General features: G+C 64.6%; 54 protein-coding genes (1 of these 54 only partly in view). 17 read left to right on the top strand and 37 right to left on the bottom strand.

Annotated elements, in window-relative coordinates:
* The first annotated feature begins 570 nt into the window (after positions 1–570).
* From GSQ92_RS21140 to GSQ92_RS21125, 4 genes are read left to right on the top strand one after another with little or no spacing between them, the layout of a single operon-like run.
* The gene (locus tag GSQ92_RS21140; RefSeq protein WP_159013892.1) at positions 571–1,557 is read left to right on the top strand and encodes an ABC transporter ATP-binding protein; all 987 of its coding nucleotides are present in this window, start codon (positions 571–573) and stop codon (positions 1,555–1,557) included.
* A 26-nt stretch (positions 1,558–1,583) separates the two neighbouring features.
* On the top strand, positions 1,584–2,867 hold the full coding sequence (locus GSQ92_RS21135) for a PotD/PotF family extracellular solute-binding protein (protein WP_159013891.1): 1,284 nt from the start codon (positions 1,584–1,586) through the stop codon (positions 2,865–2,867).
* Between the two features lie 9 nt (positions 2,868–2,876).
* Positions 2,877–3,773, top strand: coding sequence for an ABC transporter permease (locus tag GSQ92_RS21130; protein ID WP_254065518.1), 897 nt, complete (start codon positions 2,877–2,879; stop codon positions 3,771–3,773).
* A gap of 1 nt (position 3,774) precedes the next feature.
* Positions 3,775–4,599 carry an ABC transporter permease gene (locus GSQ92_RS21125; protein WP_159013890.1) on the top strand — a complete coding sequence of 275 codons (825 nt, stop codon included), beginning with the start codon at positions 3,775–3,777 and terminating at the stop codon, positions 4,597–4,599.
* An 11-nt stretch (positions 4,600–4,610) separates the two neighbouring features.
* On the opposite strand, the gene uraH is transcribed toward GSQ92_RS21125, so the two are convergent.
* Both uraH and uraD read right to left on the bottom strand, forming a co-directional pair.
* A complete protein-coding gene (gene uraH / locus GSQ92_RS21120) occupies positions 4,611–4,946 on the bottom strand; it encodes a hydroxyisourate hydrolase (RefSeq protein ID WP_159013889.1) in 336 nt (111 codons plus the stop codon).
* On the bottom strand, positions 4,939–5,451 hold the full coding sequence (gene uraD, locus GSQ92_RS21115) for a 2-oxo-4-hydroxy-4-carboxy-5-ureidoimidazoline decarboxylase (protein WP_254066647.1): 513 nt from the start codon (positions 5,449–5,451) through the stop codon (positions 4,939–4,941). The genes uraH and uraD overlap by 8 nt, the downstream gene beginning before the upstream one ends.
* A gap of 65 nt (positions 5,452–5,516) precedes the next feature.
* Here uraD and pucL point away from each other — a divergent pair, with 65 nt between their 5' ends.
* Entirely contained in the window at positions 5,517–6,362 is an 846-nt protein-coding gene (gene pucL / locus GSQ92_RS21110) for a factor-independent urate hydroxylase (protein WP_158804364.1), read from the top strand.
* Positions 6,359–6,784, top strand: coding sequence for a GNAT family N-acetyltransferase (locus GSQ92_RS21105; RefSeq protein ID WP_158804365.1), 426 nt, complete (start codon positions 6,359–6,361; stop codon positions 6,782–6,784). Before pucL ends, GSQ92_RS21105 begins: the two co-directional genes overlap by 4 nt.
* Before the next feature lie 114 nt (positions 6,785–6,898).
* On the opposite strand, the gene GSQ92_RS21100 is transcribed toward GSQ92_RS21105, so the two are convergent.
* From GSQ92_RS21100 to GSQ92_RS20965, 28 genes are all read right to left on the bottom strand, one after another.
* Positions 6,899–8,197, bottom strand: a complete 1,299-nt coding sequence (locus GSQ92_RS21100; protein ID WP_254065778.1) for an allantoate amidohydrolase — start codon at positions 8,195–8,197, stop codon at positions 6,899–6,901.
* Between the two features lie 7 nt (positions 8,198–8,204).
* Entirely contained in the window at positions 8,205–8,624 is a 420-nt protein-coding gene (locus GSQ92_RS21095) for a DUF3830 family protein (protein WP_158804367.1), read from the bottom strand.
* Positions 8,621–10,087: a dihydropyrimidinase gene (gene hydA, locus GSQ92_RS21090; protein WP_158804368.1), complete on the bottom strand. Its 1,467-nt coding sequence runs from the start codon at positions 10,085–10,087 to the stop codon at positions 8,621–8,623. The genes GSQ92_RS21095 and hydA overlap by 4 nt, the downstream gene beginning before the upstream one ends.
* 183 nt (positions 10,088–10,270) lie before the next feature.
* Entirely contained in the window at positions 10,271–10,654 is a 384-nt protein-coding gene (gene hpxZ / locus GSQ92_RS21085) for an oxalurate catabolism protein HpxZ (protein WP_158804369.1), read from the bottom strand.
* A gap of 11 nt (positions 10,655–10,665) precedes the next feature.
* Entirely contained in the window at positions 10,666–12,045 is a 1,380-nt protein-coding gene (locus GSQ92_RS21080; protein ID WP_158804370.1) for an AtzE family amidohydrolase, read from the bottom strand.
* On the bottom strand, positions 12,042–12,242 hold the full coding sequence (locus tag GSQ92_RS21075) for a DUF4089 domain-containing protein (protein WP_158804371.1): 201 nt from the start codon (positions 12,240–12,242) through the stop codon (positions 12,042–12,044). Before GSQ92_RS21075 ends, GSQ92_RS21080 begins: the two co-directional genes overlap by 4 nt.
* Positions 12,243–12,304: 62 nt before the next feature.
* Positions 12,305–13,267, bottom strand: coding sequence for a carbohydrate kinase family protein (locus GSQ92_RS21070; protein ID WP_158804372.1), 963 nt, complete (start codon positions 13,265–13,267; stop codon positions 12,305–12,307).
* A gap of 3 nt (positions 13,268–13,270) precedes the next feature.
* Positions 13,271–14,227, bottom strand: coding sequence for a pseudouridine-5'-phosphate glycosidase (locus tag GSQ92_RS21065; RefSeq protein WP_158804373.1), 957 nt, complete (start codon positions 14,225–14,227; stop codon positions 13,271–13,273).
* Between the two features lie 12 nt (positions 14,228–14,239).
* Complete coding sequence (locus GSQ92_RS21060) at positions 14,240–14,965, bottom strand: ABC transporter ATP-binding protein (RefSeq protein ID WP_158804374.1); 726 nt, start codon at positions 14,963–14,965, stop codon at positions 14,240–14,242.
* Entirely contained in the window at positions 14,962–16,782 is a 1,821-nt protein-coding gene (locus GSQ92_RS21055; RefSeq protein WP_158804375.1) for an ABC transporter permease subunit, read from the bottom strand. The genes GSQ92_RS21060 and GSQ92_RS21055 overlap by 4 nt, the downstream gene beginning before the upstream one ends.
* The gene (locus tag GSQ92_RS21050) at positions 16,783–17,682 is read right to left on the bottom strand and encodes a branched-chain amino acid ABC transporter permease (protein ID WP_158804376.1); all 900 of its coding nucleotides are present in this window, start codon (positions 17,680–17,682) and stop codon (positions 16,783–16,785) included.
* 39 nt (positions 17,683–17,721) lie between these two features.
* Positions 17,722–18,870, bottom strand: coding sequence for a branched-chain amino acid ABC transporter substrate-binding protein (locus tag GSQ92_RS21045; RefSeq protein WP_158804377.1), 1,149 nt, complete (start codon positions 18,868–18,870; stop codon positions 17,722–17,724).
* Between the two features lie 303 nt (positions 18,871–19,173).
* The gene (locus GSQ92_RS21040) at positions 19,174–20,145 is read right to left on the bottom strand and encodes a sugar ABC transporter substrate-binding protein (protein ID WP_158804378.1); all 972 of its coding nucleotides are present in this window, start codon (positions 20,143–20,145) and stop codon (positions 19,174–19,176) included.
* A gap of 32 nt (positions 20,146–20,177) precedes the next feature.
* On the bottom strand, positions 20,178–21,161 hold the full coding sequence (locus tag GSQ92_RS21035; RefSeq protein WP_158804379.1) for an ABC transporter permease: 984 nt from the start codon (positions 21,159–21,161) through the stop codon (positions 20,178–20,180).
* Between the two features lies 1 nt (position 21,162).
* A complete protein-coding gene (locus tag GSQ92_RS21030; RefSeq protein ID WP_158804380.1) occupies positions 21,163–22,197 on the bottom strand; it encodes an ABC transporter permease in 1,035 nt (344 codons plus the stop codon).
* Positions 22,197–23,708: a sugar ABC transporter ATP-binding protein gene (locus tag GSQ92_RS21025; protein WP_158804381.1), complete on the bottom strand. Its 1,512-nt coding sequence runs from the start codon at positions 23,706–23,708 to the stop codon at positions 22,197–22,199. The genes GSQ92_RS21030 and GSQ92_RS21025 overlap by 1 nt, the downstream gene beginning before the upstream one ends.
* A 2-nt stretch (positions 23,709–23,710) precedes the next feature.
* The gene (locus tag GSQ92_RS21020; RefSeq protein ID WP_158804382.1) at positions 23,711–24,922 is read right to left on the bottom strand and encodes an SfnB family sulfur acquisition oxidoreductase; all 1,212 of its coding nucleotides are present in this window, start codon (positions 24,920–24,922) and stop codon (positions 23,711–23,713) included.
* Complete coding sequence (locus tag GSQ92_RS21015) at positions 24,919–26,313, bottom strand: LLM class flavin-dependent oxidoreductase (RefSeq protein WP_158804383.1); 1,395 nt, start codon at positions 26,311–26,313, stop codon at positions 24,919–24,921. The genes GSQ92_RS21020 and GSQ92_RS21015 overlap by 4 nt, the downstream gene beginning before the upstream one ends.
* A gap of 8 nt (positions 26,314–26,321) precedes the next feature.
* Positions 26,322–27,545, bottom strand: a complete 1,224-nt coding sequence (locus GSQ92_RS21010) for an SfnB family sulfur acquisition oxidoreductase (RefSeq protein WP_158804384.1) — start codon at positions 27,543–27,545, stop codon at positions 26,322–26,324.
* Positions 27,546–27,809: 264 nt separating this feature from the next.
* On the bottom strand, positions 27,810–28,649 hold the full coding sequence (locus GSQ92_RS21005; RefSeq protein WP_158804385.1) for a phosphogluconate dehydrogenase C-terminal domain-containing protein: 840 nt from the start codon (positions 28,647–28,649) through the stop codon (positions 27,810–27,812).
* 15 nt (positions 28,650–28,664) lie between these two features.
* Entirely contained in the window at positions 28,665–30,065 is a 1,401-nt protein-coding gene (locus tag GSQ92_RS21000) for a four-carbon acid sugar kinase family protein (protein ID WP_158804386.1), read from the bottom strand.
* Between the two features lie 238 nt (positions 30,066–30,303).
* On the bottom strand, positions 30,304–31,029 hold the full coding sequence (gene nanR / locus GSQ92_RS20995) for a transcriptional regulator NanR (protein WP_158804387.1): 726 nt from the start codon (positions 31,027–31,029) through the stop codon (positions 30,304–30,306).
* Between the two features lie 10 nt (positions 31,030–31,039).
* Positions 31,040–31,510 (bottom strand): RpiB/LacA/LacB family sugar-phosphate isomerase, encoded by a 471-nt coding sequence (locus tag GSQ92_RS20990; RefSeq protein WP_158804388.1) that lies wholly within the window; start codon positions 31,508–31,510, stop codon positions 31,040–31,042.
* The gene (gene tpiA / locus GSQ92_RS20985; protein WP_158804389.1) at positions 31,507–32,337 is read right to left on the bottom strand and encodes a triose-phosphate isomerase; all 831 of its coding nucleotides are present in this window, start codon (positions 32,335–32,337) and stop codon (positions 31,507–31,509) included. The genes GSQ92_RS20990 and tpiA overlap by 4 nt, the downstream gene beginning before the upstream one ends.
* Complete coding sequence (gene oiaX, locus GSQ92_RS20980) at positions 32,334–33,623, bottom strand: 3-oxo-isoapionate-4-phosphate decarboxylase OiaX (protein ID WP_216850349.1); 1,290 nt, start codon at positions 33,621–33,623, stop codon at positions 32,334–32,336. The genes tpiA and oiaX overlap by 4 nt, the downstream gene beginning before the upstream one ends.
* Positions 33,620–34,645, bottom strand: coding sequence for an ABC transporter permease (locus tag GSQ92_RS20975; RefSeq protein WP_158804390.1), 1,026 nt, complete (start codon positions 34,643–34,645; stop codon positions 33,620–33,622). The genes oiaX and GSQ92_RS20975 overlap by 4 nt, the downstream gene beginning before the upstream one ends.
* Positions 34,645–37,113, bottom strand: coding sequence for an ATP-binding cassette domain-containing protein (locus tag GSQ92_RS20970; RefSeq protein ID WP_158804391.1), 2,469 nt, complete (start codon positions 37,111–37,113; stop codon positions 34,645–34,647). Before GSQ92_RS20970 ends, GSQ92_RS20975 begins: the two co-directional genes overlap by 1 nt.
* Before the next feature lie 19 nt (positions 37,114–37,132).
* A complete protein-coding gene (locus GSQ92_RS20965; RefSeq protein WP_158804392.1) occupies positions 37,133–38,164 on the bottom strand; it encodes an ABC transporter substrate-binding protein in 1,032 nt (343 codons plus the stop codon).
* Positions 38,165–38,430: 266 nt separating this feature from the next.
* Here GSQ92_RS20965 and fabD point away from each other — a divergent pair, with 266 nt between their 5' ends.
* The 5 genes from fabD to mltG all read left to right on the top strand — a co-directional run bounded on the left by fabD (position 38,431) and on the right by mltG (position 42,911).
* On the top strand, positions 38,431–39,390 hold the full coding sequence (gene fabD / locus GSQ92_RS20960) for an ACP S-malonyltransferase (protein WP_158804393.1): 960 nt from the start codon (positions 38,431–38,433) through the stop codon (positions 39,388–39,390).
* A gap of 68 nt (positions 39,391–39,458) precedes the next feature.
* Positions 39,459–40,196 carry a 3-oxoacyl-[acyl-carrier-protein] reductase gene (gene fabG, locus GSQ92_RS20955; RefSeq protein WP_158804394.1) on the top strand — a complete coding sequence of 246 codons (738 nt, stop codon included), beginning with the start codon at positions 39,459–39,461 and terminating at the stop codon, positions 40,194–40,196.
* Between the two features lie 190 nt (positions 40,197–40,386).
* Positions 40,387–40,626, top strand: a complete 240-nt coding sequence (locus tag GSQ92_RS20950; protein ID WP_158804395.1) for an acyl carrier protein — start codon at positions 40,387–40,389, stop codon at positions 40,624–40,626.
* Between the two features lie 13 nt (positions 40,627–40,639).
* Positions 40,640–41,926: a beta-ketoacyl-ACP synthase II gene (fabF, locus tag GSQ92_RS20945; RefSeq protein WP_158804396.1), complete on the top strand. Its 1,287-nt coding sequence runs from the start codon at positions 40,640–40,642 to the stop codon at positions 41,924–41,926.
* Positions 41,927–42,068: 142 nt separating this feature from the next.
* The gene (gene mltG, locus GSQ92_RS20940) at positions 42,069–42,911 is read left to right on the top strand and encodes an endolytic transglycosylase MltG (protein ID WP_254065780.1); all 843 of its coding nucleotides are present in this window, start codon (positions 42,069–42,071) and stop codon (positions 42,909–42,911) included.
* A gap of 2 nt (positions 42,912–42,913) precedes the next feature.
* On the opposite strand, the gene GSQ92_RS20935 is transcribed toward mltG, so the two are convergent.
* The 3 genes from GSQ92_RS20935 to GSQ92_RS20925 form a co-directional block, all read right to left on the bottom strand.
* Positions 42,914–43,228, bottom strand: a complete 315-nt coding sequence (locus tag GSQ92_RS20935; protein ID WP_158804397.1) for a hypothetical protein — start codon at positions 43,226–43,228, stop codon at positions 42,914–42,916.
* A gap of 78 nt (positions 43,229–43,306) precedes the next feature.
* Positions 43,307–45,820: an ABC transporter permease gene (locus GSQ92_RS20930; RefSeq protein WP_254065820.1), complete on the bottom strand. Its 2,514-nt coding sequence runs from the start codon at positions 45,818–45,820 to the stop codon at positions 43,307–43,309.
* Positions 45,820–46,536, bottom strand: a complete 717-nt coding sequence (locus GSQ92_RS20925) for an ABC transporter ATP-binding protein (protein ID WP_158804399.1) — start codon at positions 46,534–46,536, stop codon at positions 45,820–45,822. Before GSQ92_RS20925 ends, GSQ92_RS20930 begins: the two co-directional genes overlap by 1 nt.
* Positions 46,537–46,740: 204 nt before the next feature.
* Between GSQ92_RS20925 and GSQ92_RS20920 the strand changes: the two genes are divergently transcribed.
* The 4 genes from GSQ92_RS20920 (at position 46,741) to GSQ92_RS20905 (ending at position 50,969) form a co-directional block, all read left to right on the top strand.
* Positions 46,741–47,433: an arylesterase gene (locus GSQ92_RS20920; RefSeq protein WP_254065782.1), complete on the top strand. Its 693-nt coding sequence runs from the start codon at positions 46,741–46,743 to the stop codon at positions 47,431–47,433.
* Positions 47,430–47,963 (top strand): RNA 2',3'-cyclic phosphodiesterase, encoded by a 534-nt coding sequence (gene thpR / locus GSQ92_RS20915; RefSeq protein WP_158804400.1) that lies wholly within the window; start codon positions 47,430–47,432, stop codon positions 47,961–47,963. The genes GSQ92_RS20920 and thpR overlap by 4 nt, the downstream gene beginning before the upstream one ends.
* A 218-nt stretch (positions 47,964–48,181) precedes the next feature.
* On the top strand, positions 48,182–49,783 hold the full coding sequence (locus GSQ92_RS20910; RefSeq protein ID WP_371418567.1) for a heparinase II/III family protein: 1,602 nt from the start codon (positions 48,182–48,184) through the stop codon (positions 49,781–49,783).
* A 58-nt stretch (positions 49,784–49,841) separates the two neighbouring features.
* The gene (locus tag GSQ92_RS20905; protein WP_158804401.1) at positions 49,842–50,969 is read left to right on the top strand and encodes a glycosyltransferase family 4 protein; all 1,128 of its coding nucleotides are present in this window, start codon (positions 49,842–49,844) and stop codon (positions 50,967–50,969) included.
* A gap of 5 nt (positions 50,970–50,974) precedes the next feature.
* Here the strand turns inward: GSQ92_RS20905 and GSQ92_RS20900 are convergent, their stop codons facing one another.
* Positions 50,975–51,853: a hypothetical protein gene (locus tag GSQ92_RS20900; protein WP_158804402.1), complete on the bottom strand. Its 879-nt coding sequence runs from the start codon at positions 51,851–51,853 to the stop codon at positions 50,975–50,977.
* A 154-nt stretch (positions 51,854–52,007) separates the two neighbouring features.
* On the opposite strand from GSQ92_RS20900, the gene purH reads away from it, so the two are divergent.
* On the top strand, positions 52,008–53,576 hold the full coding sequence (purH, locus tag GSQ92_RS20895) for a bifunctional phosphoribosylaminoimidazolecarboxamide formyltransferase/IMP cyclohydrolase (protein WP_158804403.1): 1,569 nt from the start codon (positions 52,008–52,010) through the stop codon (positions 53,574–53,576).
* Positions 53,577–53,932: 356 nt separating this feature from the next.
* Here the strand turns inward: purH and GSQ92_RS20890 are convergent, their stop codons facing one another.
* On the bottom strand, positions 53,933–54,289 hold the full coding sequence (locus tag GSQ92_RS20890; RefSeq protein WP_159013888.1) for a hypothetical protein: 357 nt from the start codon (positions 54,287–54,289) through the stop codon (positions 53,933–53,935).
* Positions 54,290–54,665: 376 nt separating this feature from the next.
* Complete coding sequence (gene thiM / locus GSQ92_RS20885; RefSeq protein ID WP_159013887.1) at positions 54,666–55,505, bottom strand: hydroxyethylthiazole kinase; 840 nt, start codon at positions 55,503–55,505, stop codon at positions 54,666–54,668.
* A gap of 137 nt (positions 55,506–55,642) precedes the next feature.
* Between thiM and mbfA the strand changes: the two genes are divergently transcribed.
* Positions 55,643–56,599 carry an iron exporter MbfA gene (gene mbfA / locus GSQ92_RS20880; RefSeq protein ID WP_158804406.1) on the top strand — a complete coding sequence of 319 codons (957 nt, stop codon included), beginning with the start codon at positions 55,643–55,645 and terminating at the stop codon, positions 56,597–56,599.
* Positions 56,600–56,625: 26 nt separating this feature from the next.
* On the opposite strand, the gene cbiB is transcribed toward mbfA, so the two are convergent.
* Positions 56,626–57,148, bottom strand: partial view of an adenosylcobinamide-phosphate synthase CbiB gene (gene cbiB / locus GSQ92_RS20875; protein ID WP_371418041.1) — the 3' portion only. It continues 488 nt past the right edge of the window; the window shows 523 of its 1,011 coding nt (coding positions 489–1,011); the start codon falls outside the window, past its right edge; it ends in the stop codon at positions 56,626–56,628.

Raw genomic sequence — 57,148 nt, 5'->3', positions numbered from 1 at the left:
CCACGGGATTTCGGGAAATCGACCGCAACATCTCTGGTTGGCATGCTTGAAACCTCGGCAAATTCTACAATGCTCACCTATGAGATCGCCAACCCGGATGCGGGCAACATAGCGACTCGCCGCCAGCTCCGACGCCGTGACCTCAATATCTAAGTTCTCACGGACAGGCACGGTGACGCTACGTGCCAGAGCGGTGAGACATATACACTGAAGTTTGAAAGCAGCCGTTTCGTTTGCATCACTATGCGGTGCGCGCATCTTAACGGCGCCGTTCGTCGCGCCTCCGCCGCGATCGGCATCGCCGAATTGCGACCCGACCGGCCGATCCACATGCGGAGCCTCCCCAGACCGCTGAGGCGCACCGCGGGCAGCAAAACCTCGGGGGATGCTGGGCTTAATCTCCCTCTAGCTCACCGGAACAGGGAGTAGGCACCGGCCGCCCTCGCGGCTGGCCAAACCGCCTGCAAACCGGCCTCCACCCGGACATGGCACGGTGTTTGCATCGCAAACTAGCTGCCGCTTGCTTCGCCGAGCCGAACACAATGATCCGGAACCGGGAAACGCCTATTCATGCAGTCCGCCTCGGACGTCGAACTCATATCCGTCACCAAACGCTATGGCGTGACGGCCGCCGTGTCGGACGTCTCGCTCAAGATCCCGGGCGGCACCTATTGCTGCCTGCTCGGCCCGTCGGGCTGCGGCAAGACCAGCACGCTGCGAATGATCGCCGGGCACGAAATCATCAGCGTCGGGGACGTCATTATCGGCGGCGCGAATGTGGGTGACCTGCCGCCCGTCAAGCGCGGCACCGCCATGATGTTCCAGAGCTACGCCCTGTTTCCCCATCTGAATTGCCTCGACAACGTCGCCTTCGGCCTCAAGATGCGCCGCGTCGGCAAGGCCGAACGCCGCGAGCGGGCGCGCGCCTTGCTCGAAATGGTCCGCATGGATGCCTATGCGACCCGCCTGCCCGCCCAACTCTCGGGCGGCCAGCAGCAGCGCGTGGCGCTGGCCCGGGCACTCATCACGCGGCCGAAGGTATTGCTATTGGACGAGCCGCTCTCAGCGCTCGATCCGTTCCTGCGTGGCCATATGCGCGACGAGCTGAAACGGTTGCAGCGGGAATTCGGCATCAGTTTCATCCATGTCACGCATAGCCAAGAAGAGGCCCTGGCGCTGGCCGATCTCGTGGTCGTCATGGACCACGGCCGCATCGTGCAATCCGGGCCGCCCCGCGAGATCTTCGACGCCCCGGCCACCGCTTTCATTGCCCGGTTCATGGGCGGCCACAACGTCATTGAACATGACGGCAACACCATCGCTGTGCGTTCCGATCGCTGCCGCCTGCTGCCGATGACAGCGAATGACGGGCTTCTAGGCGAGGTCTCGTCCATCGAATACCTCGGCGCCACCGTAAAGGTCGCGCTGACCACAGCGGCCGGCGCGGAAATCGTGGCCGTGCTTCCCGATGACAAGTTCTTCGCGGAGCCCTTCTCCGTCGGAAATGCCGCGCGCCTCGCCTGGGCGCCGCGGGACTCGCACCGCTTGCAAGCCTGATCAAGAACAAACCAACAGGAGACGGTATGACGACAAAATCCACACTGCCGCGCCGCGCGCTGCTCAAGAGCACTGCGGCCGTTGCGGGCGCCGCCCTGGGTTCCAGCGCGATCACAGGCTTCCCGACGATCTGGGCGCAAAACATCAAGAACATCACGCTGCGCCAATTCGGTACCGGCGTTTCCAACCTCAACGCCATCGCCGATCGCTGCAAGAAGGACACCGGCATCACGCTGTCGATGACGGCGATGGATACCGACGCCGCGGCCCAACGCGCCGTCACTCAGCCGCATAGCTACGACATCGCGGATATCGAGTATTTCACGGTGAAGAAGGTCTTCCCGACCGGCGTGTTGCAGCCGCTCGACGTCAAGAAAATCAAATATTACGACGAGATCGTGCCACTCTTCAAGACCGGCAAGGTCACGCCCACCGCCTCGGTCGGCCAGGGCACCGCGCCCTGTCGCGTGAGCTATGTCGAAGGCGCGACTTCACGCAAATTCGCGCCCGCTCCCACCGAGTGGATGACGCTCATCCCCACCATCTACAACGCCGATACGCTTGGCATCCGGCCGGATCTCGTCGGCAAGCCGATCACGCATTGGAAGGAACTCGTCGACCCCGCCTTCAAGGGCAAAGCCGCGATCATCAACATCCCCTCGATCGGCATCATGGATGCGGCGATGACCATCGAGAGCCTGGGAATGATGAAATACGGCGATAAGGGCAATATGACGAAGCCCGAAATCGACAAGACCATCGCCTTTCTCATCGAGCAGAAGAAATCCGGCCAGTTCCGCGCTTTCTGGAAAAGCTTCGAGGAAAGCGTCGATCTCATGTCCTCGGGCGAGGTGGTGATCCAATCGATGTGGTCGCCGGCGGTGACCGCCGTTCGTTCCAAGGGCATTCCCTGCGTCTTCCAGCCGCTGGCAGAAGGTTATCGCGGCTGGGGCGGTGGCCTCGGCATCGCCAAGCACCTCACGGGATTGGAGCGCGATGCTGCCTACGAATATATCAACTGGTATCTCTCGGGCTGGACCGGCGCCTACCTCAACCGCCAGGGTTATTACTCAGCGGTTCTGACCACCGCTCAAAAATATATGTCCCCGGGCGAATGGGGTTATTGGATGGAGGGCAAGCCAGCCACCGCGCCGATCATGAGCCCGCAGGGCCAGCAGATCGCCAAGACCGGAGATGTCCGCGACGGCGGATCCTATTACGACCGAATCGGCCATATCGCTTGCTGGAACTCGGTTATGGATCAGGACCGCTACCTGATCCAGAAATGGAACGAGTTCTCGGTTGCCTGAGCCTCGCGCGTGAGCACGACGACACAATCCTCCGGCCGCCTGCGCCGCCGCACCGAGGGCGACAACGCTCTCGGTGCGTGGCTACTGGCGGGCCCCATGGCAATCGTGCTCACGATCTTCCTGGTGGTGCCCATCGCCATGCTGATTGTGGTGAGCTTCCTCGATTACAATTCGGTGCAAATTCTCTGGAGCTTCGTGCTCCAGAACTACCAGGACGCGCTGACCTCGGTCGTTACGTGGAAGACCTTCGGTGTCACCATCGAATATGCTGTCATCACCTGGGTCATCGCGGTTTCTCTGGGCTTCTGGATCGCTTACTTTCTCGCCTTCGAGGTCCGCAGCACGACATGGCAAATGGCGCTGTTCCTGCTGTGCTCGGTGCCCTTCCTGACCTCGAATATCATCCGGACGATCTCCTGGATCCCGGCACTCGGCCGCAATGGCATCGTCAACACGCTGCTGCTGCACCTGCATGTCATCCATCAGCCGCTGACCTTTCTCCTCTACAGCAAATTCGCGATCATCCTGGCGTTCGTGCATCTCGACACGCTTTTCATGATCACACCCATTTTCAACTCAATGATGCGGATCGATCGCACGCTCATCGAAGCGGCGCGGGATAATGGTGCCGGCTTCTGGCGAACCATCCTCAACGTGATCCTTCCACTCTCGAAAAGCGGCATCGGTATCGGCACAATTTTCGTCATCACCCTCGTCATGGGCGATTTCGTGAGTGTCAGCATCATGGGTGGCGGCCAAAGCGCCTCGGTCGGCATCATGATCCAGAACGAGATTTCGCTGCTGCAATACCCGGCGGCGGCGGCGAATTCCGTCATCCTACTCGCGATCGTGCTGCTGATGGTGTTCCTGATCCTCCGCGTCATCGATATTCGCAAGGAACTCTGAGATGGGCGGGGAAAGACGCGGCCTCGCCTTTTATCTCCTGGCGGTGCTTTTTGCCGTCTTCGTGCTGTTCCTGTACGGGCCTGTCGCAACCATCGTAATTCTGTCCTTCCAGGGACCGAATGGCGGCCTCACCTTCCCGATGAACGGCGTCTCGCTGCACTGGTTCCATGCGCTGTTTCAGCAGCAAATGGTGGGCGATTTCGGCGGCGCGGTCACGCGCTCCATCATGCTCGCGCTGATGGTGATGGTCGCCAATGTCGTGCTCGCCGTTGCCGGCGGCATGGCTTTCCGCCGGCGCTTTCGCGGCGCGACCTTGCTGTTCTACCTGGTGATCGCGAGCCTTATCGTGCCGTCACTTCTCGTGAGCCTCGGCATCGGCTTGTTCTTCAGCCAGCTCGGCGTCGATCCCGCCTGGTATAGCTCGGCTTTTGGCGCGCAATTGACCTGGACCCTGCCCTTTGGCCTGCTCATCATGTTCGCCGTCTTCAACCGCTTCAACAAATCCTGGGAAGAGGCCGCGCGGGATCTCGGCGCTGGCCCCTGGCGCAGTTTCCAGCACGTTGTCCTGCCAATCATTCTTCCCGGCGTCGTCGGCATCGCGCTCTTCGGTTTTTCTCTGTCCTACGACGAATTTCCACGCACCATGATGACGGCGGGAGACTCAAACACGCTGCCGCTGGAGGTCTTCGCGATGACCGCGAATGTCACCACACCCGTGATCTATGCACTCGGAACGCTCACCACCGGCTTCTCCGCCCTCATCATCGTGGCGGCGCTGACAACCATGGCGGTGCTGCGCAAAAGACGCCTCGCGCGCGCCATCTGACCCTTTGTCTTCTAGCTTCCGCGATACGTCGTATAGCCGAAAGGCGAGAGCAGAAGCGGAATATGCAGATGTGTGGTGCCCTCATCGACGCGGAACCGCAGGGTGATGCGATCGTAGAAGCCCGCCTCATCACCGCTCCACGCCGCCACATGGAAGGTGATCTCGTATATGCCGTCGCGCAGAGCGTCACCCTCCAGCAGCGGACTATCACATCGGCCATCGGCATTGGTCACGCGCCGCGCAAGGACTTCGCCGTCGCGGTTGAGATTCAGCGCCATGCCGGCAGCGGGTAGCCCTCGCGCCATATCGAGTACATGCACGGTAAGACGACGCCGAGAGTCAGTCATTCACGATGTCCTCCAGCCGGAACCGCGCAATGCGCGCGACCTCGCGAAGTGCCGTCACGTGTTCGCTTTCAGGCGACTGCGTAAGGCGTTGGCGCAGTGCCGCCTCGATTGCCTCTGGATCACGCTGGCCGCGCACGGCGATGATGAAGGGAAAACCGAAACGGTCCCGATAAGCGCGATTGAGCGCCATGAACTCCGTGGCCCGGTCACCCGCCAGCCGATCCAACCCTGCCGCTGCTTGCTCGGAGGCCGAAGCCGCCGTCAGCTTCGCTGGCTTCGCGAGTTCCGGATGTGCCCGCAGTAGTGCCACCTCGGCTTCGGTTCCGGCGGCGGCAAGGACAGCCATCATCGCGGCTTGCAAGGCATCGAGGCTCGCAAAGGGCCTTGCCTGCCAGGCGCCTAGCGCGATCCAGGGTGAGTGCTCGAAGACCCGCCCGAAGCGCTCGGTAAAGGCGCTCTCGTCGAGTGTATTGACTGTATCGAGCGTGATCTTCATTCCGGTCATACCAGGACCATCGCCCAACCCGCGCCCGGCATCAACCGAGACCATCGCGAAAGGAAGACCGCCGCATGACCATGATCCGGAACACCTACGGCAAAAGCCGCGTGCGGGTGATGCGCGTGCATCGCGATGGCCCCCATCACGGCGTTCGCGAGCTTTCCGTACAGGCGATGCTGGAGGGTGACTTCGGCCCCTCCTACACCGAAGCCGACAACCGCCTCTCGATCGCGACCGACACCGTGAAGAACCTCACCTATGTCGTCGCCCGCGAGGCGCTGGACGCGGAGGCCGAGATCTTCGGCCAAAAACTCGCGATGCGCTTCCTGGACCTCTATCCGCAGGTGGAGCGGGCGACGGTCACGATGCACGAAACCAAGTGGCGCCGGGCCTCTTTCGCGGGCCAGCCGCATGACCACAACTTTGTGCTCGACGCCAACGGCAAGCCGTTCGCCGAAGTCGCCATGACACAGGACGGCACGACCATTCGCTCCGGCATCGAAGGCTATACCTTCATGAAGTCCACGCAATCCGGCTGGGCCGATTTCCACCGCGACGCCTATACGACGCTACCGGATACGAGCGACCGGCTTTGCGCGACGGCGATGGACGCGCACTGGTCCTGGTCCGCCGCCCCAGAGAGCTATGACGACGCGAACGCGCGTATTCTCGCGACAATGCTGCAGGTCTTCGGCACAACCTATAGCCATAGCGTGCAGGATAGCCTCTATCGCATGGGCGAGGCCGCGCTGGCCGAGGTCCCTGAGCTTGCGACCATCAGCATGGCCTGTCCCAACAAGCACTATTTGCCCGTAAATCTGGCACCCTTCGGCATGACAGCCGACAATGCGGTGTTTATCCCGACGGACGAGCCGCATGGGCAGATCGAATGCGTCGTGGGGCGAGGCCAGCCGTGACTGAACACCGCCGCGTAATCTACGCCCGCGAGCCCGGCCTGACCATATTCGAGTTTCGCCGCCTCCTGGTCGAATCTGGGCTGGGATCGACACGCCCGGTTGGGGATGAGCCTCGATTGGCCGCGATGCTGACCGCCGCTGACATGATCCTCACGGCGCGGGTGGACGAACCCGGCAATGCCTTGGTGGGCGTCGCCCGCTGCATCACCGATTTCGCCTGGTGCTGCTACCTTTCGGAATTGGCGATCGCCCCTTCGGCGCAAGGCTTGGGCATCGGCAAGGGGCTGCTGGACGAAGCGCGGCGGCAACTCGGCCCCGCTGTCACCCTGATCCTCATTTCCGTGCCCGAGGCTGTGGGCTTCTATGAACGCGCCGGGATGGCGCGGGTACCCCACACATTCTGGTACCGCCGCGAGCATTGAGCGCACGAAGAACCAAAGATGCTGACCAGCTTTGCGGATGACCCGTCATGCTCGGCGAAGGCCGAGGATAACGTCGGAGAATAGTTCCCGTGACGATTGGGATCAGGCCGTAGACTACGAGACATGTGATGCGCCCCCGCCGTGCGGACTTTCGGGCTCAACCCAAAACGATTCGTCGTCCGCCAGCATCTCGATCGCGGAGCAAAGCACCATCACCGAGACGCCCGCATCCTCCAACGTGATGCTCTCCGCAGGCGTATGGCTCACACCCCCGCGACACCGCGTGAAGAGCATGCCAATGCGGCCCAGCGGACCCATCACCAAAGCATCATGCCCCGCACCGCTCTGCAAATGACACACCGGCAAGCCAAAGGCCGTGACGGCTCTGGCCAAGATCGCTTGCAAACCCGCATCGCACTGGACAGCCGGTGCTTCATAGGTTGCGCGCAATTCGACCATGACTTGGCGCGTCGCGGCAATGGCGCGAGCCGCCGTCTCGATAAGGTGCAGCGCCGCGTCCCGCACGTGATCGCGTTCAGCCCGCAGGTCGATACTCAGCACAACCTCGCCCGGAATGCTGTTTGAGGCCCCAGGACGCAGGGTCAGTTGCCCAACAGTCGCGACCAGACCGCCGCCATTCACCTGAGCCGCTTCTTCCACCGCCAGCACCAACTCGGCGGCGGCAGTCAACGCGTCACGCCGCATCGCCATCGGCACGGTGCCCGCATGACCCGCTACCCCTCGCAATGTTGCGGTCACGCGCACGGCGCCAGCGATGGCGGTGACGACACCCACAGGCAGGCCCTCGGCCTCCAGCACCGGCCCCTGCTCGATATGCAATTCGAGGTAGCCGACCACACGCCGCCCCCGTCGCGAGAGAGCCCGAATGTCGGCCGGATCGCAGCCGAACGCCTCCAGCGCCTGTCGCAGGCTGACACCTTCAGCATCGACAACATCGAGCGTCGCCAGATCGAAGCTACCCGCGACAGCGCGCGAGCCTGAGAGCGTAGCCGGGAAACGGGCGCCCTCCTCATCGCCAAAGGCAATGACCTCGACGTCGAACGGCAGCGCCGCACCGCGCCGCCGCAACTCCTCGACGGCGGCGATCGCGCCCAGCACACCAAGCGCGCCATCGTAGCGGCCGGCATCGCGAACCGTGTCGATATGGGAACCGAGGATCAGGAGCGGCCGATCCGAAACCACTCCCGCGCGGCCAACGACATTGCCGATCGCGTCGATCTCGCTTGTCAGCCCCGCCTCTTCCATCCAGCCGCGCAATTGATCGGCCGCGGCTCGATGAGCGGGAGTAAGGTAGAAGCGCGTCAGCCGACCGGGTTCGTCCGTGAACCGTGCAAGCGCATCGAGCCGCGCCATCAGCGCCGCGCCAATCTCCGCGACCCGCGCGTCCTGCACCGTCCGTTCAGCCCTCCGCAACGGCGAAGGTAATCGGCTGCGCGCCCTTCCGCAGAGTAAGCCGCCCCAAGCTGGCGAGATCCTCAAGCCCATCCGGAATGGTCAGGAAGTGGTTGCCCGCAAGCTGCCCGGCTTTGCTGGCGAAGCAGCAAGGACCATAGGCAATCAAAATCTCCGTCTCGCTCACGCCGCCGGGATAGAGAATCACATGACCCGGCGCGGGATAGCTCGTCGCATTCTCCGGCCCGAGGCCGAGATCATAATCGCCCATCGGAATCCAGCACGCCTCGCCGCTCCAGCGAACATGGATGAGGGATTCCCGATAGGGCAGCATGCCGCGAAACGCAGCGACGGTCTTAGGCGCCGCCGTCTCCTCGAAACGCGCGACGAAACTGAAATCGCCAGCCGTGATGCGGATCAAGCTCATACAAGCCGCTTCCCCGACGGGCCGACCGCCATCGCCGCCGCATCGAAGCCATCCGCCAGCCGGCCGGTCGGCTTGATGAGATCATAGGCATCGCGCGCGAGGAACTTGCCGCTGCCCGGCGCCGCCACGACCTTGCCGGATTGCATCGCAAGCTGACCGCGCAGAAATACCGCTTCGGCCCAGCCAGTGACCTCCATCCCCTCATAGGGCGTGTGGTCAATGGCATGGCCGAGCTTATCGTTGGTGATCTTGACTTTACGCGTCGGATCCCAGAGCAGGATATCGGCATCGGCGCCCGGTGCGATGCGCCCCTTGCGCGTTAGGCCAAAGATCCGTGCCGGCTGGCTCGCGACGAGCCGCACGAAATCCGTCACATCGATGCGCCCCTTCGCAACACCCTCGCTGAACAACAAGGGCAGCCGCGTTGCCAAGCCTGGAAGCCCATTGGGGATATTGGTGAAAGGCGCGTCCTCGCCATTGCTGCGTTTGCCGAGATCACCGTGATACGAAAAGCCACTATGGTCCGAGGAAACCACGTCGATCGTGCCGCGACGAATGGTATCCCACAGGCCCTCCTGCGCCTGAACATCACGCGGAGACGGGCTGCACATGTATTTCGCCCCCTCGAAGCCAGGGCGGTCCATATCGGCGGCCGTCAGCGTGAGGTATTGCGGGCAGGTCTCGGCCCAAACCTTCACGCCACGGGCCTGCGCGCGCGCGATTTCCTTCGCGACCCCTGCGGAGGAGACATGGAAAATCTGGATCGGCTGATCGACCAGCTCGGCCAAAGCGATGGCGCGATAAGTCGCTTCGCGCTCCACAATCTCTGGCCTCGACCAGGCGTGATACTTCGGCGCGGTACGGCCGTCCGCCAACAGCGCGCGAGCGCGCCAGTCGATCGCGTCGTAATTCTCGCAATGCACCGTGACCAGCGCGCCCGTGCGGCGCGCTACGGACAGCACCTGTAGATACTGTCGATCGTCAAGATGCACCGTGTCGTAAGTCAGAAAGACCTTCAGGCTGCGGATACCCGCCTCGACCAGACCGGGAATTTCCGCGAGAACCTCATCGGTCGGGTCCGAAATGATCTGGTGGAAACTGTAGTCGATGGCCGATGCCCGCGCGAGTTCCCGGTACTCGTTGAGCGTGTCGCGGATCGGCTGGCCCTTGAACTGCGTAGAGAAGGAGATAGCCGTGGTCGTGCCACCAAGAAGTGCAGCCGCGCTGCCGGTGGTGAAGCTCTCCTCATCCGTGCCGCCCTCGGGCCTTAGCTGCGCGATGTGGCAATGGGTATCCACGCCGCCCGGCATCACCAGCAGCCCGCCGGCATCGACCGACCGCTCGCCTTGAAGGTTTTCCCCAACCGCCGCGATGCGTTCGCCGATGATGCCGACATCGGCGCGATAAGCGTCTGAGGCAGTGACGACCGTGCCTCCCCGCACGACGAGATTATAATCAGCCACAGTCGGGGCATCCAAGGTGACGATCAACTCTCATGCGATGGAACCCGCCCTTGCGATGAATTGCTGCGGCCGAGAATGCGGCGCGGCCGGTGGCTGGGCAAGCTCTAGATCGCAGGCGCGGTCCGGGTTCCGGCGTCTCGCGCCCAGCATCCGGGCACAATCGACCTGCATGGCGTAGCGAAGTCAGCGCGACTCAGTCATCAGCGACACATGAGCCGCGGTAATCTTCCAGCCGCCCGCAGTGAGGATCCAGCTCTGACTCTGGCGGCCTACTTGAGTGCTGCCCGCCCGCCGGAACTCGAGATTGCAGGTGGCAAAAGCATCGCCGTAACAGGCGATCTCGCGCCTCAGCACCTTGCGCGGCGGCGAGCCGCCAACCCGGCCTCGCCGGAACGCCTGAATCTCCGCCGTGCCATAGAGATTCTCACCAACTCCATAGCGAAGGGTCATCGGCGAATCCCAGAACAGCGCGTCGAGGGTCGCGAGATCGTTCGCCATCAGGGCCGCTTCGTACTGATCACAGGCCGCCGTCACCGCCGCGAGCGTCTCGGGATCGTTGATCTTCATTTCCCCCTCGGTCATTTGGCGCGAACCACCCCGGCGCGCTCCAGGTTGTGCGCGACCCGTAGCGCCAAACCCTCCCGCCAAGGCGGCGCGATGACCTGCACGCCCAGCGGCAAGCCTTCAGTCACGACAGGCACCGTGACGATCGGCAGGCCGATGAAACTCAGCGGCTGCGTATAGAGGCCGATATTCGGCCGCGCCGGTATCTCGACGCCGTTCAGCACCATCATTGCCTGCCCGATCCGTGGGGCCGAGAACGGCGTCGCCGGCGCCAACAGAATATCGGTCTCCTCGAAGATCGCCGCGACCTGAGCGCGGAACAGGCTCCGAAAGCGCTGGGCCTGCAGCACCGCCGTCGCCGGAACCAGCGTGCCCGCCATCAGACGGTCACGTGTCGCCGGGTCAAAGTCGTCTGGCCGGCGGCGCAGATCGGGAAGATGCAGGTTGCCGCCTTCACTCGCCGTTATCACGAACGCCGCCGATCGTGCCGTCTCCGCGCCCGACAGCTCGACCTCCCTGGCGGCGCCGAGCGCTTCCGCCACACGGCCAAGCGCCGCCAGCATCTCCGCCGAAGCGCCAGACATGAACCAGCCGCCTAGCACCTTGCACCGCAGGCCATCGATCGAGGACTCAAGCTCCGCCAGGGTCGGCTCGATCGGACGGTCGGCGGAGCCGGGGTCAGCTGGATCGTGGCCTGTCTGCAAAGCGTCGTAGCAGAGCGACAGATCGGCCACCGTCCGGGCGAAGGGGCCGACATGGTCGAAACTGCCGACAAAGGGGAAGCTTCCGGCCCGCGACAGGCGACCATAGGTCGGCTTCAGACCAAAAATGCCGCAAAAGCTCGCGGGCACCCGGATCGACCCATTGGTGTCCGTGCCGAGCGAAAGCGGAACCAGCCCTGCCGCCACCGCCGCCGCTGATCCGCCCGATGATCCGCCCGCTACATGCTCCAGCGCGTGGGGATTGTGCGTCGTCCCGTCATGGGAGTTCTCGGTCACGAAGCCATAGGCGAACTCGTCCATATTGGTCGCGCCGACGAGCACCGCGCCCGCTTGCCGCATCTGGCGCACCAATGCCCCATCCGAGGTCGCCGGCGGCCGGTCGCGCAGGATGAGGGAGCCGGCGACCGTCGTGAGATCCGCGACGTCGAAAAGGTTCTTCACCGCGAATGGCACGCCCGCCAAGGGACCAGGATCACGCCCCGCTGCGACCGCCTCATCCACCGCGCGCGCATCCTTGAGCGCGCGCTGTTCGAGCACCGCCGTGAAGCAATTCAGCGCAGCATCGCGGGACGCGATTTCGGCCAAAGCGTCCCGCGCCACCGTCTCGGCGCGCAGCGTTCCGTCGCGCACCGCCTTCGCCACCGACACCGCATCGCGAACAGCCGCGCTCAAGGCCGGAACACCGGCGCGGGCTCCACGCTTTCCGAAAGGTCAAGCGCCATGAGCCGATCGATATGCTGCTGGAGGGTCTTGAGATTAATCACAACCCCCGGCGCGCAGCTTTCCGGAATGTCGAGGCCGATTCCGCGCGCCGTTTCCCGCCCATGCGCCAGCAGCGCTTCGTCGGAGGCTGGTATTGTCGATTGCATGCGGCGGCGCTCCTGCGGATGTCAAAGCCAGCGAGCCATCACTCGGGTAGGAAACGAGCGAATCATATTTCCCGCGCCGAGGCTATCGCAGACGCGTCACCAAGCCCACCACCGAGTGCTGAAACCGGTTGGCCGCCCATGATCACCGCCGCGGAAGCGCCTGCCTCGACCCCACGCGACAGGCAGCGCTCGATCGCACCACCGCCGAGATGTTCCGAGAGATACCCGGCGAGAAAAGCATCCCCCGCGCCCGTGGTATCGAGAACCTCGACAGTCGGCGCCGGTTGAGCCCAGCGATCCCGCATCAGACCTCCCGCAATCGCCCCCGCGTTCCCAAGCTTGATGACCACCAGCTCGTAGTATTTGCCCAGGATCGCAAATTGCTCCTCCCGATCGGGCGTGCCGGCGAGGAGTGCGGCCTCCTCGCTGTTGGGAAAGCAAATCGAAGCGCCTCGCGTCCAGCTCAGAAAATTCGCGGCCCCCACCTCCTCGATGAAAGACACTGAACCAGGATCGACCGTCACCTTAACCCTGCGCGCCCGCGCCCGAGCCATAAGATTGAGAACGGCGCTTCTGGGACTGGGTGTGATCAAGGCATAGCCGGAGACCTGCAGCAGATCGGCACCATCGAGTAGCGCATCAGGCAAGTCCTCGACGCAGAGTCCGTCATTCGCACCGCGATCGGTAAAGAAGCTGCGCTCACCCGTCGGGTCCACCAGAGCCACCAGGGTTCCAGTCGGCCGCACCGGATCGGCCCCTAGAAACGGAGAAATTCCCAACGCCTCCATCGCCAGCCGCTGGGCAGCGATATCACCCTCGCCGACTCTCCCGGCAAAGCTAACCGCAACACCGAAATGATTTAGCCACGCCGCCTGATTGGCGCCCGAACCTCCCGGCATCGAACGGATCGCCGCCCGCCGGTCCGAACCCACGATCAAAGGTCCTTCGGCCCTGACGATGACGTCTGTCATCACATCCCCCACGACCAAAACTCGCCGCGGAAAAGGAGCGCCTTGGGCGCCCATTCGCTAGCTCGCTCCGCCCGCACCCGAAGCTTCAGCGGCCGTGATCGCCACCAGCGCGACCGCTATCTCCGCCGCGACCGCCGCGTTGTTCTTAACGAGCGCGATATTCGCCTCGAGGCTCTTGCCATCGGTAAGCTCGAAGATGCGCTGCAACAGGAATGGCGTCAGCGCCTTGCGATTGACGCCCGAGGCCTCAGCCTGTGCGACCGCTTCGGCGATCCGCGCCTCGATTGCGGCCGCATCCAAGCCATGCCCGTGCGGGATCGGATTGGCGACCACCATTCCGCCACCCATTCCGAGCTGCCGGTTCATCGCGATCACCCCCGCGACCTCGCCTGGCGTATCGAGACGGTGATCGACCGGATAGCCACTCGTCCGCGCGAAAAACGCCGGAAACTCATCCGTGCCGTAGCCGATCACCGGAACGCCAAGACTCTCCAGCATCTCAAGCGTCTTGCCGATATCGAGGATCGACTTTGCCCCGGCGCAAACAACAGCCACCGGAATCGAGCCGAGGGCCGCCAGATCCGCTGAGACGTCGAAAGTCTCCTCAGCGCCGCGATGCACCCCACCAATCCCGCCAGTTGCAAAGACGGAAATCCCCGCCATCGCCGCGATATGCATCGTCGCCGCGACCGTGGTTCCCGCCAGCCGCCCCGTAAGCAAAAGCGCCGCGATGTCGCGCCGAGACGCCTTCGCCGCCGAATGCCCTTCCGCCGCAAGCCGCTCCAGCGCCACCGCGTCCAGGCCGACCATCAACCGGCCATCCATCATGGCGATCGTCGCCGGCAGCGCGCCATGGTCGCGCACGACCTGCTCCACCGCTCGGGCCATCACGAGGTTCTGCGGAAACGGCATGCCATGGGTGATGATCGTCGATTCCAGCGCCACGACAGGACGACCCTTGGCAAGCGCCTCGCTGACCTCCGGCGCGATCGACAGCAAGCTCTCGGCGGCCATCTCATCTCCTATCTAGGCAGCAGCGGCGCCACCGAGATAAGCGGCCTGAACGCGAGGGTCCAGCGCGAGATCGGCAGCCGCGCCATGGATCAGGATGGACCCGCTTTCGAGGACATAGGCGCGGTCCGCGATGCGTAAGGTTTGCCGCGCATTCTGCTCCACCAGCAGCACCGCCATCCCCTCGTCGCGCAACCGCTTCACGATGCCGAAGATCGACCGCACGATCAGCGGGGCGAGACCCATGGACGGCTCGTCCAGCACGAGCAGGCGCGGCTGCAAAACCAAGGCGCGAGCGATCGCCACCATCTGCTGCTCGCCGCCGGAGAGCGTCCCCGCAAGCTGCAACCGCCGCTCCGCCAGTCGCGGGAAGAGCGCATACATCGTCTCCATCCGCCGCTTCAACTCCGCCGCCTGGTCGCGGATCAGGTAGCCGCCAAGCCGCAAATTCTCCTCAACCGTGAGCGGGCTGAACAGCCTGCGCCGCTCCGGCACATGGGCCAGGCCGAGCGCCGTGATGCGATGCGCCTTGACCCCGTTGAGGCTTTCACCCCCCAGCACCACTTTTCCGCCCCGCACCGGCTCCAGCCCCGACAGCGCCCGCAGCGTGGTGGTCTTGCCCGCGCCATTGCTGCCGAGCAGCGCCACGATCTCGCCGGGCGCCACAGTCAGGTCGATGCCGTGCAGTACCTCGACCTTGCCGTAGCCGACGCGCAGCCCCTCGACGACGAGAAGGCTCATGCCACAGCCCCAAGCGCGCCGACGTCCTCGTCGTCCTCCTCGGTGCCGAGATAGGCCGCGATGACGCGGGGATTGGCCTGGATCTCCGCCGGCCGACCCTCGGCAATGACACCGCCGCGATCCATGACGATGATGCGGTCGGAGACGCCCATGACCAGCAGCATGTCGTGCTCGATCAGCAGCACCGTAGTGCCAAGATCGCGAATGCGGCGGATGAGGCCCATGAGCGACTGTTTCTCGGTCGGATTCATCCCCGCCGCCGGCTCGTCGAGCAGCAGAAGACGCGGCTGACCCGCCAGCGCCCGCGCGATCTCAAGCCGGCGCTGGTCGCCGTAAGGAAGATCGCCGGCCCGCATCCCGGCCTGATCCGCGAGACCGACGAACTCCAGCCAGTTCCGGCAGGCGGCATAGTGCCGGCCAGCCTCCCGCCGCGCGCCACTGAGCGCCAGCATCTCGGTGACCAGCGGCACTCGGTAGCGGTGATCCATGCCGACCAGCGCATTCTCGAACACCGTCATGTCGTCGAACAGCCGGATGCCCTGGAAGGTTCGCGCCAGTCCCAGCGCCACCACACGATGCGGCGCCAGCCCGACCAGCGAGGCGCCGCCCCAAAGGATCGACCCCTCGTTGGGTTGCAGCACGCCGGTCAGGCAATTGAAGACCGTGGTCTTACCGGCGCCGTTAGGTCCGATGATGCTGAGGATCTCGCCCTGCCGCACGGAAAAGCTGACATCGCTGACGGCGCGCAGCCCGCCGAAGATGCGGCTGATGCCGCGCACCTCCAGCAAAGTGCCGCGATGAGGCGCCGGTACATCCCCTGCCTCATCGGCCACCAGCGCCGACGGCTCCGCCTCGGGAACCGCATGGGCGGCTGTGGCGGAGGGCGCCGCGATGTGACGCAGCCGTGCCGGCCACAGTCCTTGGGGCCGCACGAGCATGAGCAGGATGAGCGCAATCGCGAAGGCGAATTCGCGCCACAGATGGATGAACCGCAGCGCCTCCGGCAGGCCCGCAACGATGATGGCGCCAAGAATCACACCGGGCAGGCTGCCGCGACCGCCAAGCACCACGATGATCAGGATCGTCACCGACTGCGCATAGGTGAAGGAAGTCGGGTCGATCGCCCCGAACCGCGCCGCGAAGAGGCTGCCGCCGAGGCCGCCGATGACCGCGCCCATGACATAGGCCAGCATCTTGACCCGAAGCGTCGGCACGCCCACGGCCTCGGCCGCGGACTCATCCTCGCGCAGACTGGTCCAGGCCCGGCCCAGGCGTGAGCGCCCGAGGCGAATGACGAAGACCAGCACGACGACCAGGAACGCGATCCCCAGCTCGTACACCGCTTTGGGCGATGTTATGTCATGCCCGAATAGCCGCGCGGGATTGATGCCGTACAGCCCGTTGGGGCCACCGGTAATGTCGAGGTTGGTCGCGATGATCCTTACGATCTCCCCGAACCCCAGAGTCACGATCGCCAGATAGTCGCTGCGCAGCCGGAGCGTCGGGAATCCGATGATGACGCCGGAGACTCCCGCCAGCAGCATGCTGAAAGGAATCGTCTCCCAAAAATTCAGATGCAGCAGCGTCTCCAGCAGCGCCGTCGTGTAGGCACCGATGGCGAAAAACGCCGCATAGCCGAGATCGAGCAGCCCCGCGTAGCCCACAACGATATTGAGCCCGAGCGCCAGGATCGCATAAGTCACGACCGTCAGCCCGACATCGATGACGTAATTGCTCGACACCAGCGGCAAAGCCGCCGCCAAAACGAGCGCGCCAATGACGAGTGGCGCTACCGGAAAACGGGCGGCCGCCGCCACCTACATCCGCTCCACGACGCGCTCGCCAAAGAGCCCGGTGGGCTTGATGACGAGCGTGCCGATGAGCACCGCGAAAACGATAACGTCGGTCCAGCGCGACGAAACATAACCGGCGCTGAATGCCTCCAGCAGGCCGATGATCAACCCGCCCGCCATGGCGCCTGGAATATTGCCGATACCGCCTAAAACCGCAGCGGTGAAGGCGCGCAGGCCGACGATGAAGCCCATGAAGAAGTTGATTTCGGTGTAGTACAGCCCCTCCATCACACCGGCCACCGCAGCGAGCGCCGAGCCCACGAAGAAGGTCGTCTGGATGACGCGCTCGACATCGATGCCCATCAGCCGCGCCGCATCCCGGTCCACCGCGAGGGCGCGCATCGCGGTGCCCATGAAGGTGCGATGCACAAACAGATAAAGTGCCGCCATCAGCGCCAGGCTGCAAAAGATGATGCCGATCTGGACGTAGCTGATCTGCGCGCCACCAATCACGAAACCCGCGGTACTGACGAGATGCGGATAAGTCTCGAAGCCCGGCCCATAGATCAGCAACACGCCATTTTCCAGCGCGAGAGACACGCCGAGAGCCGTGATCAGAATCGACAGGCGCGGTGCCGACAGCAATGGCTGATACGCGAAACGCTCGATGACGACACCAATTCCGCCGGTCAGCGCCATCGCCAGCAACACCGCCAGCAGCAAAGCGATGCCCCAGGGCATGTGCATCGCCGCCAGGGCTGACAGCACTGTCCAGCCCAAGAAGGCGCCAACCATGAAGATGTCGCCATGGGCGAAGTTGATGAGCCGCACGATGCCGTAGACCATCGTGTAGCCCAGAGCGATCAGCGCATAGAACGAACCGGTCGTAAGCCCCGCGACCAGAAGTTGGAGAAATTCGCTCATGATGCGACGCCGCCGGGACCGCGTCGCATCAATGCGTTCTTACTGCACCGCGACCCATTTTCCATCGGCATCAAGCTTCTGGCCGGCGACGAACTCACCGTTCTTGACGTCGATGGTGATATAGACGGCGGTCGCGCGGTCACCCTTCTCGTTGAAGGTGATGTTGCCGGTGATGCCCGGAAAGTCCTTGATCTTGTGCAGCGCCGCTGTGATCGCCGCCGGATCGACCGACTTCGCATCAGCGATCGCCTGAGCGATCACCGCCACCGCGTCATATTCGTAAACCGAGTAAGGACCCGGCGCCTTGCCATAGGCCTTGGTGTAGTTGGTCACGTAATCCTTCGCCCCGCTCAGGAACTGCGGCAGCGGAGCGGTGGTCGAGGTCCAGCCCTCGGCGCCGGGTCCGGCCGTCTTGATCAAGGTCGGGTCATTGGTGGCGTCGCCACCCATCATCTTGGCTTTGATATGGAGCGCCGCCGCCTGCTTCGCGATCAGCCCGGCTTCCGCGAAGTAACCGGTATAGTCGATCACATCGGGGTGTAGTGAAGCGACATGCGACAAGACGGCGGAGTAGTCCATCTGCCCAGGCGTGATGGCATCGTAATAGACGACGTTCACGCCGTCCTTCTTCAGCGCCTCAACAGTATTGTCGGCCAAACCCTTGGAATAGGTGGTGTTGTCGTCGATGACCGCGGCGGTTTTCGCGTGCAGGTAATTGGCAATGTAATTCGCGGCGAAAGGCCCCTGCTCGTCATCGCGCCCGATCGTGCGGAAAACGGTGTCGAGACCCAGTTCGGTCAGCTTCGGATTGGTCGCACCATCCAGCACGTAGGCAATGCCCGCACGATGCAGCGCCGTCACCTCTGGCAGCGCCGCGCCGGAGCAGTAGGAACCGGCAACCGCGACAACGCCGTCATCAGCGATCTTCTGCGCCGCCTGCGCGCCCATTTGCGCGTCACACCCGTCATCCTCAGGCACCAAAACGATCTGCCGGCCCAGCACGCCGCCAGCCGCATTGATCTTGGCCGCGGCCACCTTGCCGCCATCGACGATATCGATGCCCGCCGCGGCATAGCTGCCCGAGAGCGGCGCCGTGACGCCGATCTTGATGGGATCCGCGGCAAAAGCCGCCGTCGCTCCTCCGGCCAGCATCAGGGGGAGCGCGGCGTAGAGGATCGGTTTGATCATTGCATTCTCCGTAACGAGGGGCGGATATCTTGGCAGCTACCGGTCGGTCTTAGTCCCGCCCCGGCACGAGATGCAATCGGTAGGCCAACAGTTCCCGCCAGGCTGGCAAAGGCGCATCCAGCGCGTGTGGAACCCGCTTCGACCTCGCCTTGATCGGGCGAGGCTGGTTAACATCCAAATCCTTATAAGAAGTAAATGAGAGGGCGATCACCCGCGCCCTACCGGGAAGCCAGTAACGCCCCTGGCCTGATGGCCCGGGGCGTCCTGATCGCGGCCGCCCGAAGACGGCCGCCGTGAGTTAGTTTAGCTCGCCTGGCCGAGTGCCTTCTCAGCCTCCGCCGCGTTCTCTTTCGTCACGAGCACCGACGGGACAAAGGTATAGGGCGGCAGGTCATGGTTGCCGGCGAGGTAGCGAGCGGCATTATCCACCGCCGTCTTGCCGATCAGATAGGGTTGCTGAGCCGCCACGGCGGAAGCCGGCGATGCCGGATCCTTCACCATCTTCACCACGTCCGGGCTGCCATCCACGCCATAGGTCCGCACCTCTGGCCGCTTCGCCGCGACAATCGCCTGGGTCGCGCCAACCTGGGGCACATCCCAAGCCGACCACACCGCCGCGATATCGCCCTTGTTGGGATATTTCGAGAGCATGTCGGTGACCTGGCTATAGGCGTTCTGCACGGTATTGGGGATCACGTCCCGCAATTCCGGCGTGATGATCTTGATGTCTGGGAATGCCTTCAGCACCAGCTTCAACTCGTCATAGCGAATGGCGCAGACCGGCACGCTGTAGAAGCCGTTGAAGACGAGGATATTGCCCTTGCCGTGAATGTCGCTCGCCAATTGCAGAGCCAGCTTCTCGCCGATGCCGAAATTGTCGGAGGTCGTATCGTTGATGCTATGCGGCGAGATCGTATCGACGGTGAACAGCGGAATACCCGCGTCACGAACCTTCTTGAGCCAAGGCTGCAGCACCGGCCCATTGCCAAGCTGCTCGATGATGACATCGGGCTTCTGCGCGATCAGGGTTTGGATCTGGCTAATCTGGCGACTGTCATTGCGCCCGCCATCGAGAGCGATCGCGGTACCGCCAAGCCGCTTCACCTCATCCATCTGGCCCTGATAGGCTTTCAGGTCCCAATAATGCTCCGTGCCGATCACGGTGATGCCGATGCGCTTGCCCTTCAGGCTTGGCACATCATCCGCATAGGCGGTGGTCGCGGCAAATCCGAAGGCAAAAACAAGTCCGGCGAGAATCCGAGCTTTGAACGACATGACGAGGGTCTCCGATTGATTGATTTGTTATTTCAGTCCGCGGCCTGAAGACGCCGCGTGGCGAAGCTCGCGCCGAGCACCGCGAAGACCAGCAGGCCGATCGCGACCTGCTGCCAATAGAAATTCCAACCGATCAGCAGCAAACCGTTATGCAGCATGCCAAAGAGGAAAACCCCGATCAGCGTCCCGAGAACATTCGGCTTCGCCTCCCGGCTAATGGTGGTGCCCACGAAAACGGCACCGATCGCATCAAGCAGAAAAGCGTTGCCCGAGAGCGGCACATAGGACTTCACGGTCGCCGCCAGCAGCAGTCCGGAGACGCCGCAGAGCAGCGCCGAAAGCAGATAGACCAGCCACGTGGCACGCCTTACGGGCAAGCCCGAATAGCGCGCCACCTGCGGCGCCGCGCCGATCGCCCGGACGTGTCGCCCAAAAGGCGTGCGCCCCAGCAGCACCTGCACCACGATCACCGCCGCCAGCACGATCCATAGCGGCGCCGGCACACCCAGCGCTGTGCCATGAGCTAACGCGTCCAAACCGGCCGCGGGGAAGTTGGATACAAGATAAATCGGCGTGCCGCCATTGGTCGCCAATTGCTGCACGCTCTCGCCCACGAACAGCACGCCGAGCGTCGCCAGAAACGGACTAATGCCCAACACGGTGATCAGCGCCGCATCGACAACGCCCACCATGAGCGCACCGCCGAGCCCCACCGCGAGACTAAGCGCCAGCCCATGGCCGAGAGACATCAATGTCACCGCGACCATCGCCGCGATATCCGCCGATGTGCCAACCGAGAGGTCGATCCCTCCCGCCGACACCACCAGCGTCATGCCGAGCGCCACAATCGCGGGAAGGGTGAAGTTGTTCACCAGGATATGCAGCAGGTTTCCCGGCGTCCTGAAGGTCGGCGAGGCCACGGCGAAGATGACGAAAAGCAGGATCAGCGCGGTAGGCGTCACCCAGCGCACCAATTGCGTGACGCGGAAGCGTGGGGCGGCGATACTGGCTGACAACTCACACCTCTCCCGAGCGGCGCGACACGGACCGAACCGCCACGACGAGCAGGATCAAAACGCCTTGCACTCCATTCACCCAGTAGCTCGACACGTTGAGAAGCTGGAAACCGTTGATGAGGCAGCCGATAAACAACACGCTCAGGATCGTGCCGCCGATCGAGGGCAGCAGCCGGCGCGAAAACACCGCGCTCATCAGGCTCGTCAGCACAACGGAGAGAAGAATATCGCCCGAACCCGGCGAACTGCCGGAAAGCCGCGCCGCCTGCACAATGGCTGCCAGCGCCACCAGCAGACCCGCCGACACATAGCTCAGCGCAAGATAAAGCGGCACGCGCAACCCGGCCGACCGCGCTGCTTGCACCGACCCGCCGACCGCCTGAAGCCGCAATCCCCAAGGCGTCGCATGCACCACGACCAGCAGCAGCAGCGCCGTGCCCAGGAAAGTCCAATCGGTCAGCGAAAAGCCCAGCGGCGTGGCACCCGCGATATAGGCGAGCAGCGGGGAATTAGCCGTCAGCACCGTATTCTGTGTGAGCACCAGTTCCAGCCCGGCGCAGATATTCATTACCGCCAAGGTCGCCAGCAACGGCAGAATACCGAGCCCGACAACCGCAAAAGCGTTGACGAGCCCAACTGAAGCCCCCGCCGCAAAAGTCAGCACCGTCGCGGTCGCATCCCCCAAGCCGGCATTGACGGCCACCGTAAAGACCGCCGCGCAAAGGCCGAGATTGGCACCGAGCGAAAGGTCGATCCCGCCACGGATAACGTCACCTCCGCCACCGATGATGACGATGCTCATGCCGAAGGCGAGCAGCGCCAGCACCGTCGATTGCTCGACCACATTGGTCAGATTGCCGCGCGTGAGAAAGCCGGGCGCCGCGATCGCGAAGACAACAAAGACGATGAGCAGAGCGCCGATGGCGGCAAAGCGAACGAAGCCCCCCCGCCGGTTTCTTTTCAGCGGCGGCACCTCAGCCTCGGCATCCTCGGTCGCGAGAGCGACGCCGAGACGCTGATCGATCGCCCCGTCCATCAGGCGGCCTTGTCGAGCGGTGCCAGCGCTCCCGTCGCGGCGGCCAGGATCTCGTCGGCGGTCGTTTCCGCAGGGACAAGCCGCCGCACGATCCGCCCGCGATACATCACCAGTACGCGGTCGCAGATACCCTGCAACTCCATGAGATCGGAGGAGAGGATCAGAACAGCAGCCCCCTGCGCGACTAGATCGCCCAGCAGCCGGTAAATCTCGACCTTCGCCGCGACATCGATCGCAACCGTCGGCTCGTCCAGGATATAGATATCAGACTTGGCGCTCAGCCATTTGGCGAGCACGACCTTCTGCTGATTGCCGCCACTGAGGTCGCGCAGCCGCGCATCCGGCCCAGGCGTCTTAATCCCCAGCCGCTCGATCAGGCTCATCACCTGCCCCCGCTCCCGCCGCGTATCGATCAGACCGAAGCGCGTCAGCCCGCGCAGGCTGGCGAGCGTCATGTTCTCGCGCACCGAGATGTCGAGCGCCACACCCTGATGCCGCCGATCCTCCGGCACCAGCCCGAGCCGCCGTGCGATAGCCCGCCCCGGCGAGCCAATCCTGGCCGGCTTTCCGCCGATCAGGATCTGTCCGCGATCATGGCGCGTAAGGCCGAAAGCCGTCTGCAAAACCTCCTTCGCACCTGAGCCCACAAGGCCCGTCAGGCCAAGGATCTCGCCTGCATGCAGCGTGAACGTGACATCCTCATAAGCGCCCGCCTTGCCGAGCGATTGCAGCGTCAGCGCGGCTTTGCCACAGGGTATCACCTGTTTGGGAAACATCTCGTGGATGTCGCGGTTGATCATGAGGGACACGATCTCCGCCATAGGCGTCGTGCGCGGATCGACCGTCGCGACATCCCGCCCATTGCGAAGGATCGTCACCACATCGCAGAGATCACGAACCTCTTCGAGGTAATGCGAGATATACACGATCGAGGTGCCTTCATCACGCAGCCCCCGGATGATGTCGAAAAGCCGATTGGCCTCCCGCCGCACCAGCGCCGCCGTGGGCTCATCGAAAACCAGCACGCGCGGCTTGTTCAGAAGCGCGCGGGTGATCTGCACGATCTGCCGCTGCGCCGCGCTCAATTCGCTGATCAGCATATTGCCCGAAAGCGAGACTCCGAAGGTCTCCCGGACGATCGCCTCGGCGCGGCGACGCATGGAGAACGGCGCCAGCAGCGGACCATGGCGCAACTCGTTGCCCAGGAACAAGGCTTCCGCCACCGTCAGGCCGGGCACCAGAAGCGCTTCCTGGTGGATGATATGGACCCCGAGTTCTTCCACCAGACGCGGTGTGACGCTGCGGGGTTCCTCGCCATGGATCAGGATGCGGCCGGCATCGAGCTGGTAGAGACCGCCGAGGATCTTGATGATCGTCGATTTCCCCGCGCCGTTCTGCCCGATCAGCCCATGAATGGTGCCACGCCGCACAACCAGGCTCGCCCCATCCAGCGCGCGCGTCGCGCCGAAAGACTTGACGATATCGCGCAGCGCGAGCGCCTCCTCCGTCATCGTCACAGCGCTCCGTGACGTGGCGGCTTGATGCCATTGAGATAGTAATTCCCGATCGCCGCATATTTCCACCGCACTGGATCATGCAGCGTGTGGGTGCGGACATTGCGCCAATGCCGATCGAGATTGTGCTGCGCCAAAGTCGATCGCGTGCCCGCAAGCTCATGCAGCTTATTGGCGGCGGTCAGCGCGGCCTCGGTGCCATAGGCCCGTGCTTCCGCGACAGCGATGGAGGCGAGTGCGACAGTCTCGTCATTCGGCTCGGCAACCGCCTTGTCCACCGCTCTGCCCGCCCGCGCGAGCAGCGCATCGGCCGCGTTCTGCCGCAGCGTCAGATCGCCGATCTGCGCGATCGTATAGGGATCGTCCGTGGCGCGGTCCTGGCCACTATCGATCCAGGGACGCGTGAAGCGCCGCACGAAATCGATCGTATCGGCCAGCGCCGCCCGGCCAATGCCGATGTCCATCGCCGCGTGCATGATCTGCGCGAAAGCCCCCATCGAGGTCGGCACGTCGAAAGCGTCGTGGAACGGGATTACGCCAATCGGATCGACCTCGACATTCTCGAAGATCGTCGTACCGCTGCCCGTCGTCTTCTGCCCGAAGCTCGACCAGTCATCCACCAAAGTCACACCTTGCGTCTCGGGCGAGACGAAGGCGAATAGCAAATTCCCTTGCGCGTCCTTGGCGACAGCCGCGACCCAATGGGCGAAGAGCGCACCGGTCGAATAGAATTTTCGCCCTTCGAGAATCAGGCGGCCATCCTTTGGCAAAAGCGTGGTCTTGTAGTCATGCACCGTCTTGGTGCCGATCTCGCTCAAGGCATTGCCGAAGCGGTCGCCATTCAGCACCCGCTCGAACCAGAGCTGCTTTTGCTCCTCGGTCGCGGTAAGCCTGATCGCCTCGACCACGAAGAAGTGGTTCTGCGGGATCTGCCCGATGCTGCCATCCGCCGCGGCTATTATGGCGATCACCTCCGCCAAGGTCGCCGCCGAAACTCCGGCGCCGCCATGCTCGCGCGGCACGGTGATGCCCCAAAGGCCGCTCTGCGAATATCGATCGATCTCCGCCCTCGGCAACCGTCGCTCGCGGTCGCGATCGGATGCGCCCACGGCGAATTCGACGGCGAGTTCACGCGCGACGACTAGCGCCTCGGCATCGCTGGAGATGCGGTGCGCGGGCCTGCGTTCGGAGAAGTTCGACGAGGCGCTCATTGGGCGGCTTTCAATGTCGTGTGGCGAGAGGCGGCGGCGGGATGCTGCGCGCCAAGACGCGGGCCGCTGCCAGGAAACATTTTCTGGCGCAGCGTGCCGGCGCGATACTCGGTCTTGTACCGCCCGCGCCGCTGCAATTCCGGCACCAGAAGATCGGAGATATCGGCGAAGGTCTCGGGCGTCACGACATAGGCAAGATTGAACCCGTCGAGGTCAGTCTCCGCGATCCAGGCTTCCATCTGATCCGCGACTTCAGAGGCTGATCCCACCAGCAGCGGCCCGAAACCGCCGATACCGACATGCTCAGCCACTTCGCGCACGGTCCAGGTCTTGTCCGGATCGGCCGTGGTGAAGGATTCCACCGCCGAATGCACCGCCTCATTGCGAATATACCGCACGGGCTCGTCCAAATCGTAGACCGAGAAATCGATCCCGGTCCAACCCGACATAAGCGTCAAAGCGCCCGCATGGCTGATGTAGCGCCGGTACTCCGCATGCTTCTCGCGCGCCTCCTCGCCCGTCCGGCCGACAATGGCCGTGGTGAGATTGAAAATGCGGATCGACTCTGGGGCGCGGCCATACAGCGCGGCGCGCCGACGGATGTCGGAAACATAACCCTTCGCCACGGTCTTGCTCGGCGCCGCCATGAAAACGCATTCGGCATGGCGCGCCGCGAAGTCGCGCCCCTTGCCGGAAGTACCCGCCTGGAACAACACTGGCGTCCGCTGCGGAGATGGCTCGCTCAGATGAATCGCATCCAGCTTGAAGAACTCGCCCTCATGCTTGATGCGATGGACCTTCGCCGGATCGGTGAAGATACCGCGCGCGCGGTCGCGCAAAACAGCATCGTCCTCCCAGCTGCCCTCCCAAAGCTTGTAGACCAGATCCATATATTCCTCGGCGATCTGGTAACGTGTATCGTGCTTCGGCTGCGATGCAGCGCCGGAAACTCCACGCGCCGCGCTATCCAGATAGCCGGTGACGATATTCCAGCCGATACGGCCCTTGGTCAGATGGTCTAGCGTCGACATGCGCCGCGCGAAGGTGAACGGCGGCTCGTAGGATAGCGTGCAGGTCACGCCGAAGCCGAGATTCTCAGTCACCCCCGCCATGGCGGAAACGGTCAGCAGCGGGTCATTCAGAGGAATCTGCGTCGCCTCGCGCAGCGCGGTATCCGTATTGCCGCCATACACATCGTAGACGCCAAGCACATCCGCCAGAAACAGCGCATCGAACTTGCCACGCTCCAGAATTTTCGCGAGGTCGGTCCAATAGGATAGGTCGATGTAGCGATCCGCCCGGTCGCGCGGATGCCGCCACAGCCCAGGCGACTGATGCACGACGCAATTCATGTCGAAGGCGTTGAAAAGGATCTCGCGGGTCGCGCTCATCGTCTCGCTCACACCCAGGCGTGGCGCGGAGGCAGCACGCCGTTGAGGGCATGATTGCCGATCAGCGCGTATTTCCAGCGCACCGGATCGTGCAGCGTATGGGTGCGCGCATTGCGCCAATGCCGGTCCAGCCCGTGCTGCGCCAAGGTCGAGCGCGTGCCCGCCAGTTCATGCAGCTTGTTACCCGCCAGAATCGCGATCTCAGTCGTCAGCACTTTGGCTTCAGCGACCTTGAGTGAAGCCTCACCCACCGTCTGCTCGTTCGCCTCCGCGATCGCGCGGTCCACCGCATAGCCAGCCTGTTCCAGGATCGCCTCAGCTGCGTGAAGCCGCAGGAAAAGGTCGCCGACCGCCGCGATAGTATAAGGATCTTCCCACGCGTGATCTTGCCCACTGTCGATCCATGGCCGCGACTGAGTGCGCACGAACCGCACGGTATCGGCGATGGCGGCGCGCGAGATGCCCAGATCAACCGCCGCCTGAATGATCTGGGACACGGGCCCATTGGCGGAGGGCTGGTCATAGCCGAGATAGGCGGGCACCACGTTCCGCGCCTCGATCAAGACATTATCCAGCGACACGCTGCCACTCGCGGTGGTGCGCTGGCCAAAGCCAGACCAATTATCCGTGATCTTCAGGCCCGGCGCCTGGGGATCAGCAAAGGCGAGATAGACCTTGCCGTCCTCGCCAGTCGCCGCGATCGGGATGATATCCGCGAAAAGCGCGCCGGTGGAATAGAACTTTTCGCCGGTGACCCTAAACGCGTCGCCGTCCGCCACCAGTTTCGTATCGAAGACGCCGGCATTCTTGCTGCCCGCCTCGGAAAACGCATTTCCGAACCTGCGGCCTTCCAGCACCCCGGCGTAGAAGCGGGTCCTCTGCTCCTCGTTCCCGGTAAACCGCAGAGCCTCCACCACGCCAAGATGGTTCTGCGGAATTTGCCCGATCGAGGGATCAGCCTCAGAGATCATGGCGATCACCTCGGCGACGGTCGCGAAGGAAACCTCGGCTCCGCCGTAACCGCGCGGCACCGTCATGCCCCAAAGGCCGCTGCCGGAGAAAAGGTCGAGTTCGGCGCGCGGCAGAATACGCTGCTGATCCCGCGCGATCGCCTCCTTCGCCATCTGAGGCGCCAGCTCCCGCGCAACCGCGATTGCCTCCGCGTCACTGCGGATGACGGTGGCAGGGGCGCGAGAGAAGGCGACGCCCTTGTGGCCGGCGATCTGATCCATGCTCAAACCTTGTGCAGCAGCAATATTACGAAGCGAAACGCGTGAACCCCGTAGCGTAACGCAGCGAGCGATCTAACGCAAAAACACCTACCGTCAACGATATTGTTATAATATGCTATCTTAAATAGTGTTATTTGGACGAGGACCGATCCATGAGCGCGTGCAGGACGCCCGGTGGCGCACCCAGCGCCGGCGCCTGCTCAGCTCACGCCGAGCAGAGAGCGCGCGCCACGAACTCCGAGCGTGGTGGGACCAGACGTTCTCCTACGCCGCGCAGATCTCCTTGACCGACTTCATCACGGCCTCGGTGCTGAAGACCCGGTCGAGCCAGCCGTCCCGAAAAATCTGCGGCTTGGCCTGTTCGATCGCGTAAAGCGCGCCATCGGAGAACTTGCCCTCCGGAAAAACCCCAAAGGCGATCGACAGGCCGATATTGATATGCCCCAGCATGAAATCGACCGCCGCCTCGCGCGGAACCCCCCGGCGCACGACATCATCCACGGCCTCCTTCATCGCGAGGCACAGCGTAATGCCGACGGTTTCGGACAAGGCCGGCTCCAGCATCGCGATATTCTCGACCGTGCAGCGATGCGCCCGCATCACCGGCTTGTAGATTTCTCGCGCCACTTCCTCGCACAGCGCATAATGCGCTTCAGGCCCCTGCATCAGCGCGCAAACGATATGCTGCTTGGCGTGAATGCCGCCGAAGAAATCGTTCTTCGCCACCGGGTCGGTCTCGTCATTGAAAATCGGCGGATGGCAGGGATGGGTCACGAAGTAAGTCACATCCGGGCGCACCGGCATTTCGCCCGCATAGGGCGCCGCGGCGTCGAGTACGATGAGCGCCGTGCCGGGCCGCACCTTGCCGATGATGTCGTGGGCGATCTTGCCGATCAGCCGGTCCGGCACCGCCATCACCACCACATCGGCCTGGCTCAGTGCAGTGTCCATTTCGACGCAATCTGCGCCAACCGCTTGCTTGAGCCGCTCGCGCCCTGCCTCGGAAACCTCGACATGATCGACGGAAAATCGCGATCCCTGCAGGTTCGTGGAGAGACGCACACCCATCTTTCCGCCAGCACCGAGTAAAGCGACCTTCGTCATCGGACTATCCTTGGTTCAAATTGGTTTCGAGGAGGACTCGCCGCCCGCCTTTATGCGAGCGAAGTAGTCCGGGCTGCCCATCTGGCCGCCCTTCAGAGCCAGTTCCAGCGCGGCATGGGCGGGGTCATCGGAATGCGCCTTGCACAGCGCCGCTCCGGGCACCGTCGGCGCCAGCGCGCTCAGCGCATAGACGCCGAGCGCCAAAGCCGCGTGGCTCGATGTGTCGCCGCCCGCGATGATTCCGCGATCGATTCCGGACTTTCGCATGACACGATCCAGGATGCGGCCGAGGCCGTCCCCGATGCGGTCATTAACCGTGTCCAACGCGACGCCAGAAGTTTCCACCACACGCCGCAATTCGGGCAGCGACGGATCATCCGGCCCCCGCGCCGTATAGATGATCGGGTCCAGCCCAGCCGACAGCGCCTCAAGCGCCGCCGCCGAGGCGCGATCCTTCTCCCTCTCCCAAGCCGCGCCATCGACCGCGGCCGTGGGATCAAGCCGAATACCCAGGAAACCGTGTTCCTCGGCCCAGGCGATCTGATGCGCCGTCACCGGCGAGCAGGAGCCCGACACCCCGACGATCCGCGCCGCCGCTGGCGCCGCACGCGGCGGTTCGGCCACCGGAATGAGCCCCGCCCGCTGCCAATGGGCGATCAGCGCGTATTCGACACCCTGGGAGCCGACAACGAATTGCATCGCCTCCCGATGCTCCCAGACCAGCCGCCCGGCTTCCGCGAGCGTCTCCTCATCGACAACATCAAGCGACATGATCTGGGCACCCTCGGCCCGCGCGATGGCGAGCGCATCATCCGCGCGTCCCTGCTTCATCGCAACGAAGTCGATCAAGCCCGAAGGAATAGCCGTCTGGGTCGCAAGATGCCGGGCGAGATCCGCCTCATGCATCGGCGTGACAGGGTGGCGGCTCATAGTCGGATGGCGGTCGAGCCGATATCCCACGCCCGCAACCGTCGCGAACAGATTCCCGAAGGCCTGGTAGCGGTGAATAGCGGGCGCCGCCGTGATCATGGGAATCCAACGATTGCCGAAAATCTCGTCGCCGATCTCGATCGCCGCGCCAATGGAGCCGACCTCGCGCGAGGAATCGAAGGTCGAGCAGATCTTGTACTGCGCGAGTGGCGCACCGGTAGAATGCAACGCCGCGAAAATGGGCGGCAAGGCGACGCGCATCCAGTCGGGACTCTTGGACCGCGCGATGCCCGCGATGCCGATGCCTCGAAGGTTAGGGAACCGCGCTAGCTGCTCCGGCCGCGGCACGTCGAAGAACAACACGCTAGGTAGGCCCGCGAAGGTCAAAGCCTCCATCACGGCGGCCGAGCCCGTAAAGTCGTCACCGTAGAAGGCTATCAGCGGCCCAGCCGGCAGCGGCAAAGGTGTCGTTCTGCGATCACTCATTATACGATCATTATACCAGCTAAATCATGTGGAGCCAAACGCCTTCGCTACGGCGCAATGATTCGATATCGAACGCCAACTCAAGCACCGTCATGGCACGCGCAGGCGGGGCGGCCCTCGCGTGCCATCCACGCCTGTCTTTGTTGCGCAAGCAAGGCGTAGATGGCATGCCTTCGCATGCCATGACGGTGAGGGAGTGAGCATGGTTCAAACCAGAGACATCCTGCTTTAGCGAAAGCTACGAAGCGGATTCCACCGCCTGCGACAAAAACAAACCACGGCTGCGTTGCAAATGGTCCCGCATCGTCTGCGCAGCTCCCACCTCGTCATGGGCGATAATCGCATCGAGGATCAGACGATGTTCCTCCAGCGTGATGCGCTCGTGGCCTTTCCAATGCAGCAGACCAGAATGAAACGCACTGAGCCATTGCAGCATCGCGCGGCTCACCACTTCGAGGATCACATTCCGCGTGATGGCGGCAATGACCGTATGAAACTCCATATCCGCCGCGACGAAACGGCCGGCGTCGCGGTCAAGAAACGCGGTCTGCCGCGCCAGTGCCTCTTCCAGTCGCTGAATATCGGCGGGCTCCGCCATGCGCGCGGCCTCCCGCACCATGCCCACCTCGAAGAAAACCCGCGCATCCTGCAACTGCTTGAGGGATTGCGGCTGCGTCGCCAGAACATGCCGCGCCGCATGGTCGATCTGCTGCATGACATCGGCGATCGAGGGATGAGCGATGCGCGCCCGCTCCCCGTGGGTGATGGTAATGAGACCGAGCTTTTCCAGCCGCTGCATCGCCTCCCGCACCGCCGGCCGTCCGACGCCATAAGCCACCATGAGCTCCCGCTCAGACGGCATCTGCGCGTCGGCACCGTAAGCCCCGGTCTCGATCTCTTGCAGGAGGCGATCGAAGACCTCGTCCGACAGCTTGCGCCGCGTGATCTTCTGCGGTGCGACCATCAAGCGCTGATCAGGCTTCCACCCGCTCCTGGTGATATTTCCGGTCCAATTCCTTGATCCCCTCGACATTGGCGGCCGATGAGCCTTGCGGATCGAAATGCGATTCCAAGAATTTGTCGACGATCGCCTTGGCGACTTCCGTTCCGATCACCCGCGCGCCCATCGTGATGATATGCGCGTCGTTGCTTTTCGCGGCGCGCTCGGCCGAGTAGGTGTCATGCGTCTGCGCCGCGCGAATGCCGGGAACCTTATTCGCCGAGATACACACGCCGATGCCGGTGCCGCAGCACAGAATCCCGCGATCGAAACGCCCTTCCAGGATCGCGTTAGACACACGTTCGGCGAGCGAGGCGTAAAGCTCCTTGCCGCCCGGCACCTCACGCCCAAGATCGACGACCTCATGCGGACCGCCGGATAAATGCTTGAAAATGACATCCGACAGCGGCTGTCCCGCGCTGTCTCCGCCCACGACGATCCTCATGTCGATAACTCCTCCGTCCCGTTCTGGGTCGATGCGGCATTGGCCGCCTCTGCGACGATGGCGACGATCTCCGCCAAGCCGTCCGCGTTCCAGGCATAGCGCCCCACGAAGAGCCCGTCGACATCGGGGATCACGGCCAGCTCCGGAGCATTGGCCGCGGTCACGGAACCGCCGTATAGAATGCGGGTCGCCGTGGCATTGGCCGCGCCAAACCGTTCGGCGAGCGCAGCCCGCAGCCGCGCGAGGCGGTCCGCGACATAGTCGGGATCGGCGGCGGCGGCGGCACCGATGGCCCAGCGCGGCTCATAGGCCAGCACAAGGCGCGGCAGGGCATTCGCCGGCTGATCGGCCGTCGCGGTAGCGAGCTGATCCGCCAGAACATCATCCGACCGACCGTCCCGCTTATCCTCCGCCTTCTCGCCTAGACAGAGGATCGGGGTAAGCCCGTGGCGCAGAGCAGCGTTTACCTTGAGGCGCACCGCGGCGTAGGTTTCGTTGAAATGCTGCAGCCTCTCGGAATGGGCGAGTGCCACGTATCGGCAACCCGCCTCGACGAGCATCGGGGCGGAAACCTCCCCGGTCCAGGCGCCGCGATCATCCCAATGGACGTTCTGGGCGCCGACGCCGATCTGCGACCCTGCGACGCGCGCGCCCGCCGCGCTCAGCGCGGTGAATGGCGGCAGAACGAAGACATCGAGCCCATGATGGTTGATGCCGGCCAGCCTTTCGCGCAGCAGGTCGATATAGGCCAGCGTATCGGCGATCCCATGGTTCATCTTCCAGCCGGTGCCGACGAGTTTGCGCCCCCGCTTCGCTGGCAGGGTCATTGCGCGCCCTTCTCGCCGAAGGCCGCGATCGCCTGAGCGAGTTCGGGATGCTCGCGCGCATAATCCGCGAGCGGAACCCCGGCCACCGCCGCTTCCCAGGCCTGAGTGATGGCGCGCACGCCAGCGCCAGCCCCGCCCGGATGCCCCATGATCCCGCCGCCGCCTAGATACAACAAATCGATGGACCGCCCGTTTCGCGCGAAAGTCTCCGGCGCCTGCCCGCCCCATTGCCCCGATCCCACCACCGGCAAAGCACGGTCGTCGTCGGAAAGAAGCGGCGTGGTGCAGTCACGGAAGGAGCGCAGGAAGGACTCGTCCGGCTCCCAATATTTCGCCCCAATGCCATTGACCTGAAACTGGTCGATACCGAGCAACCGCCACAGCACCTGATAGACGCTGAAATCGAGCCCCAGATCCGGATGCCGCGTCAGCATGTCCCAGCCGCTACGATGCGCATGCAGCACCAAGCGCGAGCGCTTCCGCAAAAATGCCAGTCCGCCATAGCCGACCGAGTTAATGTTGATCACCGCCGCATTGCCGCCCGCATCCGCCACGATGTCGTGCTGGCGCAGCATGGTCTCCGGGTCCGCGCTGGAAATGCCAAAGGCATACATGACCTTCCGCCCGGTCCGCTGTTCATGGTCCAGAATCACCGGCATCACGGCCCGCACCCGCGCTTCGAGCGGCGCATAGCCGGGATTCATCATCTTCTCGTCGTCTTTGATGAAATCCGCGCCGGCCTCGACCAGTTCGCGCGCAACCTCCGCCGTCTGTTCAGGCGTCAGTCCAAGCGCGGGTTTGATGATGCTGCCGATCAGGGGCCGGCCATGGACATTCGCGAGCCTGCGGCTGCCGGCGATGCCGAAAGCGGGTCCCGGATGCGCCTTGATAAACGCGGGCGGCAGCCGCAGCCCGACGATACGCGCACCCGACAGGCCGCGCACCGAAAAGACCCCGCCGAAAGCGATGGTGAGGAGGGCCGCGATATCCGTGCCAATAACTTCCAGCGGGAAATCGACATCGACATCCGCGCGCTTATAGGGCCGCGGATTCTGGGAATTGACCGCATCCTGGGGATAAGCCGGCCGCTCATGCGGTTCCAGCATCCGGATATCAACGACCCGCGCCGCGCATCTCGCTTTGAGATCAGCAGTTTCGCCCGGCACCGCGACGAAGGTTCCGGTCGATTGGTCGCTCGCGATCTTTTCCGCGAGCCGCCCGATATCGCCCGACGTCTCAATCCGATACGTCAGCCGGATCGCGCTGTCGTTCGACACTTGGCTCACGATCGACCTGCCACTTTAGTTCCAGCGCCGCCCTGCGTGGTTGGTATCGCGCGCTTCACCGTCCGCCCCCTGCCACCACCCGCCAGCGACAGCACGGCGATCACCACAACGCCCTGCACGATATCCTGCATCCCGGAAGGCAACCCGGCAATCTGCATGGTCGCCACGATGAGGATGAGCAGCACGCAGCCGAACAAGGTGCCGACCGCTGTCGAAGATCCGCCCATGATAAGCGATCCGCCCAACACCACCGCGCCAAGCGATTGCAGCAGGTAGGGACCGCCCATCTCCAGAAAAGCGCCGCCGACATAAGCTTGCAGCAGCAATCCATCGAGCGCCGCGAGCAGTGAGCTAATCAGAAAAGTAGCCGCGACAACCCGCGTCACGCCAATGCCGGAGAAATAGGCCGCACGCGTGCTCTGCCCGACAGCCGAAAGCGTGCGCCCATAGACCAGCCGCCCCAGGACGATGCTGCCGACAACAACAGCCACCACCGCGAGCATCGCGACCACGGGAAAACCGCCGACCCGCGCCGTTGTCAGCCACTTCAGCGTCGGGCTGACGCCGTAGCTCACCAGCTCCTTATTGGCGAAGAGACTGGCGGTAGCCAAAATATATCCGGTCGCAAGCGTCGCGATAATCGCCGGTATCCGGAAAGCCAGCACAAGCACCGCGTTCACGCTGCCAACGACAATGCCAATCCCCAACGTCGCCAACACACCAAGCCATAACCGGCTGTCGTGGCCCTGGATGAGGATCGTGCTGACATAGGCGCTCAGCGTCAGCACGTTGGGAATGGACAGGTCGATATTCCCGCGACCCGCCGTAATCACGAACATTTGGCCCAGCCCGGCCAATGCCAGGAACGACGCTGAAACCGCAACGCCGGAGAGACTCTGCAGGCTGAACCGGCTGGTGATGAGGGACAGCACGAACCACAGCAGCACGACGCCGATGAGCGCCCAAATCCACCGGTTGCGCTGGCTCCAGTCGATCAGCCGGCCCTCGCCCAGACCCGCCATCACTGCGCCCTCCGCCGGATCAGCGTGGCCCGCAACCCGAGCATGCCGAGCAGCAGCAAGCCCTGAACCGCCGCATTGTAATCCGTGCTGACATTTAGCGCGCCAAGCAGGGCGCCGATCAGCGACAAGACGATCGCCCCGGCGACCACGCCCCAAGGCGACAGCACCCCCCCGATCAGGCTGCACCCGCCGATCACCACGGCCGCGACGCTGGAAAGCGTGAAGGGACCACCGACATTGATGTCGCTCGCGGTATTCGCGGCGGTCAGCGAGACTCCGGCGATCATGCCGAAGATTCCCGCCAAACCATATCGGATCACCGCATAGCGCAGCGCCGACCAGCCGCTACGCGCGAGCGCCGGCGCATTGTTGCCAAAAGCGCGCAGCACCACACCAAGCGGCGCGCTGTCGAGGAAGACCGTCACCCCTGCGACGATGAGGATGATAATGACGGATGTCGGCAAATGCGGAATGGACCAGCCGAACAACGACGTGACCCAGTCGGGGCTGCTGCCGCCGGGCGCTGGTTGCAGGGAATACCCCGCTCCCATCCAAATGAACGAAGCGCCTAGCGTCACCACGATCGCGGGAATGCGGCGCAACTGGATGAGCGCGCCGATCAAACTATACGCAATCAGCGCGACAACAATGGTGACCGCGCCCAACAGCGGCCGGTCGACCAGCAGAGTCGCACTCACGACATTCATGAGCCCAGCAAAAGCACCGATGCTGAGGTCGATCTCGCTTCCGCCCACGACAAACATCTGCGCGACAGCCACCAGCACCAGCGCAACCGACGGCCCAAGCAGAAGATCGAGACCGAACACGCTCGCCGCCGCATGATTGACCAGCATCATGACGCCCAGAACCAGCGCCAGACTCACAAAAGGCGCGGCCTTGATGACTGTCTTGCCCCAGTCGCGATGAAGCCGCTCGACACCCTCGCCCTCTCCGCCGCGTGCGACTTGCTCCGAAAAAGAGGCGCCAATGATGGCGTCCTCGGTGATCTCCTCGCGCCGCAGCTCGCGCACTATGCGGCCCTTGCTGAAGACCAGCACCCGGTCGCATTCCATGAATTCGAGGTCTTCGGTCGAAAGCCAAACAATCAGCCGCCCGGCCCCCGCGGCATCGGCGAAGAGCCCATAAAAATCCGTCTTCGCCGCCACATCGACACCGCGTGTCGGATCGTCGAGCAGGATCGTCGGCGAATCGCTCACCAAAGCGCGGCCGACCAGCGCCTTCTGCTGATTACCACCGCTGAGATCGAGAATGCCGGAGCCAAAGCGACCAGGATCCAGCCGCAGCTTCTCGGCGGCATCGAGAATGGCGGGGCGATCCTCGGCCGCGGCGAAAGGCGCGAGCGCGAAACGCCGACCGATGCGCTCGATATCCATATTGGCGAAGACATTCCAGAACGCGAAAACGCCTTCTCTCTGCCGGTCTCCCGAGACGAAACTGACGGCGCCCGAGCGCTCGATCCCGCCCGAATGACCGGAGGCAGCGAAAATGTCGCGCAGAAACTCCTTCTGCCCCGCGCCTTCCAGACCCGCCAGACCCACGATCTCGCCTTCGCGCAGAAGGATCTCGCTGCCGATCTTCTCGACCACCGGGCCACTCACCCGCAGCCGCACTGGCCGTTGCGAAACCGGCGCCGCCTCATGCGCGCGCCGCAAAGCGACTTCCGCGCCACCGCCCATCGCCTGAACCAGTGCCTGGATCGAGGTATCCGCCGCTGCACCGCGCCAGGCCAGACGCCCATTGCGCAGGACCATAACATCGGCCGCGACATCGACGATTTCATGCAGCTTGTGGCTGATGAAAATACTCGCGAGCCCCGCTTCGGCCTGCTGATGAATGAAAGCCCGCAGTTGTCGGCTGCGTTCCAGATCCAGCGACGATGTCGGCTCATCCAAAACAAGCAGCCGGATGCGCGGCGCCGAGGCGGCCCGCGCGATCTCCACCATCTGGCGCTGACCAATGGAAAGGTCATCCACCACATGATCGACATCGATGCCGTTGCCGGGAAACACACGGTCGAGCGCGGCACGGGCCCGCGCACGATAGGCGCGGCGCCATCCGGGCACCGGCCGCGCCAGATCCGGCGCCTCCAGAAAGAAGTTCTCCGCGACCGAAAGATTGGCGCAGAGCGAAAGCTCCTGATGCACGATACGAATGCCGTGAGCCTGCGCCTCGGTGGGACCGAAGCGATCCCAATCCGCCGCACGGCCATCCAGCTCCAGCGTACCGAAATCGGGCCGGCTGACGCCGCAGAGCGCGCGCATCAGCGTGCTCTTCCCCGCGCCATTGCCGCCCACAAGTCCGAGAATATCGCCCGGCCGCACGATCAGCTCGACCCCGTCATTGGCGAGGGTCGAGCCGAAAGCCTTGGTAATGTCGCGCAGCGCAACGAGAGGCACGGTCGCGTCAACGCTTTTGGCGTGCGGCGAGGCCGTGCTGAGATCACTCATCGCTTAGTCACGGAACTGCCTATTTCTGCGACAGCAGATTCGTCTTGACCCAATCCTGCGAATAGGACGGGCTGACGATGATGTTCGGCGGCAGATTGGCGTAGCTCTTCAGATTGGCCTGATCGACGGTCGCCACCGGCATGATGAGCTTCTGCGGCACATGCGCGCCCTGCACGATGGCAAGGCTCAACCAGAAAGCCGCGCCGCCGATACCGGGCGTCGTGTTCATCGAGATGGTCGTATAGCCGTTGCTCGCATTCTCCTGCGCCCACCAGCGGATGAAGTTCGAGCTGCCGCCGCCCTCGATGACAGGCATGTGGCCCTTATACTGGCCGCCATACTGGTCGAAGGCCTGCGCCACGCCGTAATCGTCACCGCCCTGGCCGAGCACCGCATCGACATGCGGCAGGCTGGGCAACACATTGGCGATGGCCGATTGCGCGACCGAAGCGGTGGCTTGGCCATAGACCGTCGCCACGACCTTCACATTCGGATTGTTCTTGAGCACGGCTTCCTGTGCTGCATACATCGACACGTCCGGCGCCGAACCCTTCACGCCACGGACCAGGATGATGTTGCCCTGGTTATGGATGAGCTTCAGCGCGGCGGTGGCCTGCTGCGTCTTATAGCCGGTGAAGTCGAAATTGAGCTGCGTATTGCAAGGCGCCGAGGCGATGGAATCGAAGGAAATCACCTTGATCCCGGCGTGGCAGGCTTTCTGGATAATGCCATTCTCCGCCGTCTCGGAAGCGGCATCGACCGCGATCGCATCGACACCCTTGAGAATGAGCTCGGCGAGCTGGCTGTTCTGCTGGCTGACGCTGCCGTCGCCGTTCTGGATGATGTAGTCCGAGATCAGGCCGGCCGCCTTGGCCTGCTTGGCCGCCGCCTCGAAGGCCTCGACCATCTGATGGCGCCAGATGTTGCCGTAATAGGAGTTGGACAAAGCGATGACCGGCTTGTCGGCCGATGCCATCGCCGGCATGGCCGGTGCGACCATGGCCGCCGCCGCCAAAGCGAGGCTGGGAATAAGCGAGCCAGCAATCTTCATGACATGTTCCTCCGCGCACCCGTTAAGCCCGGGCTGAGCGCTGCATATGCCCCGACATGACAAGCCTAGGCAAGGTGATTATCTCATCATACCACCAGAACCTGCGTTTCTCTGTGCTCGCCCGCATAGGCGCGCGTCGTTCGTCCAGATTGACTCTCCTTCGTCCGAGGCGATACCCCGGCACGCCGCGCCGGCATCCGCCGGCGGCCTCCAGGCGGCTGGAGCAGACATCCGGCTGCGCCGGTCCGCTTCCCGAAGGACATGCAATGCCCGTTAACGCCTTCATCTTCCCGGGTCAGGGGAGCCAGTCCGTCGGTATGGGGCAAGACCTCGCCGCCGCTTTCGGCGCGGCCCGGGACGTCTTCGACGAGGTGGACGAGACACTCGGACAACGTCTCTCCAAGCTGATGTTCGAGGGACCGACCGAGGAACTCACCCTCACCGAAAATGCCCAGCCCGCGCTGATGGCCGTCTCCCTCGCCGTCATGCGGGTACTGGAGCGCGAGGGCGGCCTCGTTCTGCCGCAGAAGGCAGCCCTCGTCGCCGGCCACTCGCTTGGCGAATACAGCGCGCTCGCAGCTGCGGGCAGCCTCCAATTGGCCGAGACCGCGCGGCTGCTACGCCTTCGCGGGACCGCGATGCAACGCGCGGTTCCCGCGGGAGAAGGCGCCATGGCGGCTCTCCTCGGCACTGAACTCGAACAGGCCGCCGAGATCTGCCGCGAGGCAGCCACCGACCCGGAGACCGGTGCTCATCAGGTCGTGCAGCCAGCCAATGACAATGGCGGCGGCCAGGTCGTCATCTCGGGGCATAAGGCTGCGGTGGAGCGCGCTATCGAGATTTCGCGGGCGCGCGGCATCAAGCGCGCCATGCTTTTGCCGGTCTCTGCCCCCTTCCACTGCGCCCTCATGGCGCCCGCTGCCGATGCCATGGCAGAGGCGCTCGCCACCGCCGCGATCACGGCCCCGCTCGTGCCGGTTGTCGCGAATGTCTCCGCCGCCAAGGCGACGGACCCGGCCGCCATCCGGACACTGCTGGTCGAGCAGGTGACGGGCCTCGTGCGCTGGCGGGAGAGCGTGCAGGCCATGGTGTCCATGGGCGTCGACACCTTCATTGAGATCGGAGCGGGCCGGGTTCTCGCCGGTCTCGTCCGCCGCATCGCGCCGGAGGCGACAACTCGCTCCATCGGCACGCCGGCGGAGATCGAGGATTTCCTCAAAGGCTAAAACACCCCGCACGGATTGCGTCGCTGGCGCACCATGCGGCCTCAATCGAAATGATTAAGGGAGCGGACATGTTCGATCTCAGCGGAAAAACCGCCCTCGTAACGGGCGCCTCGGGCGGCATCGGCGGCGCCATAGCGCGCGCCCTCCACGCCCAAGGCGCCGCGGTCGCCCTCTCCGGCACCCGTCAGGCGCCTCTCGACGCCCTGGCGGGTGAATTGGGCGAGCGTGTCGCCGTCTGCCCAGCCGATCTGCGCGACTCAGCCGCGCCCGATGCCCTTGTGGCAACAGCCGAAGCGGCCCTCGGCCCCCTTGCCATCCTCGTCAACAATGCCGGCTTCACGCGGGACATGCTGGCGATGCGCATGACCGATGAGGACTGGCAGAGCGTGCTGGATGTCGATCTCGCGGCACCCTTCCGCCTCATCCGCGCCGCCATGAAAGGCATGCTGCGCCGCCGGGCAGGCCGGATCATCAATATCGCCAGCATCGTCGGCGTCACTGGCAATGCCGGCCAGGCCAATTATTCCGCCGCCAAGGCTGGAATGATCGGCATGACCAAGTCACTCGCGCAGGAAATCGCTAGCCGTGGCGTAACGGTCAATGTCATCGCCCCAGGCTTCATCGAAACGGCAATGACCGCCGGCCTCCCCGAGGCGCATAAAACCAAACTGCTCGGCGCCATCCCGCTCGGCCGCATGGGGAAGCCTGAGGACATCGCTGCCGCCGCCGTCTATCTCGCCGCGGAGGAGAGCGCCTGGGTCACCGGCGCCACCATTCACGTCAATGGCGGGATGGCGATGATCTGAGTCGGGCCGCGACGGCCAGGGGCTTAGGTTTGCTCACCCCGGGCTGTTGGCGACCTAATTAAAACCGTGCTAAGCGCCCCGCTGTTCCGGGGTGCATCGTCGGGAAGGTCGGCGGGTGCTCCGGCCCGGCGCTTGCCCCCAAGGCGTTTGGATTGTCATCAATAGCCGCCAGGCAGGAGTTTCGAGGTCCATGAGCGAAGTCGCCGACAAGGTGAAGAAGATCGTGGTGGAACATCTGGGCGTGGAGGAGTCGAAGGTGACTCCCGAAGCGTCCTTCATCGACGATCTCGGCGCGGACAGCCTCGACACGGTCGAGCTTGTCATGGCTTTCGAAGAAGCCTTCAGCGTCGAAATCCCCGAGGATGCCGCCGAGAAGATCAGCACCGTCAAGGATGCGATCGACTACATCGAGAAGCAGAAGGCCGCCTGACGGCAGCTTCCAGATGACCGGCTTGAGAACGATTGAGCTGCGCCGCGTCGTCGTCACCGGGATGGGCATCGTATGCCCCCTGGGAGTCGGCGTGGAGCATGTCTGGCAGAGGCTGATCCGGGGCGACTCGGGCATTTCAGCGATTCAAAGCTTCGACGTGACCGACCTCCCCGCGAAAGTCGCCGGGGAAGTCCCGGCCGGAGTCCGCGCGGAGGGTGGTCTCGACCTCAACGAGTGGGTTCCGATCAAGGACCAGAAGAAGATGGATCGCTTTATCCATCTTGGCATGGCCGCGGCGATCGAGGCCGTCGAGGATTCCGGCTGGATGCCGACCGACGAGGAAGATCGCTGCGTCACGGGCGTGATGATCGGCTCCGGAATAGGCGGCCTGCAGGCCATCGCCGATGCCGCGGTCCAGGTGCATCAGGGGAAGGTCCGGCGGCTTTCGCCTTTCTTCATTCCATCCGCCCTCATCAACCTGGTCTCCGGCCATGTTTCCATCCGCTACGGCTTCAAGGGTCCCAACCACTCGGCGGTGACGGCCTGCGCCACCGGCGTCCATGCCATTGGCGACGCCGCACGGCTGATTTCGCTCGGCGATGCCGATGTCATGGTCGCCGGCGGGGCCGAGGCCGCCATCTGCGCGCTGGGCATCGGCGGCTTCTGCGCCTCGCGTGCCCTATCGACCGGTTTCAACGCCGAACCGGCCCGCGCGTCGCGTCCCTGGGACAAGGATCGTGACGGTTTCGTGATGGGTGAAGGCGCCGGCGTGCTGGTGCTCGAGGAATACGAACACGCGAAGGCGCGCGGCGCGAAGATCTACGCCGAGATCGGCGGCTACGGCCTCTCGGGCGACGCGCATCACATCACGGCGCCAGCCGAAGGCCATGACGGCGCTTTTCGCGCCATGAAGGCGGCGCTGAAGAACGGCCAGGTCGATCCATCCGAGATCCAATACGTCAATGCCCACGGCACCTCGACGCCGCTCGGCGACGACCTGGAACTCTCCGCGGTCGAGCGTTTCTTCGGCGACAATGCCCGCGGCCTCGCCATGTCCTCGACTAAATCGGCGACCGGTCATCTGCTTGGCGCCGCCGGGGCAATCGAGGCAATCTTCTCGATCCTCGCCATCCGGGACGGGGTGGCGCCACCGACCCTCAATCTCGACGAGCCAAGCGTGCCGAGTGTGATCGACCGCGTCGCCAATACGGCGCAGCAGCGGCCGATCAAGGTCGCGCTGTCGAATAGCTTCGGCTTCGGCGGCACCAACGCCAGCGTGATCTTCCGCGCTGCCGCCTAACCGCCGAAGCTCCCCCATCGGCCGGATCGCGAAATGGGTCCTGCCTCTGGCGGTACTCCTCGCTGTCATCGGGACGGCGCGGGGATTCATCCGCCAGAGCTGGTCGGGCTTCGGTCCCCTCCCGGCCACCACCGCCCTTGTCGTGCCGCATGCGGACACCGCCCAGCTTGCCGATCTGCTGCAACAACGGCAGGTGGTGGATAACGCGCTGATTTTCCGCATCGCGGTGCTGATCACCAGCCGCGACGGCGCGCTGCATGCCGGCGAATTCAGCTTTCCCGCCCATGCCCGGCTCTCCGATGTGCTTGCGATCCTCCGGCACGGCCGCCAGGTCGAGCATCACGTCACCATCCCGGAGGGCCTAACGGCGACAGCCATCGCCACGCTCGTCAATCAGGCGCCCGCGATGCGGGGCAAAGTCTCGCCGCCCGCCGAAGGCGCTGTCCTGCCGAACACCTACGACTATCTCTATGACGCCGAGCGCCCGGCATTGCTCTCACGCGCGGAAGCCGCTCTGGACTCGGCGCTTGCCACCGCTTGGACAGCCCGCGCGCCAAATTTGCCGCTCACCTCGCCGCAAGAGGCCGTGACGCTCGCCAGCATCGTGGAGCGGGAGACGGCCAAGCCCGATGAGCGGTCAATGGTCGCCGCCGTCTATCTCAACCGTCTGAAGCTGGGCATGCCGCTGCAGGCCGACCCGACGGTCATCTACGGCCTGAGCAAGGGCGCCGGCGTGCTTCCTCGGCCGCTGACCCATGCCGACCTCGCGACGCCCGACCTCTACAACACCTATGTGCGGACCGGCCTGCCGCCGGGGCCGATCGCCGCGCCCGGCATTGCGTCGATCCAAGCCGTGCTGCATCCCGCGCAGTCCGACGCGCTCTACTTCGTCGCCGATGGCACCGGGGGCCACGCCTTCAGCCACGACTATGCGGGGCAGGTGCGCAACATCGAAAAGCGCCGCAAGGAAACGGCGGCGCCGTAATCCTACTTCGGCACCACGTTCGGATTGCCCCCCGGCGAACCGGCTGGCGGAAAGACCGGCATATTGCTCGGCGCCAACGGCTTGATAACCGGCATCCTGCTGTTCACCGAGGGCACGATCACACCATTGACGGAGCCGGGCGCCGTGATCGCTGGCGCGCCAGGATTGACGAGGTTCGGATGGGCGGGATCCTGCGGAGCGGGAGGTGCCGTCACCATCGGCTTGTAGGAATTCGGCATCTGCGCCCCCGCCGCCATCGGCATTGCCGCCCCTAGGCCGATCAGGCCGCAAAGCACTATCGTCTTTCGAGCGATCATCGTTTTCTCCCAAGCCGCGAGTCCGCCGGAGCATAAAGGCTTCCGGCGCGGATAAGTTTCAGATGGCCGTGTGCGCCGTCAGCCATTCTCCGCGCGTAGACGCGGCGCGGCTGGCAGGCGAAGTACCCGCTCGGTTGCGAGAAAGCCAAGCATCACCATCGTGACAATGCTGATCACTATGGTCATCACCATAATCCCCGGCAGAAAATGCCATTCGGTGTGAAACACTTCCCGAATGGTGACCATCGCCGCGAGATCGCCCAGCACCGCCGCAGCGATGCCCGCCGCGCCACCTGCCACCGCGAATTCCGTGAGCCAGGCCAAACGGATCTGCGCGCGCCGCGCGCCCAGCGTCTTGAGGATCACCGACTCGGCGATCCGCGCCTCCCGCTCCACCGCAATGGCGCTGACGAGCACCAGCCCGCCCGCCAGAAGCGCGACCAGACCGACCAGGCTGACCGCCGTGCCGATCTGGCCCAGGAGGCCAGCCAGACCACGCAACACCGCGCCGACATCGATGCCGGTCACGCCAGGCAATGCATCCGTCACCGCCGCCAGCACGCGCCCCTCCTGCCCCGGTGGCGTGCGAAGCGTCGCGATCATCGTATGCGGGGCACCCGCAAAGGGGTCCGGCGTGGCGACGAAGAAGAAATTGAGCTGCAGCGATTGCCAGTGGATATCTCGCAGATTGGCGATGCGAAGGTCGAAGCTGCGGCCGAGCACACTCACCGGCAGCAAATCCCCGACACCGATCCCCCAACTCCGCGCCACCCGCGCATCGAAGGACACGAGCGGCGGCCCGATATAGTCAGCCGCCCACCAATGCCCGGCGACAAGACGCGTCCCCGCTGGCGGCGCGGCAGCGAAACTCAGCCCCACATCGCTGCGCAGCGGCCAGTCGGTGCCGGAGGGAGCATGAAATTGCGCGACCGGAACGCCGCGTACCGCGAGAATGCGGGCGCGAAGACTAGGGAGCGCCGCCAGATCATAGGCTCCCGCCGCGCGCGCCACCGTCTCGAACTTGGGGAGGTCAGCCGGCTGCACGTCGATGAAGTAGAAACTTGGCGCCCGACTAGGCAGCGCCCCGGTGAACTCGGCGACCAGATTGGCGCGTATCTCGGCGACCGCCACCAGCACCGTCAGTCCAGCGCCAAGCGAGAGCAGCATCAGCGGCAAGGAGGAAGCCGGTCCATGCAGCCGGCGCAACCCGAAGGCCAGCGCCGCCGATCTCGGGCGTGGCAAGCGGGCCAGCGCCCTCATAAGAAGCCACGCCACACCGCGCAGCAGCAGCAGCGTCGCGGCGGTTCCGGCGCAGAAGCCGAGCGCGATCACCGGCCGCGGCACCGAAACGGCGGCGAGCCCGACCAGCAGCGCAAGGCAGAAGCCTTCCGCCAGTGCGAACTGCAGGGTCCAGGGCAGACGCTGCGGCAGAACCGCCGCCCGGAACAGTGCCGCGCCCGAGATCGCCGACGCGCGCCGCAACGGCGGCATCGCGAAGACAAGGGCCACCAGCAGCCCGAACGCCGCCGCAAGAGCCAAAGGCAATGAGTAAAGTGCGAGATTTGCCGGCACCGGCAGCTGGTTCCGCAACAGCGGCAGAACCAGCAACGGCGCCAGCCCACCGACCACCAGTCCGAGCAGAATCCCCGGCAGCCCGAGCAACGCCAGCTCGAAGCCCAACACAGCGCTCATCAACTGCGCGGAGGCGCCGAGACAGCGCAGTGTCGCGATGCTGCGCGCCCTCGCGGCAAGCCATGCCTCGACGCCATTCGCCACGCCGATTCCGCCGACCAGCAGCGCCCCCAGGCCGAGCAGGATCATGAACAACGCGGCCTGATCGACGAAACGCGTTATATCGGGCGCCGCCTCGCCAACGCCGCGCACGCGCCAGGCCGCCACCGGAAAGGTCTTTGCGAGATCGGCCGTGACCCGCTCCGGCGCGAGACCGGCGGGCAACGCCACCTGCAATGCGTAGGTCGCGAGGCTACCGGAAGCCAACAGGCTGCTATTGCGCAGGGTATCGAGCGGCACCAGCGCTTTAACCCCGAAGAGCTGGCTGTCCGATATGCGGTCGGGCGCATCAACTATCTTGCCGAGGTAGCGTAACGGGACACCGCCGAGCGTCACCCGGTCGCCAGGTTTGAGGCCGAGCGTATCAGCGGCTGTCGGGTCCAACAGCAATCCCGGCAAGGCGCCGGACGCCAACAGTTCTGAGAATCCCCCGGCAGGCGCGGTCGTCACGCGTCCCAGCAACGGCCAAGTGGGACTGACCGCCTCAACCGCTGCCAATAAGCGCCGGCCCGAGGGGGCGACGAGGATTGACCGTGTCCGCACCGTCTCCGAAAGCCGCCCATGACGCGCCAAGAACCAATCGCTCAGCGCCGGCGGCAACGCTCCACTGCCAGTGGAAATGGCGAGATCGCCACCCAGAATAGCCCGGCCATCCTGCGCCAGACCCTGGTTGATCGCCGCCCGCAGGGAGCCGACGCCCGCGATGGCGGCGACACCCACGGCCAGGCAGAGCACGACAATGAGCAGCCCTCGCCGCCCGCCGCGCAGGTCGCGCAGCGCAAGCCGCCAAGCGAGGCGCATCACGCGATGCGGCCGTTTTTCAGGGTGACGATGCGGCCACAGCGCGCGGCAATGCCGGGATCATGGGTGATGAGCATCAAGGTCGTGCCGCCCTCGGCACAGAGTGCGAAGAGCAAATCCATCACGCTGCGGCCAGTTTCGACGTCAAGACTGCCGGTCGGTTCATCCGCCAACAACAGGCGCGGCCGCGGCGCGAAGGCTCGGGCGATCGCCACGCGCTGCTGCTCGCCGCCGGAGAGCTGAGCCGGTCTATGATGTAAGCGATGACCCAATCCGACCTGTTCCAGCGCCCCAGCCGCGACCTGTGCGGCATCCGCCCGCCCCGCGAGTTCGAGCGGCACAGCGACATTCTCCGCCGCCGTCATAGTGGGGATGAGATGGAACGACTGGAACACGATACCGAGGTTCCGCAGGCGAAAGAGCGCCCGCGCCTCCTCGTCCAGCGCTTCCAGCGCCTGACCCGCCACCCGGATGCCGCCGCCGCTCCCCCGCTCCAGGCCGGCGATCACCATCAGCAGGCTGGTCTTGCCCGAGCCGGAGGGGCCAAGCACCCCCACGCTCTCGCCAGCGGCGATATCGAGGTCCAGCCCCTGAAGAATGGCGACCGCGCCGGTGGAGGTCGGGATGGTCAGCCGCAAGTCGCGAAGGGCGACGATCGGGGTTCCCTCCTCGCGCGAGATTGCGGGACCGGCGGGCAGAGGATTTCGTCTCGACATGCCGGACATCTGGTGTCGAGGAGGGCATCCGCCATCGTATTGGCGGACAACGCGGTCATTCGTCGATGGTGGGAAGACAGTCCTTCGCGGCAACCGGTAACTTGTGCTCTGTCCCACCGAAAGACGATTAGCCCGGAGTTGTGCGGGCACGGCGCGCGCTCTTCTATTGCGGCAGACTGACATACATCGATCTTGAGGGATGAAGTGAATCAGACAGCCCGTCTCGCCAGCCGAATTCTGCTTGCTGCCCTGATGGCGGCGGTGGCTCCGTGGCCGCAGCAGGCGGCGAAGGCGGCGACCGCAGGGGCACCGGTGCGATTGCTCGTCCTCGGCGACTCCCTCACTGCCGGCTATGGCCTGCCCGTTGAGGACGGTTTCCAGGCTCGCCTCGCGGCGGCTTTGAAGGCTCAGGGCGCGTTGGTCACGCTCGTCGACGCGGCGGTCAGCGGCGATACCACCTCCGACGGGGCGGCCAGGCTTGGCTGGGTGCTGGGCGGCGGTCCGGTCGACGCGGCACTGATCGAGCTCGGCGGCAATGACGGGCTGCGCGGCCTCGACCCCGCCCTCATGCAGCACGCGATGACCCAGATTCTCGATGCGCTGGCGGCCAAGCATATCCCGGTGCTGCTCAGCGGCATGCTCGCACCACCCAATCTCGGAGCCGACTACGACAACCGTTTCCGTGCCGTCTTCACTGAACTCGGGAAGCGGCCGGACGTGATCTTCGACCCCTTCTTTCTGCAGGGCCTCATCGGGCATCCCGAACTGACCCAGGCTGATGGCATCCATCCCAATGCGGCGGGCGTGAAAATCGAGGTGGCGCGGTTATTGCCGCTGGTCCTGCAACTCGTGGCGCGCGCCAAGGCGCAGGAGACCGCGAAGGCGCCGGCCGGATGAGGCTCTTCGTCGCTTTGGATCTACCCTGGCCGCTGCGGGAACGGCTGGCGTCGCTCGCCACCGGCATACCCGGCGCGCGCTGGGTCAGCCGCGAAAACCTGCACCTTACTCTCCGCTTCATCGGCGAGGTGCCACCCTGGCGCGCCGAGGAGATCGACCTCGCGCTGCATGGCCTGCGCGGCCGCGGCTTCAACCTGACTTTGGCCGGCGCCGGACTGTTTGAACGCGGCGGCCGCGTCACCTCCCTCTATGCGGGCATTGAGCGGTCGCCGCCGCTCGAATTGCTGCAAACGAAGATCGAGACAGCGTTGCAGCGGGCAGGGCTGGAACCGGAACGACGACGATTTCTTGCCCACGTCACGCTTGCCCGCATGGATCAGCCGCCGAGCGAGAAAATCACCGGCTTCGTCCAGCAGAACAACCTCTTCCGATCAGAAGCTTTCGCGGTCGATCGCGTCACATTATTCAGCTCGCAGCTCACCAGCACTTCGCCGATCTACACTGCCGAAACGGAGTATCTTCTGGACTGAAGAGCGGTGTTTTCCGCTAATTGGAGCGCCGGGAGCTACGAACTCTCATCCTTTGTGACACGTTCGACGACGATCGCGTGATGCCAAGGTCCCATGGCAGCGCTTGTGCAACTGGCGGCGCGCTGTCTAGAAGGCTTCATGCCTTTCGCTGCCTCCCGGATTCTCAAACGCGCACATGGCTGGCCGATGCGGTGGTGCGCCACTAACGGAACGATAGCGTGAGCGGCTCGGACCCCAGGCGATGGCTACGTGACGCCCGGCGGGCCATGGCGCGCCTGCCCAGCCTGCGTCTCACCCGCGTGCCGGATGCGCCGACTTTACCGGTGCGGGACCTTTGGCCGGGTGACCCGACCCAGGGCGCGCGACTGCTGAAAGGCGAACTTGTCGTCGGCAACTCGGTGCGAGCGTTGCAGCCCGGCGGCTGGGGCGACTCCAACGGTTCCCCGGTACTGCGCGCAGCGGCGCATTCCTTCACGTGGCTGCGGGATCTCAGGGCGCTCGGGACCGATGCAGCGCGCCAGCGCGCCCGCACGCTCGTTTCCGAATGGATCGCGACGCCGCAGCATGATCCCGTCGCCATACGGCCGGATGTGGTGGGCGCGCGGATTGCCGCCTGGCTCGGCCATTACGATTTCTTTGCCGCGAGCGCCGAGGACGCTTTTCGCCAGAAGCTCATGGCGCGGCTGGTGGGAGACGCCCGTGCGCTCTCCGCCGCCATGCCGGTCGAGGAGAATGAGGCGCGCGGCTTGACCGCCATCAAGGGGCTGGTCGCGGCGGCGGTTGCCTTGCCCGATCAAGGCTCTTTCCTTAGCCGCGCCCTGCGCTTCCTGCCTCAGGAACTCACGCGGCAGATTCTACCCGACGGCAGCCATATCGAGCGCAGCCCGGCGACCAATCTCTCCGCCCTGCAGGATCTCACCGAGATCCGTGCGCTGTTGCAAGCCGCCCAGGCGACGCCGCCACCGGCGCTCGGCCCTTCGATCGAGCGGCTTGCCGCCGCACTTCGCGTGTTGCGGCACGGTGATGGCGGACTCGCTTTGTTTAATGGAGCGCGGGAGGAGACCTCCAGCCTCGTCGATCTCGCGCTCACTCAGGCGGGACGCGCAGGCAGGGCTCCGACGCAATTGGTGGATGGCGGTTTCCACCGGCTGCAGGCCGGACGCAGCGTGCTGCTGATGGATACGGGCGCGCCGCCGCCGACTGGCTTCGACCGCAATGCCCATGCCGGCACGCTCGCCTTCGAATTGTCGATCGGCCGCGACCGCCTGGTGGTCAATTGCGGCTCTGCGCCCGCCGCGATGTCCGAATGGCGGGACGCCTTGCGCGCGACCGCCGCGCATTCCACCCTGATCATCGACGACACCAGCTCCTCCGAGCTGAAGCCCGAGGGGCTCGGCCGGCGCCCGGAACAGGTCGAGGTGCAGCGCCAGGAGGCGAGCGGCGCGCATTGGCTCGAAGCAAGCCATGACGGCTGGTTGAAGACCTTCGGCGCCCTCCACCGCCGCCGCCTCTATGTTGCGGCAAGCGGCGAGGATATCCGCGGCGAGGACGCCGTGGAATCGGCGACACCGCAGAGCTTCGCGGTCCGCTTTCATCTGCATCCCAATGTCCAGGCGACGCTGCAGCCCGATGGCGAGGGCGTGACGCTGCGGCTGGCCGGGGGCGCGAGCTGGCGTTTCAGGGCCGACGGCGCCCGCATCGGGATCGAGGAAAGCGTCTATATGGGCGGCAGCGAGCCCCGCCGCGCCGAGCAGATTGTCCTGACCTCCGAGGCCGAGGGGCCGCAGCAGGTCAAATGGGCAATCACCAAGCTGGGCTAGCGTCCTAGCCGGAGCGTGTTCGCTGGGTGGCGAGATAGGCCGCCGGGCCGAGAGCCGCATGAAGATCATCGAACTTACCAACACCGATTTCGCCATGCGGCACTTCCTCGCGCCGCTCCTGCGCGAGGGCCGGGCGCGAGGTCATGAGATGGTGGGCGCCACAACGGAGGGCGCGCTACTGAGCCCGCTGCGGCAGGAGGGCTTTCGTGTCCTGCCGCTGCCGCTTTACCGCGATCTTTCGCCGCGCAACCAATGGGCTGCTTTCGTGGCACTCCGTGACCTGTTCCGGGCCGAGCGGCCCGATCTGGTCCATGCGCATATGCCCATCAGCGGCTTCCTCGGCCGCATGGCGGCCCGCGCCGCCGGGGTGCCGCGCATCGCCTATACCTGCCACGGTTTCCTCTTCAACCAGCCGGGCTCCCTGCTGCGGCGCGGCGCGGCGCTCGCCATGGAAGAGGTAGCCGGGCGTGTCACGGACCTCTTCCTCACCGTTTCGGCCGAGGAGGCGCGGGATGCGCGACGCCTCGGCATAGCGCGGCACCCGATCGCCATCGGCAATGGCCGCGACCCCACCGTCTTTCGTCCGGACCCTGAAGCTCGCGCTGCGTTTCGGGCAAGTTTCGGCGTGCCGAAAGATCGCGTTGTTGTCGTCATCGTCTCCCGCCTCGTGCGTCACAAAGGCCACCCAGAGCTTCTCGCAGCGATGGAGCAGGTCCCGGGCACCGAGCTCTGGGTTGTCGGTGACCGGCTGCCCTCGGACCATGGCGCCGAGATTGAAACCGCATTCGCCACAAGCTCGCTCGGAGACCGCTTGCGCCGTCTTGGCTATCGCGAGGACACGGCGGCGGTTTTGGCGGCGGCCGACATCTTTGCTTTGCCGAGCCATTTCGAAGGCCTGCCTATGTCGGTCATCGAGGCGATGATGAGCGGCTTGCCCGTGGTCGGGACCGATATTCGCGGACCACGCGAACAGATTGTCGATGGCGAAACGGGCTTCCTGGTGCCGCGACGCAGTGTGCCATCCCTTGCCGCCGCGCTGAAGCGACTCGCGGCCGATGCCGGACTTCGCGCCAAGATGGGTGCCGCCGGCCGCAGCCGCGCCTGCGCGCTGTTCGACGAGAGGCGCATCGTGCGTCGCACGTTGGACCTGCTGACGGGCGAAGAGTCACCGAGCGCGCGCGAATAGTGCTCTCACGAGGGCATCCAATCCTTCATTTCTCCCGCCAAGCGGTAGAAATTGACACGGCCGCAGGCAGGGCCAGACTTCGAGGACGGCGCGGGACCATGCTGCGCCGCTTCAGGGTCAAAGCTGCTGGCAAATGAAGCGGAGACGGCGTTGATGCCGTGACCGCCCTTGCCCGGCCCCCTTAAGAGAATGCCCTGCAACGGCAGAATCTGCTTAAGGCCGGCGACAACCAGCAGGTTGCGGCCGCCATCAATCTGTTGCCGCACCGTCTCGGCCATAGCGCGGTCAGCACCCTCCGAGCCGCCTTCCGGCGGGGAATCGACGGGGATAATCGCCAGGCCATAAGCCCTAGCGAGCGCGCAGACGAGCGCCGCCATCTTCGATTGCGCCCGCGCGGGGCCAATTTGCTTGAGGTAACGCGCCGCGCCACCGGCCCGCGCCATGCCCTGCTCGACCTCCCGCATGCCGTGGCGCAACTCCTCGAGCTGGGTCGGGGTGATGGCGGCCAGCAGCGCGCGGTAGCCCTTGTCCCGGGCACTGCCAAACAAGGCGTCATAGAGCGGGAGGAGGCCGAGATTGCCGCTCGGAGCCGCGATCAGGATGGCGGAGGCAAGGCCCGGCCGGCTGAGGCGGGCCGCTGTAGTGAAGAGGTCCTTCGCGATTAGCGGGGCCTGGGCCGGCGAGCGATATACCCCAAGATGCGAAGCGCCTGCGGCGTTCGCGACTCCGGGCTCACCGGACGCGGACGACTTGCGAGGCTCATCTGGCTTGTCCGCTTTCGATGGCGTCCCTTTCTGCCGCATCGCCGCCCGCCAAGACGGAGATACGGTGGCGCCACCCGCGGACCGGGCGGATTGGGTTGCTTGGGGTAGGGCTGCATCCATGGCCGGTTCCTCCTGCGCTATAGCGCAATCCGTTACGACTAGGCATCATTACCCTGGACTTCGATAATAAACTGTAACCAATTGGGCCGGTAGAGGCTGGACGAGGCGGGGACGCCGGCTCTATCTCGGCGCCACCTGCCGGAGCATTGCCCCCATGAGCCTTATCCCCGTTCGCCGCGCCCTAATCTCGGTCTCCGACAAAACGGGGCTGCTGCCTCTCGCGGCGTCTCTCGCGGCCGTGGGGGCAGAGATCCTCTCGACCGGCGGCACCGCCCGCGCGCTGCGCGAGGCCGGCTTCGAGGTGACGGAAGTTTCCGACCACACCGGCTTCCCGGAGATCCTGGATGGCCGCGTGAAAACGCTGGTGCCGCAAATCCATGGCGGATTGCTCGCGCGGCGAGACCTTCCCGAGCATATCGCGCAGATGGATCGCCACGGCATCGCGCCGATCGATCTGCTGGCGGTGAATCTCTACCCCTTTGAGGCGACGGTCGCCCGAAATGCCGATGCCGAGACCACGATCGAAAATATCGACATCGGCGGTCCGGCTTTGATCCGTGCCGCGGCGAAAAACCATGACTTCGTGGTGGTTCTGACGGACCCCTCGCAATATGACCAAGTGCAGACGGCGCTCGCCGAGGGCGGTACCGAACTGAGCCTGCGGCGCGCCCTTGCCGCTGCTGCCTATGCGCGCACCGCGGCCTATGACGTTGCGATCGCCGCCTGGTTCGCGCGTGAGGCCGAAGAGACGGCGCCGGAGCGTTTCGCCATCGCCGGCCGGTTGCGCCAGCGGCTACGCTACGGCGAAAATCCCCACCAAACCGCAGCGTTCTACGTCACCGACCAGCGGCCCGGCGTCGCCACCGCGCGGCAGGTGCAGGGCAAGGAACTGTCCTACAACAACCTCAACGACACCGACGCGGCCTTCGAGTGCGTCGCGGAATTCGCTGAACCCACCGTGGTTATCGTCAAACACGCGAATCCCTGTGGAGTGGCTTCCGCCACCAGCATGGCGATTGCGTGGGATGCGGCATTGGCCTGCGATCCGGTGAGCGCTTTCGGCGGCATCGTGGCGTTGAACCGGCCGCTCGATGCCGCGACAGCCACAAGGATCGCGACAATCTTCACTGAGGTCATCGTCGCGCCGGATGCGAGTGCCGAAGCGCAGACCGTCCTTGCCGCGAAGAAGAACCTGCGGCTGTTGCTGACCGGTGCGCTGCCTGATCCGGCGGCACCCGGCACCAGCTTCCGCTCGGTTTCGGGCGGTTTTCTGTTGCAGTCGCGCGATGCGGGCCGGGTTGCCCGCGCCGATCTGCGCGTGGTGACGAAACGTGCGCCCAGTGAGGCGGAGTTCCTCGACCTGCTCTTCGCCTTTCGGGTCGCGAAGCATGTGAAGTCGAATGCGATTATCTATGCGCGTGATCAAGCGACCGTCGGCATCGGCGCGGGTCAGATGAGCCGCGTCGATAGCGCCCGGATCGCCGCGTGGAAGGCAGCAGAGGCAGACAAGGCGGCGGGACGTGTGCGGCCCAGCACGCAGGGATCCGTCGCTGCCTCGGACGCGTTCTTTCCCTTCGCTGATGGGCTCGAAACGATCATTGCCGCGGGCGCCACGGCGGTCATTCAGCCCGGCGGCTCTATGCGGGACGAGGAAGTCATCGCAGCGGCCGATGCCGCCGGTATCGCGATGGTGCTGACGGGGATGCGCCACTTCCGGCATTGAGCGGTTTCGGTGGAAGCGCTTCTTTCAGCCCACCCGCAAGGCCGGCTTCTACCTTGACGGCGGCTTCCGAGCTCCATTCAGCAACTGGCTCGCGAATTTTCGATTTCTCGGTGCAAATGGCGCCGGAGAAGCATCTCCGGATACAGCCAACTTTCGCGCGGCAAAGTCCAGCAACTCGCGAAACCGGACGTTCCCATCTGATCTCCTCACGACAAGCTTGGGGTGGCCTATGCGATCGATGGTTAAAGTCATGCTGTCGCTGTCCTCGTTGGGATCCTGACGCCACATTTTGCGGCCGCGAGGATTGACGAGGCGTGATCACCGTTGCAGTTTGCGTATGATTTTCATGCGTCGGGTCAAGGCGATGGCGCAGCGGGGTTTTTCCGCGCCTCGTATTTCTCGGCTTCGTGGTTCACGTCCCATGCACCGACAATCATCCAGAGATCGGCGTCGCTGGAAACGTCTCCGGGTCTGAGCCCCAGCGCCACCTTGAGCCTCGACAGCGCCTCCGGCTTGTTCAGGAAGAGATCCCGGGCCTGCTGCACGCTGAGCGTGGATAGATAGCTATCGGGCAACGCGTCGATGATTTTGAGAAGATCGTCGTCCGCGGGAGTTTCTCCTGGTTCGAGCTCCAGCACTGTTTTAAGGGCCACGAGCGCTTCCGGCTTATCCTTGAGGAGAATCTCGAGCGCCTTCTTGCCGATCGGGGACAAAAACTTGTCGGGAACGAGAGCCGAAGGCGCTGCCGGGATGGGCTCCCGCGCCGGGGCGGTGCGTCTCTGTCCCCCGCGTGCAATGAATCCGGGTCCCACGGGCGCACGAAGCCTATCCGAACGCCCTATCCCGTGGATGCCCGGCTTGTGAAAAGCCTCAGCCTTCCGCTGACTGACGATGTGCTGGAACTTGTTCTCGCCGTCGCTAACGGGAATGCCCGTCAAGGCGGCAGGACTGGCGTCCTTCGCGGTACCCACACCAAGTCTCATCAAATAGTTCCTTCGCGATTCCCTATCCCTTCATGTGAGCAAGCATGCGTTGACACGAAACTAACAAACCAAACCTAGCCCCGATCACGGTCGGACTTCCGCAAGCCTAAGCTCCCACCGCCTCGCCCGCGCCGATCCGCGCATGCTCGCGCAACTCCGCCTCGCCCACAGCGTCAAGCGCGTCGAGGAATGCGGCGGCGAAGCTGCCTGGTCCACTGGCGCGCGCTTCCGCCCGTTCGGAAGCGACCGCCATATGGGCATGCGCGGCGACAATGGCGGTGAACGGATCGGGCGCAGCAGACGCATAGGCGGCGGCGAGCGCGCCGAGCACGCACCCCGTCGCGGTCACGCGCGGCAACCAGGCGCTGCCGCCCGAGACGCGCACCAAAATGATCCGCTCGCCGACCCGCCCCACCACATGATCGATCGGGCCGGAGGCCGAGACGGTAGCGGCATGCACCAGCAGCGCCACCGCGGCGGGCACCGCCGCCGGGGCGTCGATGGCGCTATCGACCCCTCGCCCGCCCGCGCCGAGGCCCGCCAGGCCGATGATCTCCGAGGCATTGCCGCGGATGATCGCAGGTCGGTCGCGCAGCAATTCAACGGCGATCTGGCCGCGCCACGGCAGGCCGCCAGCGCCGATCGGGTCGAGCACCCAGGGCCGCCCGGCGGCGCGCGCCGCGGCGGTGGCGAGCCGCATACCCTCGACCTGCGCCGCCGTCGGCGTACCGAGATTGACCAGCACGGCATCCGCAATGCCGGCGAAGAGGCCGGCCTCCTCCGGGTTGTCGACCATCGCCGGAGCGGCGCCCACCGCGAGCAGCACATTCGCCATGAAATTGGTCGAGACGGCATTCGTCAGGCACTGGACGAGCGGCGCCTTCGCCCGCAGCGCGTGTTGCGCCGCCACGACATCCTCAAGCCCCGGCGCATGATCCAGCGTCATAACCCATCCCTCAAAGCGATCAGCCGACACCTATGACACAGGCGCCGGAGGTCTAGAACCCGATGCGAATGCGAGCGATTCGCATCGTTTCGATCTCGACTTGATCGTTCCGGGCGCGATCGTCAGACTCCAGCGCGATGCGCAACTTCTCCGACCTCTCCGAACGCGAAATCCTGGCCCTGGCCATCGGCAACGAGGAGGAGGATGGCCGCATCTATGCCGATATGGCGGAGAGCCTGCGCACCGACTATCCGAGCACCGCGCATGTCTTCCTGGAGATGGCGCAGGAGGAAAGTGGCCACCGCCATGACCTGCTCACGCTGTATCAGGAGAAATTCGGTGACCATATTCCGCTGATCCGCCGGCAGGACATTCGCGGCTTCATCGCGCGCAAGCCGGTGTGGCAGATCCGGCCACTCTCTGTCGCCATGGCACGGGCTCACATGCAGTCGATGGAGGTCGAGGCCTTCCAATTCTACACCCGTGCCGCCGCACGCAGCCAGGACGCCTCGATCCGCAAGCTGCTCGGCGACCTCGCCTTGGCCGAGACCGCGCATGAGCTGCGCGCCGATGATCTGGTGGAGCGGAACCTTGGCGAGGAGGCGCTGCATAGCGAGGACGAGGCGGCTCGCCGCTCCTGGCTGCTCCGCGTCATCCAGCCGGGTCTGGCCGGGCTCATGGACGGCTCGGTCTCGACCTTGGCGCCGCTTTTCGCGGCCGCCTTCGCGACAGGCAATACGTGGTCGGCCTTCCTGGTCGGGGTTTCCGCGTCACTTGGCGCGGGCATCTCGATGGCCTTCGCAGAGGCGCTTTCAGATAACGGAAGCCTCACCGGCCGTGGGTCGCCGGTGGTTCGCGGCTTGGTCTGCGGGCTGATGACGACGATCGGCGGCCTCGGACACAGCCTGCCCTTCCTCCTGCACGACTTCCACACGGCACTGTTCCTCGCCATCGCCGTGGTGCTGGTGGAACTCGGCGTGATCAGCTGGATCCGCTGGAAATACATGGACACGCCACCGATCTCGGCGACGATTCAGGTAGCGCTCGGCGGTGCGCTGGTCTTCGCGACGGGGGTGTTAATCGGGAACAGCTAGAGGGCCCGGGGCATCAAGTGAGGAGATCAGCGAAGAAACAACGCCAGCAGCAACAACACGCCGGCCTGGCACCAGCACGCGACACGGTACAGCCGGAGCGCGGCGCGGATGTCGGCAGCGGTCAGCGCGGCGCGGCCGTCGCCCATCCAGCCATCCTCCACCAGCGTCTCGCCATAGACGCGTGGCCCGGCGAGGCGGAGGCCGAGAACTCCGGCCATCGCCGCCTCCGGCCAGCCCGCATTCGGCGAACGGTGGTGGCCCGCGTCTCGCCCGATGGCGCGGGCGCCGCTTCGCCAATCCCCGCCCGTGACGAGAGCAGCGAACAGCAAGAGCGCTGCCGAAAGCCGGGATGCCGGCAGGTTCACCACATCGTCGAGCCGCGCCGCCGCCCAGCCGAAGGCGAGGTGACGGGATGTCCGATGGCCGATCATGCTGTCGGCGGTATTGATCGCCTTGTAGGTCGCCATGCCGGGCAGGCCGCAACAAGCGCCCCAAAATACGGGCGCCACCACGCCATCCGAGAAGTTCTCCGCGAGACTCTCGATGGCC

The sequence above is a fragment of the Acidisoma sp. S159 genome, from assembly GCF_009766125.1.
Classification (GTDB): domain Bacteria; phylum Pseudomonadota; class Alphaproteobacteria; order Acetobacterales; family Acetobacteraceae; genus Acidisoma.
Note: the sequence above shows the minus strand (reverse complement) of the source record. Positions and strands in the feature narration are given on the sequence as shown.

Coding starts and splice junctions, on each gene's coding strand:
- GSQ92_RS20930 (WP_254065820.1), bottom strand. CDS start 45,820: ATGCGCCTCGCTTGGCGGCTTGCGCTGCGCGACCTGCGCGGCGGGCGG.
- GSQ92_RS20900 (WP_158804402.1), bottom strand. CDS start 51,853: ATGGATGCAGCCCTACCCCAAGCAACCCAATCCGCCCGGTCCGCGGGT.
- GSQ92_RS21030 (WP_158804380.1), bottom strand. CDS start 22,197: ATGGACGGGGCGATCGATCAGCGTCTCGGCGTCGCTCTCGCGACCGAG.
- GSQ92_RS21075 (WP_158804371.1), bottom strand. CDS start 12,242: ATGCAATCGACAATACCAGCCTCCGACGAAGCGCTGCTGGCGCATGGG.
- uraH (WP_159013889.1), bottom strand. CDS start 4,946: ATGACTGACTCTCGGCGTCGTCTTACCGTGCATGTACTCGATATGGCG.
- GSQ92_RS21135 (WP_159013891.1), top strand. CDS start 1,584: ATGACGACAAAATCCACACTGCCGCGCCGCGCGCTGCTCAAGAGCACT.
- GSQ92_RS21125 (WP_159013890.1), top strand. CDS start 3,775: ATGGGCGGGGAAAGACGCGGCCTCGCCTTTTATCTCCTGGCGGTGCTT.
- GSQ92_RS20970 (WP_158804391.1), bottom strand. CDS start 37,113: ATGAGTGATCTCAGCACGGCCTCGCCGCACGCCAAAAGCGTTGACGCG.
- purH (WP_158804403.1), top strand. CDS start 52,008: ATGAGCCTTATCCCCGTTCGCCGCGCCCTAATCTCGGTCTCCGACAAA.
- GSQ92_RS21020 (WP_158804382.1), bottom strand. CDS start 24,922: ATGAGCGCCTCGTCGAACTTCTCCGAACGCAGGCCCGCGCACCGCATC.
- GSQ92_RS20935 (WP_158804397.1), bottom strand. CDS start 43,228: ATGATCGCTCGAAAGACGATAGTGCTTTGCGGCCTGATCGGCCTAGGG.
- fabG (WP_158804394.1), top strand. CDS start 39,459: ATGTTCGATCTCAGCGGAAAAACCGCCCTCGTAACGGGCGCCTCGGGC.
- fabF (WP_158804396.1), top strand. CDS start 40,640: ATGACCGGCTTGAGAACGATTGAGCTGCGCCGCGTCGTCGTCACCGGG.
- GSQ92_RS21040 (WP_158804378.1), bottom strand. CDS start 20,145: ATGTCGTTCAAAGCTCGGATTCTCGCCGGACTTGTTTTTGCCTTCGGA.
- thpR (WP_158804400.1), top strand. CDS start 47,430: ATGAGGCTCTTCGTCGCTTTGGATCTACCCTGGCCGCTGCGGGAACGG.
- GSQ92_RS20975 (WP_158804390.1), bottom strand. CDS start 34,645: ATGGCGGGTCTGGGCGAGGGCCGGCTGATCGACTGGAGCCAGCGCAAC.
- GSQ92_RS21050 (WP_158804376.1), bottom strand. CDS start 17,682: ATGAGCGAATTTCTCCAACTTCTGGTCGCGGGGCTTACGACCGGTTCG.
- GSQ92_RS20925 (WP_158804399.1), bottom strand. CDS start 46,536: ATGTCGAGACGAAATCCTCTGCCCGCCGGTCCCGCAATCTCGCGCGAG.
- GSQ92_RS21095 (WP_158804367.1), bottom strand. CDS start 8,624: ATGAGCTTGATCCGCATCACGGCTGGCGATTTCAGTTTCGTCGCGCGT.
- GSQ92_RS20905 (WP_158804401.1), top strand. CDS start 49,842: ATGAAGATCATCGAACTTACCAACACCGATTTCGCCATGCGGCACTTC.
- GSQ92_RS21045 (WP_158804377.1), bottom strand. CDS start 18,870: ATGATCAAACCGATCCTCTACGCCGCGCTCCCCCTGATGCTGGCCGGA.
- GSQ92_RS20950 (WP_158804395.1), top strand. CDS start 40,387: ATGAGCGAAGTCGCCGACAAGGTGAAGAAGATCGTGGTGGAACATCTG.
- GSQ92_RS21010 (WP_158804384.1), bottom strand. CDS start 27,545: ATGGATCAGATCGCCGGCCACAAGGGCGTCGCCTTCTCTCGCGCCCCT.
- thiM (WP_159013887.1), bottom strand. CDS start 55,505: ATGACGCTGGATCATGCGCCGGGGCTTGAGGATGTCGTGGCGGCGCAA.
- GSQ92_RS20990 (WP_158804388.1), bottom strand. CDS start 31,510: ATGAGGATCGTCGTGGGCGGAGACAGCGCGGGACAGCCGCTGTCGGAT.
- hpxZ (WP_158804369.1), bottom strand. CDS start 10,654: ATGAAGATCAACGATCCCGAGACGCTCGCGGCGGTGACGGCGGCCTGT.
- tpiA (WP_158804389.1), bottom strand. CDS start 32,337: ATGACCCTGCCAGCGAAGCGGGGGCGCAAACTCGTCGGCACCGGCTGG.
- fabD (WP_158804393.1), top strand. CDS start 38,431: ATGCCCGTTAACGCCTTCATCTTCCCGGGTCAGGGGAGCCAGTCCGTC.
- GSQ92_RS21000 (WP_158804386.1), bottom strand. CDS start 30,065: ATGAGTGATCGCAGAACGACACCTTTGCCGCTGCCGGCTGGGCCGCTG.
- pucL (WP_158804364.1), top strand. CDS start 5,517: ATGACCATGATCCGGAACACCTACGGCAAAAGCCGCGTGCGGGTGATG.
- GSQ92_RS21015 (WP_158804383.1), bottom strand. CDS start 26,313: ATGAGCGCGACCCGCGAGATCCTTTTCAACGCCTTCGACATGAATTGC.
- uraD (WP_254066647.1), bottom strand. CDS start 5,451: ATGACCGGAATGAAGATCACGCTCGATACAGTCAATACACTCGACGAG.
- mbfA (WP_158804406.1), top strand. CDS start 55,643: ATGCGCAACTTCTCCGACCTCTCCGAACGCGAAATCCTGGCCCTGGCC.
- nanR (WP_158804387.1), bottom strand. CDS start 31,029: ATGGTCGCACCGCAGAAGATCACGCGGCGCAAGCTGTCGGACGAGGTC.
- GSQ92_RS21025 (WP_158804381.1), bottom strand. CDS start 23,708: ATGACGGAGGAGGCGCTCGCGCTGCGCGATATCGTCAAGTCTTTCGGC.
- GSQ92_RS21005 (WP_158804385.1), bottom strand. CDS start 28,649: ATGACGAAGGTCGCTTTACTCGGTGCTGGCGGAAAGATGGGTGTGCGT.
- GSQ92_RS21060 (WP_158804374.1), bottom strand. CDS start 14,965: ATGAGCCTTCTCGTCGTCGAGGGGCTGCGCGTCGGCTACGGCAAGGTC.
- GSQ92_RS21140 (WP_159013892.1), top strand. CDS start 571: ATGCAGTCCGCCTCGGACGTCGAACTCATATCCGTCACCAAACGCTAT.
- GSQ92_RS20965 (WP_158804392.1), bottom strand. CDS start 38,164: ATGAAGATTGCTGGCTCGCTTATTCCCAGCCTCGCTTTGGCGGCGGCG.
- GSQ92_RS21070 (WP_158804372.1), bottom strand. CDS start 13,267: ATGGGCGCCCAAGGCGCTCCTTTTCCGCGGCGAGTTTTGGTCGTGGGG.
- GSQ92_RS21065 (WP_158804373.1), bottom strand. CDS start 14,227: ATGGCCGCCGAGAGCTTGCTGTCGATCGCGCCGGAGGTCAGCGAGGCG.